The following is a 57671-nucleotide window of genomic DNA, read 5'->3' as shown; positions in this document are numbered from 1 at the left end:
GGAGGACGCGGGGCAGGGGTCGGTGCCGCGCTCGGCGGTCGACGCGCGCGTCGACGCCGTGGCCTGGCCGCTGGGCGGGGTGATCGAACGGCCGGCGGGCTTCGCGGCGCTGCCGGGCGGGGTGTCCGGGCCGGGGCCGGTGCGGCTGATCGTGGGGGCCGTGGTGGCCGGGGCGCTGCTGATCTTCGGCGGCGCGGCGTACGGGCCGATCGCCAGGCGGTTCTCGAAGCCGCGGGGCGGCGGCAGGAGCGGTGAAGGGGTGTCCGCGGGTGTCCGCTGAATCCGCCGGGGCCGGTGGGTCGGGCGGGTCTGCCGAGGCGGGCGGGTCTGGCGGGTCTGACAGTGCGGGCGGACGGGCGCTGCGGAAGGTGGCGCGGGTGGTGCTGCTGGATCCGGAGGACCGGATTCTGCTGCTGCACGGATACGAGCCCGGTGACCCGGACGACGACTGGTGGTTCACGCCCGGCGGTGGCCTGGAGGGCGACGAGACCCGGGAAGAGGCCGCGCTGCGCGAGCTGGCCGAGGAGACGGGGATCACACAGGTGGAGCTGGGGCCCGTGCTGTGGCGCCGGACCTGTTCCTTCCCGTTCGACGGCCGCCGTTGGGACCAGGACGAGTGGTACTTCCTGGCACGTACGACACAGACGGAGACGTCGGCCGAGGGGCTGACCGAGCTGGAGCTGCGGAGTGTCGCGGGGTTGAGGTGGTGGACCTCCGCCGAACTGTCGGCGGCGCGTGAGACGGTGTATCCGACCAGGCTCGCCGAGCTGCTGCGCACGCTGCTCGACGAGGGTCCTCCGGGTGAGCCGGTGGACCTCGCCCCCGAAAGCGTCTAGGGGCGCGGGGGCCGGAGCACAATAGGGGGACGTACGGCTGAAGGGGAACATGCCATGAGCGCCGAGGACCTCGAGAAGTACGAGACCGAGATGGAGCTGAAGCTCTACCGGGAGTACCGAGATGTCGTCGGTCTGTTCAAATACGTGATTGAGACCGAGCGTCGCTTTTATCTCACCAATGACTACGAGATGCAGGTGCACTCGGTTCAAGGTGAGGTCTTTTTCGAGGTCACGATGGCGGATGCCTGGGTCTGGGACATGTACAGGCCGGCCAGGTTCGTCAAGCAAGTACGAGTGCTCACGTTCAAGGACGTGAATATCGAGGAACTGAACAAGAGCGACCTCGAACTCCCTGGCGGCTGAAGAGCGTGATCGGGCCGGGGCCGGCTTGAGCGGGCCGGCGTGAGGGGGCCGGGGTGCTGGAGCGCCACGGACGAGTGAGCGAGTTTTCCACAACCGCCGGGTCGTCCACCAAGATCCACTAGCTTCGGGCGGTCGCGTCAGAGTCGGTACCGGAGGTGGTGCCGAAATGAACGCGACGGGGGCACTGGGGCGGTACGGCGAGGATCTGGCGGCGCGGCGGCTGGCCGACGCGGGGATGACCGTACTGGCGCGGAACTGGCGGTGCGGCAGGGTCGGCGAGATCGACATCGTGGCTCGCGACAAGGACAGCGGGGGCCGGGACGTCCTGGTCGTCTGCGAGGTGAAGACCCGCAGAGCCGGCTGGTTCGAACATCCGATGGCCGCGGTCACGCCGGTGAAGGCGGACCGGCTGAAACGGCTCGCGGACTGCTGGCTGGAGCGGTACGGGGGTCCGCCGCCCGGCGGGGTGCGTATCGATCTGATCGGGGTGCTGCTGCCGGGCCGGGGCGCACCGGTGGTCGAGCACGCCCAGGGGGTGGCCTGATGGGGTTCGCGCGTGCGTGCTCGGTGGCGCTGGTGGGCGTCGAGGGCGTGGTGGTCGAGGTCCAGGCCGACCTGGAGCCCGGGGTCGCCGCCTTCACCCTGGTGGGGCTGCCCGACAAGAGTCTGGTGGAGAGCCGCGACCGGGTGCGGGCAGCCGTGGTGAACTCGGGGGGCGAGTGGCCGCAGAAGAAACTCACGGTGGGGCTGAGCCCCGCCTCCGTGCCGAAGGGCGGCAGCGGCTTCGACCTCGCCGTGGCGGCGGCGGTGCTCGGGGCCGCCGAACGGATCGATTCCAAGGCCATCGCCGATCTCGTGCTGATCGGCGAGCTGGGCCTGGACGGACGGGTCAGACCGGTGCGCGGGGTGCTGCCGGCGGTGCTCGCGGCGGCCGAGGCGGGGTACCGCCAGGTCGTCGTCCCCGAGCAGACCGCGGGCGAGGCCTCCCTGGTGCCGGGGGTCTCCGTCCTCGGGGTACGGACCCTGCGCCAGCTCATCGCCGTACTGACCGACGAGCCGGTGCCCGAGGAGGAGGCGGAGACCGCGCAGGGGCGTCCTGACGCGATGCTCGCGGGGCTGATGGTGCCCGGCGCCGGGGTGGGCACCGGTCTGGCCGTGGGCGCCGGGACGGGCGACGGACACCGGCCGGATCTCGCCGATGTGGCCGGTCAGGCGGCGGCCCGTACGGCGCTGGAGGTGGCCGCCGCCGGCGGGCACCATCTGTTGCTCCACGGACCGCCGGGGGCCGGGAAGACGATGCTGGCGGAGCGGCTGCCCGGCGTCCTGCCGCCGCTGACCAGACAGGAATCCCTGGAGGTCACCGCCGTGCATTCGGTGGCGGGCATGCTGCCGCCCGGCGAACCGCTCGTCCACACGCCGCCGTACTGCGCCCCGCACCACTCGGCGACCATGCAGTCCCTGGTCGGCGGCGGCAACGGGCTTCCTCGGCCGGGCGCGGTGTCGCTGGCCCACCGGGGCGTGCTCTTCCTCGACGAGGCGCCGGAGTTCTCGGGCCGGGCGCTGGACGCTCTGCGGCAGCCGCTGGAGTCCGGCCATGTGGTGGTGGCCCGCAGTGCCGGGGTGGTGCGGCTGCCCGCGCGGTTCTTAATGATCCTGGCCGCCAATCCCTGTCCATGCGGGCGGCACACCCTGGTGGGGGCGGCGTGCGACTGTCCGCCCTCGGTGATCCGCCGCTACCAGGCCCGGCTGTCCGGGCCGCTGCTCGACCGGGTCGACCTGCGGGTCGGCGTCCAGCCCGTCCACCGCGCGGATCTGCTGGGCCAGGGCGGCAGGGGCGAGTCCACGGCGGCGGTGGCCGCGCGGGTACGGGGCGCCCGGCTGCGGTCCGCGGCCCGGCTGGACGGCACACCGTGGACGGTCAACAGCGAGGTGCCCGGCCATGAGCTGCGTACGCGCTGGCCCGTCGCGCCCGGAGCGCTCGCCGCGGCCGAACGTGATCTGGAGCGCGGGCTGCTCACCGCGCGCGGCCTGGACCGGGTGCTGCGGGTGGCCTGGACGGTCGCGGACCTCGCCGGGCGCGCCCGGCCGGAATCGCGCGATGTGGCCCTGGCGCTGGAGCTGCGTACGGGCGTCGCCCGGGGCGCGGCGGCGGCCGGAGCGGCGTCATGACCTGCGTCGGCCCGGGGGAGCGGCTGGCGCGGGCCGCGCTCACACGGATCCTGGAGCCGGGGGACGAGTGCGGCGGACGGTGGCTGCGGAGGTTCGGTGCGGCCGGGCTGCTGGAACTGCTCACCTCGCCGGGCGCGGGACCGGAGCAGCTCACCGAGGTCGGTGAGCGGCGGCTCGGCGGCTATCGGATACGGGCGGCGGCGGCCGACCCCGAGCGCGATCTGGCGGCGGTGAGCGCGCTCGGCGGCCGGTTCATCTGCCCCGGCGACCGGGAGTGGCCCAGCCAGCTCGACGATCTGGAAGAGGCCGCGCCCATCGGGCTGTGGGTACGGGGCGCCGCGGATCTCCGGCTCTGGTCACTGCGCTCCGTCGCCGTGGTCGGCGCCAGGGCGTGTACTCCGTACGGGGCACATATGGCGGCGAGTCTGGGCTCGGGTCTGGCGGAGCGCGGCTGGGTGGTGACCTCCGGTGCGGCGTTCGGTGTGGACGGCGCGGCGCACCGCGGCGCGCTGGCGGCCGACGGCGCCACCGTGGCCGTCCTCGCCTGCGGGGTCGATGTGGTCTATCCGCGCGGTCACACGGAGTTGATCGGACGCATCGCCGAACAGGGGCTGGTCATCGGTGAATTACCGCCGGGCGACCATCCCACCCGCAGCAGGTTCGTGCTCCGTAACCGCGTGATCGCCGCGCTCACCAGGGGGACCGTCGTGGTGGAGGCGGAGTACCGCAGCGGATCGCTGGTCACCGCGCGCGCCGCGCAGCGGCTCGGCCGCTTCACGATGGGCGTGCCCGGCCCCGCCACCAGCGGTCTCTCGGCGGGCGTGCACGAACTGCTGCGCGGTGAGGGAGTGCTGGTCACGGACGCCGCGGAAGTCGCCGAGCTGGTGGGCGACATGGGCGAACTGGCACCGCTCCGACGCGGTCCCGTACTCCCCAGGGATCTGCTCGACCCGGTCAGCGCACGGGTTCTGGAGGCGCTGCCCGCCCGGGGTGCCTCGCGGGGGCCGGAGATCGCGCGCGGCGCGGGCACGACCACGGACGAGGCGCTCGGCAGATTGTACGAACTGCACTCGTTGGGGTTTGTCGAACGGCATGGCGACGGCTGGCAGTTGGCCGCCGCGCGGCGAGGCGGTACTTGACCTGGGGCATTCGGGTGAAAAGGTGATGCGGATGACCCCTGTCTCACGATCGGTGACACCCCGGGGGCCGGCGCGAGCGGCGTCGGCCCCGGATCGAAGGTGTGGTCGACGGCGTCCGCCGAGGCGGGTGCGGGCGCCCGTTCCTCGCTCAGCGCGACGCTCCAGTCACGCTACGCTCACCTGCATTCCGGCCACCGCGACAGATGTCCCCCCGCACGTCACAGCAGAACGGCTCAAGGCAACGCATGCCCCAGCACACCTCCGGGTCTGACCGCGCGGCGGCGCCCCCTGCCGCCCGGAGCGGCGTGCGGCCCCCCGCGCCCTCGTCGCTCGACGAGTTGTGGCGGTCGTACAAGACCACGGGCGACGAGCGGCTGCGCGAGCAGTTGATCCTGCACTACTCGCCCCTGGTGAAGTATGTGGCGGGCCGGGTGAGTGTGGGGCTGCCGTCCAATGTCGAGCAGGCCGACTTCGTCTCCTCCGGGGTCTTCGGTCTGATCGACGCGATCGAGAAGTTCGACATCGAGCGGTCCATCAAGTTCGAGACGTACGCGATCACCCGTATCCGCGGTGCCATGATCGACGAACTCCGGGCCCTGGACTGGATCCCGCGCTCCGTACGGCAGAAGGCCAGGGCCGTCGAGCGCGCCTACGCCACGCTGGAGGCCCAGCTGCGGCGTACGCCCACGGAGCCCGAGGTCGCTGCCGAGATGGGGATCGCGCTGGAGGAACTGCACGCGGTTTTCAGCCAGTTGTCCCTGGCGAACGTCGTGGCGCTGGAGGAGCTGCTGCATGTCGGCGGCGAGGGCGGCGACCGGCTCAGCCTCATGGACACCCTGGAGGACACCGCCGCCGACAACCCGGTGGAGGTCGCCGAGGACCGTGAGCTGAGACGGTTGCTCGCGCGGGCCATCAACACCCTTCCCGACCGGGAGAAGACCGTCGTCACGCTCTACTACTACGAGGGCCTCACGCTCGCCGAGATCGGCCATGTCCTCGGGGTGACCGAGAGCAGGGTCAGCCAGATCCACACAAAGTCCGTGCTGCAGCTGCGGGCGAAGCTGGCCGACGTCGGACGCTGACGCTGTGTCGCCGCCCGCTCATCCGTAGAGTGGAGGCGTGCCCAGGATTCGAGCGGCCTCCGTGGCCGAGCACCGGACCATGCAGCGAGGCGCCCTGCTGGACGCCGCGCGCTCCCTCCTGTCCGAAGGCGGTACGGACGCGCTGACCTTCCCCGCACTCGCCGAGCGCACCGGCCTCGCCAGGTCCTCCGTCTATGAGTACTTCCGCTCGCGAGCCGCCGTCGTCGAGGAACTGTGCGCCGTCGACTTCCCCGTCTGGGCGGCCGAGGTCGAGGCGGCCATGGCCGGGGCGGAGACGCCCGAGGCCAAGATCGAGGCGTATGTGCGCCGTCAGCTCGCGCTGGTCGGGGACCGGCGGCACCGCGCGGTCGTCGCCATCTCCGCGAGCGAGCTGGACGCCGGAGCCCGGGAGAAGATCCGGGCCGCGCACGGCGGTCTGATCGCCATGATCGTGGAGGCTCTTGGTGAACTGGGCCACGAACAGCCCCGGCTCGCCGCCATGCTGCTCCAGGGTGTTGTGGACGCGGCGGTCAGACGTATCGAACTCGGCGCGGCCGAGGCGCCCCCGGAGATCGCCGAGGCGGCCGTCTCCATGGCGCTGCGCGGCGTACGGGGCTGAGGGCCGGGCGCGTGCGCCGGCGGATGCGCCGCCGGTAACCACCACGCGCCCCGCGGGGCTCCCCCAGGCCCCGGCTCGGGAACGCCGAAGACCGGCAGGAGCCGTGACGGGCCCCGGCGCAGCAGTTCGCGGGGCAGCAGGGACAGCGGGTTCAGATAGACCGCGCCCCGCAGCAGCCCCCAGTGCAGACAGCCCGCCGCGCAGTGGGACGTGGCTCCTGTCAGCGTGCCGACCCGCTGGCCCGCCCTCACTTCGTCTCCTTCGGCGACGAGCGGTGACACCGGTTCGTAGGTGGTCCGCAGCGGCGGATCGCCTGTACCGGACAGTGTGATCGTGAGGACCCCGCGCCCCGCCACCTGTCCCGCGAAGGAGACCCGGCCGGAGGCCGCCGCCCGTACCGGCGCCCCGGCCGGCGCGGCCAGATCCACCCCGCGATGACCGCGACCGTACGCCGAAGCGGGCGGCTCCCAGCCCCGCAGCACCGCCGGACGCGAGCCCACCGGCCAGGCCCGGTCCGTTCGGAAGCCGCCCCCGGGCGCTTCCGCGGCCAGCGCCTCCGGCGCGGCCCGCAGAGCGAGCGGCGCCAGGACAACAGCGAGGAGTACGAGAAGTGCGAGCAGTGGGACGGGTGTGCCGACGCGGCTACGGACAGTGGTCATGTGGTCCACGGTCGCGCACGAGGGCCACATCGCGCTGATCATGAACGGGATCTGTGGAGTACCGGCCGGTTGTGGACAGCGCCGTCACCCAGGGGTGCGAAGGTCCCGTACACTTCTTGTGGCGATCCGGGTCACCGGGTCGACTTCGCACGCCCCGCCATCGGCCCCTTCGCGCCGATGTCAGCGCTTCTCGGTCTCGGACTTCCGTGGCACAGCGCATCGGGGCGTCAGGCGCGACTGCCGTCCGGCGGACGCGACAACCGAGTATCTCAAGGAGTACGGCCATGGCCGTCGTCACGATGCGGGAGCTGCTGGAAAGCGGCGTCCACTTCGGTCACCAGACCCGTCGCTGGAACCCGAAGATGAAGCGCTTCATCTTCACCGAGCGCAACGGCATCTACATCATCGACCTGCTCCAGTCGCTGTCGTACATCGACCGCGCCTACGAGTTCGTCAAGGAGACCGTCGCGCACGGCGGCTCCATCATGTTCGTCGGTACGAAGAAGCAGGCCCAGGAGGCCATCGCCGAGCAGGCGACGCGCGTCGGCATGCCCTACGTCAACCAGCGCTGGCTGGGCGGCATGCTCACCAACTTCTCCACCGTCTACAAGCGCCTTCAGCGTCTGAAGGAGCTTGAGCAGATCGACTTCGAGGACGTGGCCGCCTCCGGCCTCACCAAGAAGGAGCTGCTGGTCCTCTCCCGCGAGAAGGCCAAGCTGGAGAAGACCCTCGGTGGTATCCGCGAGATGCAGAAGGTGCCCAGCGCCGTCTGGATCGTCGACACCAAGAAGGAGCACATCGCCGTCGGTGAGGCGCGCAAGCTCCACATCCCGGTCGTCGCGATCCTCGACACCAACTGCGACCCCGACGAGGTCGACTACAAGATCCCGGGCAACGACGACGCGATCCGCTCCGTCACCCTGCTCACCCGCGTGATCGCCGACGCCGTCGCCGAGGGCCTCATCGCCCGTTCCGGCGTCGCCACCGGTGACTCGAAGCCGGGCGAGAAGGCCGCCGGCGAGCCGCTCGCCGAGTGGGAGCGCGACCTGCTTGAGGGCGAGAAGAAGGACGACGCCGAGAAGCCGGCCGAGGCCAAGGCCGAGGGCGACGTCCAGACCTCCGCCGAGACGGAGAAGGTCGCCGACGCGGAGCAGGCCGAGGCCCCCGCCGAGGCTCCGGCCGCGGACACCGAGCAGGCCTGACCTTTCCCAGGTTCGGTAGTTGACGGCGGGGGCCCACCGGCCCCCGCCGTTCACCCGTAGATCCTTCAGACCTTCGAGAGAGAATTACAGATCATGGCGAACTACACCGCCGCTGACGTCAAGAAGCTCCGTGAGCTCACCGGCGCCGGCATGATGGACTGCAAGAAGGCGCTCGACGAGGCCGACGGCAACGTCGACAAGGCCGTCGAGCTTCTCCGCGTCAAGGGCCAGAAGGGCGTCGCCAAGCGCGAGGGCCGTTCGGCCGAGAACGGCGCCGTCGTCTCCCTCATCTCCGAGGACAAGACGTCCGGCGTCCTCCTTGAGCTGAAGTGCGAGACGGACTTCGTCGCCAAGGGTGACAAGTTCCAGACCGTCGCCAACACGCTCGCCGCTCACGTCGCCGCGACTTCCCCGGCCGACCTCCCGGCGCTGCTCGCCTCCGAGATCGAGGCCGGGAAGACCGTGCAGGCGTACGTCGACGAGGCGAACGCCAACCTCGGCGAGAAGATCGTCCTGGACCGCTTCGCGCAGTTCACCGGCGGTTACGTGGCCGCCTACATGCACCGCACCATGCCCGACCTCCCGCCGCAGGTCGGCGTCCTCGTCCAGCTGGACAAGGAGAACGCGGAGGTCGCCAAGGACGTCGCGCAGCACATCGCCGCCTTCGCCCCGAAGTACCTGAGCCGTGACGAGGTCCCGGCCGAGACGGTCGAGAACGAGCGCCGCGTGGCCGAGGCCACCTCGCGCGAGGAGGGCAAGCCCGAGGCCGCCCTGCCGAAGATCGTCGAGGGTCGTGTCAACGGCTTCTTCAAGGACGTCGTCGTCACGGAGCAGGCGTTCGCCAAGGACAACAAGAAGTCCGTCCAGAAGGTCCTGGACGAGGCCGGCGTCGCCCTGACGCGCTTCGTGCGCATCAAGGTCGGCGTCTGAGTCTGTACGCGATCAACCAAAGACCCCGATAGGGTCTGACGCAGTCGTCCGGGTACCTGTCGGGCGGCCGCAGATCTGACGAGGAGGCCATTGCCGCACAGGGAACCGCAAGGACCCCGGCAATGGCCTTCTTCGTATGCGCACGAGGAGATCTCCATGGAACAGGCCGACACAAGCGACGGCAAGAAGAGCGACGACGGCAGGAACCACGGCCACGGCCGCTTCATGCTGAAGCTGTCCGGTGAGGCGTTCGCCGGCCGGGGAGCGCTCGGCGTCGACCCCGATGTCGTCCACGCCATCGCCCGCGAGATCGCCGCCGTCGTCCGGGACGGCGCCCAGATCGCGGTCGTCATCGGCGGGGGCAACTTCTTCCGGGGCGCCGAACTCCAGCAGCGCGGTATGGACCGGGCGCGCTCCGACTACATGGGCATGCTCGGCACGGTCATGAACTGCCTCGCCCTCCAGGACTTCCTGGAGAAGGAGGGCATCGACTCCCGTGTCCAGACCGCCATCACCATGGGCCAGGTCGCGGAGCCGTACATCCCCCTCCGCGCCGTGCGCCACCTGGAGAAGGGCCGCGTCGTGATCTTCGGCGCCGGTATGGGCATGCCGTACTTCTCCACCGACACCACGGCCGCCCAGCGCGCGCTGGAGATCGATGCCGAGGCATTGTTGATGGGGAAGAACGGGGTCGACGGGGTGTACGACTCCGACCCCAAGACCAACCCCGCCGCGGTCAAGTTCGACGCCCTGGAGTACGGCGAGGTGATCGCCGGTGATCTGCGCGTCGCCGACATGACCGCCATCACGCTGTGCCAGGACAACAAGTTGCCGATCCTCGTCTTCGAATTGCTGAAGGAAGGCAATATCGCGCGTGCGGTCAAGGGTGAGAAGATCGGCACGCTCGTGAGCGACCAGGGCACCCGGAGCTGATCCGGGGCTGCCCCGCACGGGGATGGACAAAGCCCTGCCGGTCGGACACCGTGCAGGAGAAGACGCGACGCAGGTTCCGCCGGCCGATTCGCACGCCGGGCCCACTCAAGACACGCAGGAGCAAGTGGTGATCGAAGAGACCCTCCTCGAGGCCGAGGAGAAGATGGAGAAGGCCGTCCTGGTCGCCAAAGACGACTTCGCCGCGATCCGCACAGGGCGGGCGCACCCGGCGATGTTCAACAAGATCGTGGCGGACTACTACGGTGCCCTGACCCCGATCAACCAGCTCGCCTCGTTCGCCGTGCCCGAGGCGCGGATGGCCGTGGTGACCCCGTTCGACAAGAGCGCGCTGCGCAATATCGAGCAGGCGATCCGCGACTCCGACCTCGGCGTCAATCCGAGCAACGACGGCAACATCATCCGGGTGGTGTTCCCCGAGCTGACGCAGGACCGCCGCAAGGAGTTCATCAAGGTCGCCAAGACCAAGGCCGAGGACTCGAAGATCTCGATCCGCGCGGTCCGCCGCAAGGCCAAGGAGACCATCGACAAGCTGATCAAGGACGGCGAGGTCGGCGAGGACGAGGGCCGCCGCGCCGAGAAGGAGCTCGACGACACCACCGCGAAGTATGTCGCGCAGGTGGACGAGCTGCTCAAGCACAAGGAAGCCGAGCTGCTCGAGGTCTGATGAACGACTCTTCCCGGGGAGCCTCGTCGACAGCCGGATACTGGGGACCGACCGACCCGGGGGCTGTCCCGGCGGGTCCCGCATACGATGAGCATCCCGCACAGCAGACTCGGCCCATGCCCATCGTGCCCGACGGACCCGCCGACAGCGGGGACCAGGACGACGACCGGGGGGCCGCTCGGCCGGGCGGCCCCCTGTTCCGTGACGAGACTCCGCAGGAGCCCATGGCAGCCCCTCCGCCACCCCCGCCGAAGAAGCGGGCCGGACGTGATCTGCGTGCGGCCATAGGGGTCGGTGTCGGGCTCGGCGCGGTGGTCGCGGCCTCGCTCTTCATCGTCAAGGCCGTCTTCATCGGTGTCATAGCGATCGCGGTGGTGATCGGGCTGTGGGAGCTGACTTCACGGCTCGATGAGAAGAAGGGCATCAAGGCACCGCTCGTCCCGCTGGCCGTCGGCGGCGCCGCGATGGTCGTCGCCGGATACGCGCGGGGGGCGGAGGGCGCCTGGGTCGCGATGGCCCTCACCGCGCTCGCGGTGCTGATCTGGCGGATGACGGAACCGCCCGAGGGCTATCTCAGAGATGTGACGGCGGGGGTCTTCGCCGCGTTCTACGTCCCGTTCCTGGCCACGTTCGTCGCGATGATGCTCACCGCGCACGACGGTCCGTGGCGGGTGCTGATGTTCCTGGTGCTGACGGTCGTCAGCGACACGGGCGCGTACGCGGTCGGCTGGCGCTTCGGTACGCACAAGCTGGCGCCCCGTATCAGCCCCGGCAAGACCTGGGAGGGGCTGGCCGGAGCCGTCGTCTTCGCGATGGTGGCCGGCGCGCTCTGCATGGAGTTCATGATCGACAACGGGGTCTGGTGGCAGGGACTGCTGCTGGGGCTCGCGGTCGCGGCCAGTGCCACCCTCGGTGATCTCGGCGAGTCCATGATCAAGCGGGATCTCGGCATCAAGGACATGGGCACACTGCTGCCCGGCCACGGCGGGATCATGGACCGGCTGGACTCCCTGCTGCCCACGGCGCCGGTGGTCTGGCTGCTGCTGGTGCTCTTCGTGGGCTCGGGTTGACCCGTACCGGTTACCCTGAAAGGGCTCGCCGCTCACGGGTGGCGGGCCCTTTTGAGCCCTGCGGCTGTGAAGCCGTTCCCGTGAGGTCTCCCGGCACCGGCACAGTCCTGCCGTACTCCCCGCCACGGCGGAGGGTCGCCCGGCCTCGCCGCACCGAGGAGATTTGGTTTTTCATGGCCCCGCCGACACCCGGAGAACTCACTTTCGTCGCGCCCCGCGGAGCCAAGAAGCCCCCGCGGCATCTCGCCGACCTCACCCCCGCGGAGCGCCGTGAGGCCGTGGCCGCGATCGGTGAGAAGCCGTTCCGCGCCCAGCAGCTGTCGCAGCACTACTTCGCGCGGTACGCGCACGACCCCGAGCAGTGGACCGACATCCCGGCCGCCGCGCGCCGGAAGCTCGCCACGGAACTGCTGCCCGATCTGATGTCGGTGGTACGGCACATCTCGTGCGACGACGACACCACCCGCAAGACGCTCTGGCGGCTGCATGACGGCACCCTCGTCGAGTCGGTGCTGATGCGCTACCCGGACCGGGTCACCATGTGCATCTCCTCGCAGGCGGGCTGCGGGATGAACTGCCCGTTCTGCGCCACCGGCCAGGCAGGGCTGGACCGTAACCTCTCCACCGCCGAGATCGTGCACCAGATCGTCGACGGGATGCGCGCGCTGCGTGACGGCGAGGTCCCCGGGGGTCCCTCGCGGCTGTCCAACATCGTCTTCATGGGCATGGGCGAGCCGCTCGCCAACTACAACCGGGTGGTCGGGGCGATCCGCCGGCTGACCGACCCCGAGCCGGACGGTCTGGGCCTCTCGCAGCGCGGGATCACCGTCTCGACGGTCGGTCTGGTGCCCGCGATGCTGCGCTTCGCCGACGAGGGCTTCAAGTGCCGGCTCGCGGTCTCCCTGCACGCGCCCGACGACGAACTGCGCGACACCCTCGTCCCCGTCAACACGCGGTGGAAGGTACGCGAAGTGCTGGACGCCGCCTGGGAGTACGCGGAGAAGTCGGGCCGCCGCGTTTCCATCGAGTACGCGCTGATCCGCGACATCAACGACCAGGCGTGGCGCGGCGACCGGCTGGGCCGGCTGCTCAAGGGCAAGCGGGTGCACGTCAATCTGATCCCGCTCAACCCGACGCCCGGCTCGAAGTGGACGGCGTCGCGCCCCGAGGACGAGAAGGCGTTCGTCGAGGCGATCGCGGCCCATGGGGTGCCGGTGACCGTACGGGACACCCGGGGCCAGGAGATCGACGGAGCGTGCGGACAGTTGGCCGCCTCGGAGCGGTAGGAGCGGGTCGGTCGCCAGGGGGTAACCTTGGCCTGAACGCATTGCATATTTTCCGACAGGGGAGCGCCACAGCGCTGAGAGTGCGGCATATGTCCGTGGGAGCGGACAGCGGTCGCAGACCCTCTGAACCTTGCCCAGGTCATTCTGGGTAGGAAGTTCGGACACCACTCAAGCTGTAGCGCCCTGCCCGGAGTCCGGTCGGTACGGACTCCGGGCAGGGCCGCGTCTTCTCCTGGACATCCCAGGAGGAAAGTCAGTGAGCAGTACCCGTATCAGCACGAAGAGAGCGGCCGTCGCCGCGCTCGCCGCCGCGCTCGGGGTCTCGGCGCTCGCCGCCTGCGGCGGGTCCGACGGCTCCTCGTCGTCGGGCGACGGCGGCAACGGCGGTTCGGAGTCGAAGACCGTCACCCTCGTCAGCCATGACTCGTTCAACGCCTCGCCCGCCGTGCTGAAGGAGTTCACCAAGGAGACCGGCTACACGGTCAAGGTGCTGAAGAGCGGCGACGCAGGCGAGGCCCTCAACAAGGAGATCCTGACGAAGGGTTCGCCCCAGGGCGATGTCTTCTTCGGCGTCGACAACACCCTGCTCTCCCGCGCCCTCGACAACGGCCTGTTCACGCCGTACAAGGCGAAGGGCCTGGACCGTGTCGAGGAGAGCACGCGGCTCGACAAGGACAAGAACCGGGTCACTCCGATCGACACCGGCGACATCTGCGTCAATTACGACAAGAAGTACTTCGCGGACAAGAAGCTGGCGCCGCCGCGGACCTTCGACGATCTGATCAAGCCCCAGTACAAGAACCTGCTCGTCACCGAGAACGCCGCGACCTCCTCACCCGGCCTCGGCTTCCTCCTCGGCACGGTCGGGCGGTACGGCGACAACGGCTGGCAGGACTACTGGAAGAAGCTGAAGGACAACGGCGTCCAGGTCGTGGACAGCTGGGAGCAGGCGTACAACGACTCCTTCTCCGGCTCCGCGGGCGGCAAGAAGGCCAAGGCCGACCGGCCGCTCGTCGTCTCGTACGCCTCCAGCCCCCCCGTCGAGGTGCTGTACGCCGAGCCGCGGCCGAAGGAGGCGCCGACCGGGGTCTCCACCGGCACCTGCTTCCGGCAGACCGAGTTCGCCGGTCTGCTGAATGGCGCGACGAACGAGGCGGGCGGCAAGGCGCTGCTGGACTTCCTGATCGGCGAGAAGTTCCAGGCGGACATGCCGCTGAACATGTTCGTCAACCCCGTGGTCAAGGACGTCGCGCTGCCGGAGCTGTTCACGAAGTTCGGCGCGACCGTCGATACGCCCAAGACCGTGGCGCCCGACACGATCGCCGCCCACCGTGAGCAGTGGATCCAGTCGTGGTCCTCACTCGTAGTGAAGTAACACCCAGGACGCCGGGGGGCGGGCGGGCCGGGCGGGGTCGGGCCGGGAGGCGCGGGAACGCCGTCCGGCTCGCCCTCATGGCCCTGCCCGTCGCCTTCTTCGCGGTCTTCTTCGCCTACCCGGTGGCCGCGATCGTCGGCCGGGGACTGAAGACGGACGGCGGCTGGCAGTTCGGCCGGATCGGGGACGTACTGACCCGCCCGGACATCCTCGGCGTCCTGCGGTTCACCACCTGGCAGGCGCTCGCCTCCACCGCGCTCACCCTGCTGATCGCGCTGCCGGGCGCGTATGTCTTCGCACGCTTCGACTTCCCCGGCAAGCAGCTGCTCCGCGCGGTCGTCACCGTCCCGTTCGTGCTGCCGACCGTCGTCGTCGGCACCGCCTTCCTGGCGCTGCTCGGGCGCGGCGGACTCCTCGACGACCTGTGGGGCGTACGGCTCGACACCTCCGTCTGGGCGATCCTCCTCGCGCATGTCTTCTTCAACTACGCGGTGGTCGTCAGGACGGTGGGCGGCCTGTGGTCGCAGCTCGACCCGCGCCAGGAGGAAGCCGCGCGGGTGCTCGGCGCGGGACGGCTCGCGGCCTGGTGGCGGGTGACCCTGCCGGCCCTCGGCCCCGCCGTCGCGGCCGCCGCGCTGATGGTCTTCCTCTTCACCTTCACCTCCTTCGGGGTCGTCCAGATCCTGGGCGGCCCCGGCTTCTCCACCCTGGAGGTGGAGATCTACCGGCAGACCGCGCAGCTCCTCGATCTGCCCACCGCCGCCGTGCTCACGCTGGTGCAGTTCGCGGCGGTCGGCGCGATCCTGGCGGTGCACGCGTGGACCGTACGGAAGCGGGAGACCGCCCTGCGGCTGGTCGACCCCGCGCTGACCGCCCGCCGGCCGCGCGGCGCCGGGCAGTGGGCGCTGCTCGGCGGGGTGCTCGGCACCGTACTGCTGCTCATCCTGGTGCCGCTGGGGGTGCTCGTCGAACGCTCCCTGGGCGGTCCTGGCGGGTACGGATTCGGCTTCTACCGGGCCCTCGGATCGGTGGAGTCCAGCGGCGGCACCTTCCTCGTACCGCCGCTGGAAGCGGTCTGGAACTCCCTGCGGTACGCGCTCGTCGCGACCGTCATCGCGCTGGTGGTGGGCGGACTGGCCGCCGCCGCGCTCACCCGGCGCGCGGGCCGTCTCGTACGGGGCTTCGACGCGCTGCTGATGCTGCCGCTCGGCGTCTCGGCCGTGACCGTCGGCTTCGGTTTCCTGATCACGCTGGACGAGCCGCCGCTGGATCTGCGGGCCTCCTGGATCCTGGTGCCGCTCGCCCAGGCGCTGGTGGGGGTCCCCTTCGTCGTACGGACGATGCTGCCGGTGCTGCGGGCCGTGGACGGACGGCTGCGCGAGGCGGCGGCCGTCCTCGGGGCGTCGCCGCTGCGCGCCTGGCGGGAGGTGGATCTGCCGCTGGTACGGCGGGCCTCGCTGGTCGCCGCCGGGTTCGCGTTCGCCGTCTCGCTCGGCGAGTTCGGCGCGACGGTCTTCATCGCGCGCCCGGACCGGCCGACGCTGCCGGTGGCCGTGGCGCGGCTGCTGGGGCGGCCGGGCGAGCTGAACTACGGGCAGGCGATGGCCCTTTCCACGGTCCTGATGGTGGTGTGCGCGGTGTCGCTGCTGGCGCTGGAACGTATCCGTACCGACCGCTCGGGAGAGTTCTGATGGCCTTGCTGACCCTGTCGGACGTGACCGTACGGTTCGGCGCCCGCACCGCGCTCGACGCGGTGGATCTGGAGATCGCCGAGCACGAGATCGTCTGTGTCCTGGGGCCGAGCGGCAGCGGCAAATCGACCCTGCTGCGCGTGGTCGCCGGGCTCCAGGAACCGGCCGGCGGACGGGTGGCGCTCGACGGTGCCGACCAGTCGGGGGTACCGGTGCACCGGCGCGGCGTCGGCCTGATGTTCCAGGACCACCAACTCTTCCCGCAGCGCGACGTGCACGGCAATGTCGCCTTCGGCCTGCGGATGCGCGGCGCCGCCCGAGACGAACAGGCCCGCCGTGTCGAGGAGTTGCTCGACCTCGTCGGACTGCCGGGGGCCGGCCGCCGGGCCGTCGCCGAGCTGTCCGGCGGTGAACAGCAGCGGGTCGCCCTGGCACGGGCGCTCGTGCCGAGCCCGCGGCTGCTGATGCTGGACGAACCGCTCGGCCAGCTGGACCGGAGCCTGCGCGAACGGCTCGTGGTCGAACTGCGCGGTCTGTTCGGACGGTTGGGTACGACCGTGCTCGCCGTCACCCATGACCAGGGCGAGGCCTTCGCGCTCGCCGACCGGGTGGTGGTGATGCGCGACGGCCGCATCGCCCAGACCGGCACCCCGCTGGAGGTCTGGCAGCGGCCCGCCTCCGCCTTCGTCGCGCGGTTCCTCGGCTTCGACAATGTCGTGGACGCGACGGTGAGCGGCGCGCTCGCCGACACGGTCTGGGGAAAGATCCCGGTCCCCGACGGATCGGCCCAGGGCGAGCGGACGGTGCTGGTACGGCCCGCCGGCGTACGTCTCGTGGCCCTGGGCGAAGGGCTGCGCTGCACGGTCGGGGCGCGTACGTTCACGGGCAGCCGGGTCGCCGTACTGCTACGGCCCGACGGACCCGCCGGAGCGCCGGGCATCGAGGCCGAGTGCGGGCTGCGCGAGGCGCCGGAGGTGGGCGCGGAGGTGGGTGTCGCCTTCGTCGCCGAGGAGGTGGTGGTGCTGCCGGGGGAGAGGCGGGGCGCCGCTCAGGGGGTGCAGGCGGCGGTGATGGCCTAGGTCCTGGCCGTCCTCGACGGTCAGCCGCGTCACGGGGGCATGGCGCCGCACGCCCGGCCGCACCGGACCGAGTTCGTACGCCAGGCGTCGCGGGCCCGCGGAGACCGACCGGACAGGGACTGGATGCCCCGCGCGGTTCAGCCCGCCGCGAGCCGGGCGAGCGCCGCCGGTGCCTCGTCCACCGTGTCGACGAGCGCGATACGGGACTCCATCCGGCGTTCCCGCGCGAGCGCCGTCAGCAGTGGCCAGGCCGGCAGCCGCTCCGTCCAGTGGGCCCGGTCGACCAGGACCATCGGGGTCGGCTCGCCGCGCGACTCGTAGTAGTTCGGCGTCGCGTTGTCGAAGATCTCCTGGACCGTGCCCGCCGCGCCCGGCAGGAAGACCACGCCCGCGTTGGAGCGCGCCAGCAGGCCGTCCTCGCGGGTGGCGTTGGCGAAGTACTTGGCGATGTGCGCGGCGAAGGCGTTGGGCGGCTCATGGCCGTAGAACCAGGTGGGGATCCCGATCGACGCCTCGCCCTTGGGCCAGCGCGCGCGTATCTCGAACGCGGCCCGCGCCCAGTCGGATATGGAGGGGACGAACGACGGTGCTTCCGCGAGCATGTCGAGCGCCTCGTCCAGCATGTCGTCGGGGTGGGAGGCGGCGTACGCGCCGAGGTTCGCGGCCTCCATCGCGCCGGGGCCGCCGCCGGTCGCCACCGTCAGTCCGGTACGGGTGAGCGAGCGGCCGAGCCGTGCCGCGCCGGCGTACGCGTCGGTACCGCGCGCCATCGCGTGCCCGCCCATCACCCCCACCACCCGGGCGCCCGCGAGGAGTTCGTCCAGGGCGTCGGAGATCGCGTCGTCGTGCACCGCGCGCAGCATGGACGCGAGGATGTCGCCGTCCGCCTTGGTCCGCTGGAACCACGCGTACGCGCGGGCGTCGGGCGTCGCCTCGTAACCGTTCTCCGCCAGCCCCTCGAAGAGCTGGTCGGGCGAGTAGACGAAGCCGCGGTACGGATCGAACGGGAGATGGGGAACGGGCGGGAAGACCATGGCGCCGTCGGCCCGTACCTTGTCGGCGGCGCGGGGCTCCATGGGGCAGCCGAGGAAGACGGCGTCGGCGGTGTCGGTGCGGAGCAGCTCGGGCGTACGGGCCGTCAGATCGACGGACTGCACCCGGTATCCGCCGAGCGTTCCCGCCCGCACCACCCGGTCGAACTCGTCGAGGGACTCGATCTCGCGGTCCTGGGCGTGCGCGGGGGACTGGGCGTCGTTCGGCATGGGGTCACGATAGGGCGTGGCCGATGGGGAGTTGCCGCCCGGGCCCCCGGCCTCGGTCCCCGGACAGCCGGAACCGGCCGTGCCCCGCACTCGGGCGGGGCACGGCCGGTTCCGGGAGGAGCGTCGCTCAGGTGGTCAGCGGGACCGCCGCCAGGGCCGCCACCGCCCAGGTCAGCGGGGCGAACACCAGAAGGATCGTGGTCGCGCGCACCGCCGCCGCCGTACGCAGGAGCGTGGCGGGGGCGCCGAGCCGGTACATCGACTCGGTGGTGGAGACACGGGCCTGTCTGGACTCCAGGGCCGCCGTCAGGACCGTGGCTGCCGCGCAGCCGATGACCAGGGCGGCGCCGAGGCCGGTGAGCGGGCCGAAGGGCCGTTCGTCACCGGGCCCGTACAGCGACGCCGCGGCGAACGCGCCCGAGACCACCGCGCACAGCACACCCAGCGGCCGGCCGATACGGCGCGCCTCGGCCATCAGCGTGCGGCCCGCGAGCAGCCGGATCGCGCCGGGGCGCACGGCCTGGAGCAGCCAGCCGCAGATATGGGTGATCCCGGGCCCGGCCAGGGCCAGGCCGACCGCCGTCAGCGCCCAGCCCGCCAGCACTCCGGCCGAACTGCCCTCGAAGTGGCCCGGCAGCGGCAGCGGGTTGCCGCCCCGGCCCCGGCTCGCGTAGGTCTCGACCGCGAGCCCCACCGTCGTGATCGCGACGCCCCACGGCAGGCCGGCCGGCGCCGATGCCGGGTCGGGGACGCGCACGGGTGTCATGGCCCTGGCCTCGTTGACGGCCGCGCCCGGGGCCTTCGCCGGATCCGCGGGATCGTCCGTTCCCGAGGCCGTTCCCGAGACCGTGTCCGAGTCCGCGTCCGAAGTCGAGTCCGACGCCCTGTCCATGTCCGCGTCCGTGGCCGAATCCGCGGTGACCGCCGTGGCGTTGGCGGGCCGGGCGGGCGCCCTCACGGGAACGGGCCGGAGGTCCGTCGTGGTGCGCGTCCGCAGCGCCAGCCAGGTCGCCCCCGTCGCCAGCACCGGCACCGCCGCCAGCAGCGTCAGCGCCGCGCCCAGCGGCAGCGGCCGGCCCGCGGCGAGCAGTTTCGCGGCCTCGCCGTCGAACGGCATCCCGGTCAGATCACCACGCAGATGCAGGAAGAACAGCAGCGCCACCGCGCTCCCCAGCGTGCAGGACACGGCGGTCGACGAGGCGGCCAGCGCGGCGAGCCTGGCCGGGCCGAGGCCCACCGCCGACAGCCCGGTGCGCGGCACGGTGCTCTGATCGGTACGGGCCGTGGCGACCGCGAACTGCACCGTCGCGGCCAGCGGGATCAGACACCAGAGGAGCCGCGCCTGGGACCCGGCCGGGTGGTCCAGCGCCCAGCCGAGCGTGCACAACAGAAGGAAACCGACCCCGGCGGAGGCGGCGGCGACCAGCAGCCGGCGCAGCAGGACCAGGGGGTGCGTGCCGAGGCCTAGACGGAGAGCGAGCACGCGGCCCGGCCTTCCGCCTCGGACGGCCGGAGCGAGCTGACCCGGCGTCCGTCCACCAGTGAGACCGTACGGTCGGCCAGCGCCGTGAGCTCCTCGTCGAGGGTGGCCAGGACGACGGTGATCCGGTGCGAGCGGGCCGCGGTGGTCAGCGTACGCAGCACCTGCGCCCCGTCCGTGAGATGCAGCGCCGCCGCCGGCTCGTCGGCGAAGAGCACCGCGGGCGTGGTGACCAGCGCGCGGGCGACGGCGACGCGCTGCCGCTGGGCCTGGTACAGGGCGTACGGACGTTTCCGGGCGCAGCCTCCGATGTCGAGGCGTTCCAGCCACTCCATCGCCGCCGCCTTGGCGGCGCGGTGGGACGAGCCGTTCATCAGCAGCGGCAGGGCCGCGTTCTCCCAGGCGTTGAGCTCGGGGACGAGGGACGGCTCCGGGCCGATCCAGCTGAAGCGGTCGCGGCGCAGCTGTTCGCGGAGCGGTGCGCTCATGGTGTGGACCGGCGAGCTGTTGAACCAGACCTCGCCCTCCTGCGGCACCAGCTGACCCGACAGACACCGCAGCAGAGTCGTCTTGCCGCTGCCGCGCGGGCCGTTGACGGCGAGGATCTCACCCTCGCGCACACCGAGCGAGACGCTGTCGAGTGCGGGGGAGCCGTTGTGGGAGTAGTTCAGAGAACGCGCCCAGAGCACGTCGTTGTCCGGTGGGGCCACCATTGGCGTACACCTCGGTTCGGATTTACCTCCCCCGTCCGGGGGAACGAAGGCGGCGACGATCGGTCACTGGGCACGGTAGGGATTCGGAGCCGGGAGTACGGACAGCACACGGCCCGGGTGCCGCCCTTCTCACTCGAAAGGCGGCACCCGGGCCGTCATGCGGGGTGGGTTCCGTACGGTCGGTACGGAACCGGCCGGAGGACATCGTCACCGTCAGAGCTTGGTCCACGCCTCCGTCAGCACGGACCGCAGGATTCCCTCGATCTCGTTGAACGTCGACTGGTCGGAGATCAGCGGCGGCGCCAGCTGCACGACCGGGTCGCCGCGGTCGTCGGCCCGGCAGTACAGACCGTTCTCGTACAGCTTCTTGGAGAGGAAGCCGTACAGGACGCGCTCGGTCTCCTCGTCCGTGAACGTCTCCTTCGTGGCCTTGTCCTTCACCAGCTCGATGCCGTAGAAGAAGCCGTTGCCGCGCACGTCCCCGACGATCGGCAGGTCGTGCAGCTTGCTCAGCGTGTCGAAGAAGGCGGACTCGTTGTCCAGCACGTGCTGGTTGAGGCCCTCGCGCTCGAAGATGTCGAGGTTGGCGAGGCCGACCGCCGCCGAGACCGGGTGGCCGCCGAAGGTGTAGCCGTGCAGGAAGGTGTTGTCACCCTCGTAGAACGGCTCGGCGAGCCGGTCGGAGACGATGCACGCGCCGATCGGGGAGTAGCCCGAGGTCATGCCCTTGGCGCAGGTGATCATGTCCGGTACGTAGTCGAACTTGTCGCACGCGAACATCGTGCCGAGCCGGCCGAAGGCGCAGATGACCTCGTCGGAGACGAGCAGGACGTCGTACTGGTCGCAGATCTCGCGGACCCGCTGGAAGTACCCGGGCGGCGGCGGGAAACAGCCGCCCGCGTTCTGCACCGGCTCCAGGAAGACCGCCGCGACCGTCTCCGGGCCCTCGAAGAGGATCTCCTGCTCGATCTGGTCGGCGGCCCAGCGGCCGAAGGCCTCGGGATCGTCGCCGTAGAGCGGCGCGCGGTAGATGTTGGTGTTCGGGACCTTGTGCGCGCCCGGGACCAGCGGCTCGAACGGCGCCTTCAGGGCCGGCAGACCGGTGATGGACAGGGCTCCCTGCGGTGTGCCGTGGTAGGCGACGGCGCGCGAGATGACCTTGTACTTGGTCGGCTTGCCGGTCAGCTTGAAGTACTGCTTGGCCAGCTTCCAGGCGGTCTCGACCGCCTCGCCGCCGCCCGTGGTGAAGAAGACCTTGTTGAGGTCGCCCGGCGCGTAGTGGGCGAGCCGCTCGGCCAGCTCGACGGCCTTGGGATGCGCGTACGACCAGACCGGGAAGAAGGCCAGCTCCTGCGCCTGCTTGTAGGCGGTCTCGGCCAGCTCGTGGCGGCCGTGCCCGGCGTTCACCACGAACAGTCCCGAGAGACCGTCCAGGTAGCGCTTGCCCTGGTCGTCGTAGATGTAGGTGCCCTCACCACGCACGATGGTGGGCACGGGTGCGTTCTCGTACGACGACATGCGGGTGAAGTGCATCCACAGGTGGTCGTACGCGGTCTTGGAGAGGTCCTTGCTCACGGCTATCGGGTTCCCCACATGTAGGTCTGCTTCTTCAGCTTGAGGTAGACGAAGCTCTCGGTGGAGCGCACGCCGGGGAGCGCGCGGATCCGCTTGTTGATCACATCGAGCAGGTGGTCGTCGTCCTCGCAGACGATCTCCACCATCAGGTCGAACGAGCCCGCGGTCATCACCACGTACTCGCACTCGTCCATGGCCGACAGCGCGTCCGCGACCGGATCCAGATCACCCTCGACATTGATGCCGACCATCGCCTGGCGCCGGAAACCCACGGTGAGCGGGTCGGTGACGGCGACGATCTGCATCACGCCCTGGTCGAGCAGCTTCTGGACGCGCTGGCGCACGGCCGCCTCGGAGAGGCCGACGGCCTTGCCGATCGCGGCGTACGGGCGCCGCCCGTCCTCCTGGAGCTGTTCGATGATCGCGAGGGACACGGCATCGATGGACGGTGATGATCCGTTCCCGGTCCTGGAGTCTGTCCTGGAGTCTGCGCTACGACTGGCCACGCGCTTCACTGTGCACTGCGACTCGTCTGTCCCGCAACCCCGTATCGATGAAATTCGTTGTTGAAGCGATCGAATCTCACCGAATCCGAAGTTGTGGGGGGTCCGGCCTGTTGAAAGCGTCGACCGACCGATTAGGGTGGGTGTCTCACCCATCGGACATTCCGATACGTAACTTCCGACAGGAGGGGTGGCAGTGACCACCGAGCTGCGCCGGCTGCGTAACTACATCAACGGAGAGTTCCGGGACGCCGCGGACGGGCGGACCATCGAGGTGGTCAACCCGGCCACGGGCGAGGTGTACGCCACCTCCCCGCTCTCGGGGCAGGCCGACGTCGACGCCGCGATGGAGGCCGCCGCGGCGGCCTTCCCCGCCTGGCGCGACACCACCCCGGCCGAACGCCAGAAGGTACTGCTCAAGATCGCGGACGCCTTCGAGGAGCGGGCGGAGGATCTGATCGCCGCCGAGTCCGAGAACACCGGCAAGCCGCTGGAGCTGACCCGTACCGAAGAGCTCCCGCCGATGGTGGACCAGATCCGCTTCTTCGCGGGCGCCGCCCGGATGCTCGAAGGCCGCTCGGCCGGGGAGTACATGGAGGGGCTCACCTCCATCGTCCGCCGCGAGCCGGTCGGCGTCTGCGCGCAGGTCGCGCCGTGGAACTACCCGATGATGATGGCCGTGTGGAAGTTCGCGCCGGCCCTCGCCGCGGGCAACACCGTGGTGCTCAAGCCGTCGGACACCACCCCGGCCTCGACCACGCTGCTGGCCGAGATCATCGGCGCGATCGTTCCCAAGGGCGTCTTCAACGTCATCTGCGGCGACCGCGACACCGGCCGGGCGATGGTCGAGCACCCGATCCCGGCGATGGCCTCGATCACCGGTTCCGTACGGGCCGGCATGCAGGTCGCCGAGTCGGCGGCCAAGGACGTCAAGCGCGTCCACCTGGAGCTGGGCGGCAAGGCGCCGGTCGTCGTCTTCGAGGACGTCGACATCGCCAAGGCCGTCGAGGACATCGCGGTGGCGGGCTACTTCAACGCCGGGCAGGACTGTACGGCCGCCACCCGCGTCCTCGTCCACGAGTCGATCCACGACGAGTTCGTGACGGCGCTCGCGAAGGCCGCGGCCGACACGAAGACCGGCGCCGCGGACGACGAGGACGTGCTCTACGGCCCGCTCAACAACGCCAACCAGCTGAAGCAGGTCTCCGGCTTCATCGAGCGGCTGCCGGCCCACGCCAAGGTCGAGGCGGGCGGCCACCAGGTCGGCGACAAGGGCTACTTCTACGCTCCGACCGTCGTCTCCGGCCTCAAGCAGGACGACGAGATCATCCAGAACGAGGTCTTCGGCCCGGTCATCACCGTCCAGTCCTTCACGGACGAGGCGCAGGCCCTGGAGTACGCCAACGGCGTCGAGTACGCGCTCGCCTCCTCGGTGTGGACCAAGGACCACGGGCGGGCGATGCGGATGTCCAAGTCACTGGACTTCGGCTGCGTGTGGATCAACACCCACATTCCGCTGGTCGCGGAGATGCCGCACGGAGGCTTCAAGAAGTCCGGATACGGCAAGGACCTCTCGGCGTACGGCTTCGACGACTACACGCGTATCAAGCACGTGATGACCTCGCTCGACGGCTGATACAGCCACCGGGGCGCGTCCCGGTCCGACGTGGAATTCCCGTGGAAGGGGCGGGCGGTGGACTTCTTGTCCACCGCCCGCCCCTTTCGTATGCGCACAGCGGAAAACCGTCACCCGAATGGCTCCCCTGCCCGCGTGACACGCCCTCAGCTGTGCACCGCGCTCACCGGGCGCGTTCCACCGGACGGTCCTACAGTCGCTTCTATCACGGCCCGCTCGGGCCGTCCGAAGGCTGTCCCGAGGCTGTCTGAAGCAGGAGGAGCAATGGCGACTACCAGTACAAAGCGTCGCGGATACCGGGAAGGACTCAATGGCGAGCTGCTCGCGGAATTCCTGGGAACGTTTGTACTGATCCTGCTGGGCTGTGGTTCGGTCGCCGTGGCCGTCGCCGGACTCCCCGGATCGGGCCGTCAGACGGTCGCCTTCGGCCCGGCGAACTGGCTGATCGTCTCGTGGGGCTGGGGTCTCGGCGTGGTCTTCGGGGTGTATGTCTCCGGAGGCATCAGCGGAGGGCACATCAACCCCGCCGTCACGCTCGCCTTCGCCGCACGCCGAAGATTCCCCTGGAACAAGGTCCTGCCCTATTGGGGCGCACAGCTCCTGGGTGCCTTCCTCGCCGCCGGCGTGGTCTTTTCCGCGTACAGCTGGGCCATCAACGATTTCAACGGCAAGGCCGGAATCGCCAGGGACCAGTCGCTCGCCACCTTCTCGATTTTCGCCACCTTCCCGGCCGAGTACTTCGGCAATTCCTGGTGGGGGCCCTTCCTGGACCAGGTCATCGGCACCGCGATTCTCCTCCTCCTGGTCTCCGCGCTCATCGACACGCGCAACAGCGGGCCCTTGTCCAATCTCGCACCGTTCCTGATCGGTCTGGTCGTCGTCGCGATCGGACTGAGCATCGGTACGAACGCCGGATACGCGATCAACCCCGCGCGTGACTTCGGTCCACGGCTGTGGACGTACTTCCTGGGCTGGGGGGATATCGCGCTACCGGGCAGCTTCCAGTGGTTCAGCGGCTATTTCTGGATTCCCATTGTCGGACCGCTGCTCGGGGGACTCATCGGGATCTACGTCTACGACCTGTTCATCGGGAAGGTGCTCACGGAGCGGGCGAAGGAGGTGCCGCCGGAGACGCTCAGGGCCGAGGAACCGGGACCGTCGAGGGAGGACCCGGGCGCCGACCTGTAGCGCTGCGGACGGAACCCGCCCGCGCGGACGGGGCGCCGAAGGTGGCGACCATCAGCTTCAGCGCAGTCGGGTTCATGTCCCGGCCCTTCGCGTCCGTCGCGTTGATCCAGGCCCTGTTCCGCGGTCGGGTGGTGCCGGAGCCGCAGTTGGAGGAGATGTTCACCCTGCCGGACCCGTCCGTACGCGACCATGTCTCCGGCGACCCCGCCGCGTACAGCGCCGGTCTGTCGGTGAAGACGCTCGGCGGCCGCCAGGTGTGGGGCAAGACGGGCGGACGATGGGCGTACCACTCCTCGATGGTGTCCCCGGGCAGCTCGGCCGCCGGATCCCGCTGGTGTGGTTGAGCAACTGCCGTACGGTGACCGCGCCGTACGCCGCCGGGATCAGCGCCGGCAGACAGGCCCTGGCCGGGCGGTCGAGGTCCACCTTCCGCTCGGCGGCAAGCTGGAGCACCACGGCGGCGGTGAACACCTTCGTCACCGAACCGGCCCGGAAGCGGCCGTTCTCGTCGGCGGGCCGGCCGCCGCGCAGATCGTGGACGCCCGCGCTGCCGCGCCGGCTGCCGTCCCCGCCGCCCACCCGGACCAGCGCGGCGGTCGCGTCGGCGTCGGGCAGACCGGCGAGGGCGGCCCGCAGCGCCTCGGCGTCGGGGGCGCTTCTGTACGCGCTGCTGTGCGGCGCCGCGTGGGCGAAGGCGGCCGGGGCCGAGGGAGTTGCCGCGATCCCCAGAACCAGTGCGGCGGCCAGGGCGGTGCGTAGACGGGCGTGCATGTCTGGGTCTCCAGGTGACAGAGGCGGGCTGCGCCGACCCACCTCATCCTGCTGAGCGCGGCGGCCCGGCGGATCGCCGGAACGAGCGGTTCTCGCGGCCTCAATCCCTCGCCGGTACGGGGGAGTCGCGCGGCGCGTCTCCTCCGTGGGGAGGATGTCCGGCGGCGATCAGACCGGTCTCGTACGCGCAGATGACCGCCTGGACGCGGTCGCGCAGACCGAGCTTCGCCAGCACATGACCCACATGCGTTTTGACGGTGTGTTCGCTGACGGTGAGCGCCGCCGCGATCTCCGCGTTGGACAGCCCGCGCGCCAGATGCAGCAGAGTCTCGCGCTCCCGGGCGGTCAGGACATCGAGCCGCGCGGCGCCCGCGGCGGCGGGCCTGGCCGGCTGCCGGGTGTACTCCTCGATGAGCCGGCGGGCCACCGACGGGGCGAGCCCGGATACGCCCCGTCGCGCGCGGGGTGTTGTGGTCGTCGGACACATCGTCTCCTCTGGTCCTGCCGCGCCCGCCGTGATCACGGGAGGGACCGTCGGCCCATCATTCCCGACCGTATGCCCGGCGGTTCACGAACGACGAGTCCCCAGCAGCCCGGACAGGACATCGATCCGGTTGGTGGTGACGGAGTCGACGCCGTGCGCGATGAGCCGGCGCATGCTGCGCCGGGTGTCCACGGTCCAGGCGGAGACCAGCAGCCCGTCCCGGTGGTTGCGGTCGGCCAGCTCCCGGCTGACCAGCCCGAACCGGTAGTTGAGCCAGCGTGGCCGCACCGCCGCGAGCAGGGCAGGACGCGGTGGCGCGAGCGTCGTCCATGTCATGGCGATCTCGGCGCGGGCGTCGGCGGCGCGGACGGCGAGCATCGCGCTCGGGCCCGCGCAGTAGTACACGCGCTCGGCGGCGCCGCACTCACGCACCGTGCCGACGATCGTCCGCACCGACTCCTCGGTCGCGCCGGGAAGGTCCACCATGAACCGCGCCCCGTCCGCCCCCGCGTTCCCGCTGCCCGTTCCGTTGCTCGTTCCGTCCGGGTCCTCCGCCGTGAGCGCCTCGCGCAGCGTCGGGACTCCGCCGTCCGTCAGCGCGCGCAGCTCCTCGTACGTCAGCTCCGCCAGCCGCCGTTCATGGCCCCAGAGCCGCTCCAGCGTGGAGTCGTGCAGCAGCACGGGCACACCGTCGCGGGTGAGCCTGACATCGATCTCGACCGCGTCCGCGCCCCGCCGCCGCGCGGAGTGCACGGACGGGAGGGTGTTCTCCCGCACGCGGTAGGGATCGCCGCGGTGGCCGACGGCGACGACCTTCCGCGCGGCGGTGTCCCGGTCCCTCCGGTCGCCGGCCATCGTCAGCGCGCGAGCCACTGGGCGGTGTACGCGTCGATCTCGGCGGTGAGCCGCTTCTTGCCGTCCGTGTCGAGGAAGGAGGCCTCGACACCGTTCTTCGCGAGATCGGCGAGATCGCGCTCGTCCAGGCCGAGCAGCCGGGCGGCCACCCCGTACTCCTGGTTGAGGTCCGTGCCGAACATCGGCGGGTCGTCGCTGTTGACCGTCACCAGCACACCTGCCGCGACCATCGCCTTGATCGGGTGCTCATCGAGATCGAGGACGGCGCGGGTGGCGATATTGGAGGTCGGGCACACCTCCAGCGGGATGCGGTGCTCAGCGAGGTACGCCAGCAGCTCCGGGTCCTGGACGGCGCTCGTGCCATGGCCGATGCGCTCCGCGCCCAGCTCGCGCAGCGCGTCCCAGATCGTTTCGGGGCCCGTCGTCTCACCGGCGTGCGGCACGGAGTGCAGTCCCGCGGCGATCGCGCGGTCGAAGTACGGCTTGAACTGCGGCCGGGGCACCCCGATCTCGGGGCCGCCGAGACCGAAGGCGATCAGCCCCTCGGGCCGCAGGTCCAGCGCGAGCCTGGCGGTCTCCTCGGCCGCGGGCAGCCCGGCCTCGCCGGGGATGTCGAAGCACCAGCGCAGCACGACGCCGAACTCGGCCTCGGCGCTCTTCCTGGCGTCCTCGATCGCCTCCATGAAGCCCAGTTCGGGGATGCCGCGGCTGGTCGAGCTGAACGGGGTGACCGTCAGCTCGGCGTAGCGGATGTTCTGGCGGGCCATGTCACGGGCGACCTCGAAGGTCAGCAGCCGGACGTCCTCGGGCGTACGGACCAGATCGACGACCGAGAGATAGACGTCGATGAAGTGTGCGAAGTCGGTGAAGGTGAAGTAGTCGGCGAGCGCCTCGGGGTCGGTGGGCACCTTGGAGTCCGCGTGCCGGGCGGCCAGTTCGGCGACGATTCGGGGCGACGCCGATCCGACATGGTGCACATGCAGTTCGGCCTTGGGCAGCCCCGCGATGAAGGGGTGCAGGTCGGTCATCGGAGTCCTCCGGATGCTGGGGCGGGTGCCAAGAATTCACGGCGTCGGCAGGGGGCGGGACGTCCGCCCCCTGCCCGGGGCCGCTCGGGTCAGGGATCATCGTAGGCCGGGCCGGATCCGCGTGTGGCGGAGGCCGTAGCATGACGGAATTACGATGGGGGAGGCCCATGTCAGACAAGAGCGAGCGGCCGCCGGGCGGCTACGAGCCGAGTGATCCCTGGGCTCCGCCCGAGCAGCGGATTCCGCTGGACAAGCCGGCGCCGCTGCCGCCGCCACCGATATCACCCGAGTTTCCTGGACAGCAGTTCTCAGGGGACCCACAGCCCCCGCAGCCGTCGGCCGGATCGGTGCACAACCAGCCGACGGTCACCGGTATGCCGATCGGAGGGCCCGAGTCCGGCGCCGTGCCCCCGCCGCCGACCGCTCCCGGGGGACCGGCCCAGCCCGCCCCCGGTCCTTATGGCTACCCGGGCGCCGCGCCCGTCCAGCACCCCGCCGCTCCGTACGGCGCCGGCGCGGGACCGGGACCGGCCCCCGGCTATGGCTACCCCGGCTACCCCGCCGCCGCCCAGCCGTACGCGGGCATGCCGGGATACGGCCAGCCCGGCTGGCAGCCCCCGGCGAACGGTATGGGCGTCGCCGCGATGGTGCTCGGCATCCTGTCCGTCTGTCTGTTCTGTCTGTACGGCATCGGCGGCATCATCCTCGGCACACTCGCGCTGATCTTCGGCATCGTCGGCAGGAAGCGGGTACAGCGCGGCGAGGCCAACAACGAGGGTCAGGCCCGCGCCGGTGTCATCCTCGGGTCGATCGGCATCGCCCTCGGCGTCATCTTCCTCGGCTTCATCATCTGGGGCATCACCCAGGCGATCAACGAGGAGAGGAACAACGACTACGACAGCACCTACGACGACTACAGCACCTCGCTGGTGGTCGACGTCACCCGGTAGACCCGGCCGGTCCCGAGGCGGTAGGTCCTGAGTCGACCGGTCCTCAGCCGGTGGATCCCGCGTCCGCGGCCTCGGTCCGGAGCCGCTCACGCGCCTCCATCAGCGCCAGGCCCAGCAGATTCAGCCCGCGCCAGCGCGTGGGATCCTGCGCCCGCTCGTCGTCCGAGGCCAGCCCGATGCCCCAGATCCGGTCCATCGGGCTGGCCTCGACGAGTATCCGGTCGCCCGTGGCCAGCAGAAATCCGCGCAGCGCGGGATCCTGTCCGAATTTGTGGACGCTGCCCTCCACCACGATGCCGAAGCGCTCGCGCTCCCATACGGCCTCGTCGAAATCGCGCACCAGCCGCCCCGCCTTCTTGGCGAGCGCGGGATTCGCCGCCTCCAGAGCGGCGCGCTCGGCCATCTCGTCGCCGAAGAGCCGCGCTTTGCCCGCCATCATCCAGTGCTCGGCCGTCGCGTATTCCACCCCGTCCACCGTGAACGGCGACGGCCACCACTGACTGAGACAGCTCGCACCGAGTGTGCCGTCCCGCCGAGGTGTGTGCCCCCAGAAGAGCAGGTACTTCTCACGCCCCGAGTTCTTCCCCATGCATGCGAGTCTGGCAGCCACCACTGACATTCCGTCCGCCGATCAGCGCGCTGACGCGACACATGGTCGACCGATTCCGTCGCGTAACCAAAAGGCAACAACGGAATCCCTTGTTGAGGTGGCGGTGCTCTGTCAGGATCGGCACTCAATTGAAGCCGGAACAACAGCCGGAACAACAGCTGACCAACCAGCTGGAACATCGGAGAGCGTCATGGCCAACCGCTTCCAGGTGCGGGACCGCTTCGCGGGCGGTGCGCAGTTCATCGGCGGGCGGCCGCGACCGGGCACCTCGGGACGTACGCACGCCGTCGTGAACCCGGCGACCGGCGAGGAGCTGTACGTGTACGAACTGGCCGGTCCGGCCGATGTCGACGCCGCCGTCGCCGCCGCGCGCGAGGCGTTCCCCGGCTGGTCGGGCACCACCCCGGGGGAGCGCTCCGACGCCCTGCACCGGCTCGCGGCCGTCCTCGCCGAGCAGGCCGACGACTTCGCGTACGCCGAATCGCTCCAGTGCGGCAAACCGATCAAGCTGTCCACCGAGTTCGATGTCCCCGGCACCATCGACAACACCGCGTTCTTCGCGGGCGCCGCGCGCCATCTCCAGGGCGCCTCGGCCGGTGAGTACAGCGCCGATCACACCTCGTACGTACGCCGGGAGCCGATCGGGGTCGTCGGCTCCATCGCGCCCTGGAACTACCCGCTCCAGATGGCGGCCTGGAAGATCCTGCCGGCCGTCGCCGCGGGCAACACGATCGTGCTGAAGCCCGCCGAGATCACGCCCTTCACCTCGCTGATGTTCGCGCGGGCCGCCCAGGAGGCCGGGCTGCCCGACGGCGTGATCAATATCGTCACCGGCGCGGGGCCCGACGCCGGGGAACGGCTCGTCGGCCACCCCGATGTCGTGATGACCTCCTTCACCGGCTCCACCGCCGTCGGAAAGCGCGTCGCGGAGATCGCCACCGCCACCGTCACACGCCTCCATCTCGAACTCGGCGGCAAGGCGCCCTTCCTGGTCTTCGACGACGCGGACCTGGAAGCCGCCGTCCACGGCGCGATCGCGGGCTCCCTCATCAACGGCGGCCAGGACTGTACGGCCGCCACCCGCGCGTATGTGCAACGGCCGCTGTACGACGCCTTCGTGAGCGGGGTCGCCGAACTGATGGAGACCGTGCGCCTCGGCGACCCCTTCGATCCGGCCACCGACCTCGGCCCGCTGATCTCGCACACCCACCGCGACCGGGTGGCCGGCTTCGTCGACCGGGCCCGTGGCCACGCCCGGATCGTCACCGGCGGCGAGGCCCCCGGCGGCGCGTGGAAGGACGGCGCGTACTACCGTCCGACCCTCGTCGCGGACGCCGCCCAGGACAGCGAGATCGTCCAGTCCGAGGTCTTCGGCCCGGTCCTCGTCGTTCTGCCCTTCGACTCCGACGACGAGGGCATCCGGCTCGCCAACGACACCCCGTACGGCCTCGCCGCCTCCGCCTGGACCCGCGACGTCCACCGCGCCGGCCGGGCCACCCGTGAGCTCAGGGCCGGCTGCGTCTGGGTCAACGACCACATCCCGATCATCAGCGAGATGCCGCACGGCGGATACAAGGCCAGCGGGTTCGGCAAGGACATGTCGGCGTACTCCTTCGAGGAGTACACGCAGGTCAAGCATGTGATGTACGACAACACCGCGGTGGCCAGGAAGGACTGGCACCGCACGATCTTCGGGGACCGCCCCCAGTGACCGTCCGCCCGCAGTGACCACCCACCCGAAAGGGCACAGCGCATGGAGCAGTACGAGCCCGACCGTCTCTCCGGGGCCCAGCTGGCCGCGATGCGGCGCAGCCTGACCAGCGGCAGGGGCGCCCTCACCCGCCGTTCCATGCTGCGCGCGACCGGGGTCGGCGCGCTCACGATCGGCGGGCTCGCCGGTCTGAGCGGCTGCGGGATCCCGCCCGCCAAGCGGGAGGGTGACGGCCCCGCGTCCACCGACCACTCGGCCGACGAGAAGCGGGTCGTCTTCTCCAACTGGACCGAGTACATGGACGTCAGCGAGGACGAGAAGCACTATCCGACGCTGGAGGCGTTCACGAAGCGCACCGGCATCAGCGTCAAGTACACGGCGGACATCAACGACAACGTCGAGTTCTTCGGCAAGATCCAGCCGCAGCTGGCGGCCGGCCAGGACACCGGCCGTGACCTCATCTGCGTCACCGACTGGCTCGCCGCCCGCATGATCAGGCTCGGGTACGCGCAGAAGCTCGACCCCTCGCGGCTGCCCCACGCGTTCGCGAACCTCTCCGACCAGTTCCGCTCACCCGACTGGGACCCGGGCCGCGCCCACAGCTACCCCTGGACCGGAATCCCGACCGTCATCGCGTACAACGCGAAGGCCACCGGCGGACGGACGGTCGACTCCGTCTCCCAGCTGCTCGACGACCCGCGGCTCAAGGGGCGGGTCGCCTTCCTCTCCGAGATGCGCGACTCCATCGGAATGACCCTGCTCGATCTGGGCAAGGACCCGGGCAGCTTCACCGACGACGACTTCGACGCCGCCATCGCCCGTATCCAGAAGGCCGTCGACAAGAAGCAGATCCGCCGCTTCACCGGCAACGACTACACCGCGGACCTCGACAAGGGGGATATCGCGGCCTGCGTCGCCTGGGCCGGCGACATCGTCCAGCTCCAGCACGACAACCCGGACATCAAGTTCGCCATCCCCCGCAGCGGCTACATCATCTCCAGCGACAATCTGCTGGTCCCGGCCAAGGCGCGGCACAAGACCAACGCCGAGAAGCTCATCGACCACTACTACCAACCGCCGGTCGCCGCCCAGCTCGCCGCGTACATCAACTACGTCTGCCCGGTCGACGGGGTGCGCGCCGAACTCACGAAGATCGACAAGTCGATGGCCGACAACACACTGATCCTCCCGGACGCGGCGATGGCCGCCGCCTCGCACGCCTTCCGCTCCCTCAGCGCCGAGGAAGAGACGGCGTACGAGCAGAAGTTCGCCAAGCTCATCGGCGCCTGACGCCGCCCCTCCTCCCTCGCCGGCGACGGCCTGGTCTCAGCCCGTCCACCTCTCTCATCCCCGGGACCGTTACCCATGACAGAGACTGCATCCACCAGCCGGGGCGGCGGCGACGTCCGCCTGTCCGGGATCAGCAAGACGTACGGCTCCTTCCACGCCGTCAAGCCGCTCGATCTCACCGTGCCGCAGGGCTCCTTCTTCGCTCTCCTCGGCGCGTCGGGGTGCGGCAAGACCACCACCCTGCGGATGATCGCGGGCCTGGAGGAGCCGACCACCGGCACGGTCTTCCTGGGCGACAAGGACGTCACCGGCCTGCCCCCGTACAAGCGGCCGGTCAACACCGTCTTCCAGAGCTACGCGCTCTTCCCGCACCTCGACATCTACGAGAACGTCGCCTTCGGGCTGCGCCGCCGCGGCATCAAGTCCGTACGCGGGCAGGTCGGCGAGATGCTCGATCTCGTCCAGCTCGGCGACTTCGCCAAGCGCAAGCCGCACCAGCTCTCCGGCGGCCAGCAGCAGCGCGTCGCCGTCGCCCGCGCACTGATCAACCATCCGCAGGTGCTGCTGCTCGACGAACCGCTCGGCGCCCTCGACCTCAAGCTGCGCCGGCAGATGCAGCTGGAGCTGAAGCGCATCCAGACCGAGGTCGGCATCACCTTCATCCATGTCACCCACGACCAGGAGGAGGCCATGACGATGGCCGACACGGTCGCGGTGATGAACGGCGGTCTGGTCGAGCAGCTGGGCAGCCCCGCCGATCTCTACGAGAACCCGGAGACCACCTTCGTCGCCAACTTCCTCGGCACCTCCAACCTCATCGAGGCCGAGGTCGCCGAGATCCACGGCGACGAGGTGGTGGTCACGGCGGGCGGCGCCAAACTGCGGCTGCCCGCGGGACGCTGCTCCGCCCCCACCGCGAGCGGCGGCCGGCTGCTGGTCGGCATCCGGCCCGAGAAGATCTCGCTGGCGCACGCGGACGACGCGGGCACCATCCCCGACGGCCGCAACCGGATCACCGGACGGATAGCCGACTCCAGCTTCATCGGGGTCTCCACGCAGTATGTGATCGACAGCCCGGTCTGCCCGGAGTTCGAGGTGTACGCGCAGAACATCGAGCGGGACAGCCGGCTCGCCCCCGGCGCCGAGGTGGTCCTGCACTGGAACCCGGCGCACAGCTTCGGGCTGGACGCGGCCCAGGATATTGACGCGGGCATCGAGACGGTGGACGAGGAGGTCTCGTGACGATCACCGAGGCGCCTCCCGCCGCGCCCGCCACCCCGCCGGAACCGCCGGTACGCAAGGCGTCCACGCGCAAGCGGCTCGTCCCGTACTGGCTGCTGCTCCCGGGCATCCTCTGGCTGCTGGTCTTCTTCGCGCTGCCGATGGTCTACCAGGCCTCGACCTCCGTACAGACCGGCTCCCTGGAGAAGGGCTTCCAGGTCACCTGGCACTTCGCGACCTACTGGGACGCGCTCCAGGAGTACTACCCGCAGTTCGTGCGCTCCCTGCTGTACGCGGGCACCGCCACGATCCTGTGTCTGCTGCTCGGCTATCCGCTCGCGTATCTCATCGCCTTCAAGGCCGGACGCTGGCGCAATCTGCTGCTGGTCCTGGTCATCGCGCCGTTCTTCACCAGCTTCCTGATCCGCACGCTCGCCTGGAAGACGATCCTCGCGGACGGCGGCACGGTCGTCGGCATCCTGGACTCCCTCCATGTGCTGGACGTGACCAGCTGGCTCGGCTGGACCGAGGGCAACCGCGTACTCGCCACGCCCATGGCGGTGGTCTGCGGGCTCACCTACAACTTCCTGCCCTTCATGATCCTGCCCCTCTACACCTCGCTGGAGCGCATCGACGGGCGGCTGCACGAGGCCGCGGGCGATCTGTACGCCAGGCCGCTGACCACGTTCCGGAAGGTGACCTTCCCGCTCTCCATGCCGGGAGTCGTCTCCGGCACCCTGCTCACCTTCATCCCGGCGAGCGGGGACTACGTCAACGCCGAACTGCTCGGCTCCACCGACACGAAGATGGTGGGCAGCGTCATCCAGACGCAGTTCCTGCGGGTCCTGGACTATCCGACGGCCGCCGCGCTCTCGTTCATCCTCATGGCGATCGTCCTGCTGATGGTCACCTTCTACATCCGCCGAGCAGGGACGGAGGACCTGGTCTGATGCGCTGGCTCCGACGCAACATCGTCGTCATCGCGGGCGTGCTGACGCTCGGCTATCTGATCGTGCCCAACCTCGTCGTGATGGTCTTCTCCTTCAACAAGCCGAACGGGCGCTTCAACTACTCCTGGCAGCGCTTCTCGCTGGACGCCTGGAAGGATCCCTGCGGAGTCGCCGATCTCTGCGGTTCGCTGACGCTCTCGTTCCAGATCGCCGCCTGGGCGACGCTCGGTGCCACCGTCCTGGGCACGATGATCGCGTTCGCGCTGGTCCGCTACCGCTTCCGGGCGCGCGGCTCGATCAACTCACTGATCTTCCTGCCGATGGCGATGCCCGAGGTCGTGATGGCCGCCTCGCTGCTGACGCTCTTCCTCAACCTGGGCGCGCGGCTCGGCTTCTGGACCGTGCTGATCGCACACATCATGTTCTGCCTCAGTTTTGTGGTGACCGCCGTCAAGGCGCGCGTCATGTCGATGGACCCACGGCTGGAGGAGGCGGCGCGGGACCTCTACGCGGGGCCCGTGCAGACCTTCGTACGGGTCACGCTGCCGATCGCCGCGCCCGGGATCGCGGCGGGCGCGCTGCTCGCCTTCGCGCTCTCCTTCGACGACTTCATCATCACCAACTTCAACGCCGGCTCGACCGTGACCTTCCCCATGTTCGTCTGGGGCTCCGCGCAGCGCGGCACGCCGGTGCAGATCAATGTCATCGGCACGGCCATGTTCATCGTCGCCGTACTGCTGGTGGTCGGCGGCCAGCTGGTCAGCAACCGGCGGAAGAAGACCGCCGCCACCACCTGAGCGGATCTCGTCATCCCCCTGAAGGAGTTGGAAGACATGGCCCCAAGCGCCATGCGTACCGCCGGCGCGGCGCTCTCCGCCGCATCACTCTCCGACGCGCGGCCGGTCCCGTACTGGCTGGACGACCCCGGCAGGCCGGGTGCCCTGCCGGCCCTCACCGGCGACGAACACTGCGATCTGCTCGTCATCGGCGGCGGCTACAGCGGCCTGTGGACCGCGCTGCTCGCCAAGGAACGCGACCCGGAACGGGACGTCGTACTGATCGAGGGCCGCGAGGTGGGCTGGGCCGCCTCCGGCCGCAACGGCGGCTTCTGCGCCGCCTCCCTCACCCACGGCTTCAGCAACGGGCTCGCGCGCTGGCCGGGTGAGCTGCGGAAGCTGGAGGAGCTGGGCGAGCGCAATCTCGACGCCATCGAGGCGACCGTCGCCCGCTACGCCATCGACTGCTCCTTCGAGCGCACCGGCGAGATCGACATCGCCACCGAGCCGTACCAACTGGACGACCTCCATGAGCTGTACGAGGAGGCGAGTCGCCTCGGCCACACCGGTCTGGAGCCGCTCGACCGGGACGCGGTGCGCGCCGAGGTCGACTCGCCGACGTTCCTGGGCGGGCTGTGGAACCGGCGCGGCGTCGCCATGCTGCACCCGGCCAAGCTCGCGTGGGGCCTGAAGCGCGCCTGCGCGGAGCTCGGGGTACGTCTCTACGAGAACACCCGCGGGCTGGAGCTGGCGCGTGCCAGATCCGCGGCCGGCTCCGGGATGGCCGTGCGTACGCCGTACGGCCGGGTCTTCGCGCGCAAGGTCGCGCTCGGCACGAATGTGTTCCCCTCGCTGGTCCGACGGGTACGTCCGTACACCGTCCCGGTCTACGACTACGCGCTGATGACCGAGCCGCTGACCGAGGAGCAGCGCGCCGCGATCGGCTGGAAGAACCGTCAGGGGCTCGGCGACAGCGCCAATCAGTTCCACTACTTCCGGATCACCGACGACCACCGCATCCTGTGGGGCGGTTACGACGCGATCTACCCGTACGGCGGCCGGCTCGACACCGCGCTCCACCACCGTCCGGAGACCTATCTCAAACTCGCCACCCACTTCTTCCGCTGCTTCCCGCAGCTGGAGGGGGTGCGCTTCAGCCATGCCTGGGGCGGTGCCATCGACACCTGTTCGCGCTTCTCGGCCTTCTTCGGTACGGCGTACGACGGCCGGGTCGCGTACGCGGCCGGGTACACCGGGCTCGGTGTCGGGGCGACCCGCTTCGGCGGGGAGGTGATGCTCGATCTCCTGGCGGGCGAACGGACCGAGCGCACCGCGCTGGAGATGGTCAGGAGCAAGCCGCTGCCGTTCCCGCCGGAACCGGCCGCCTGGGCCGGGATCGGCCTCACCAAATGGTCGCTGGCCCGCGCGGACGCCAGGGGCGGACGGCGCAATCTGTGGCTGCGGACCATGGACCGGCTGGGCCTCGGTTTCGACAGCTGAGCCGCGCCGCCGGGACCCGGTGATCCACATCACCACAAGATCGCCGGCCGAACTCGCGTAATCGACCGGCACCCCTCGTGTCTCCCCCTTGTGGACAGATTGTCCAGCAACACGGAGGGGAGGCCGGGGAGATGACCGGCTCAGGGGCGAACAACGCGGTGTGGTGGCTGACTTCGGTGGCACCGGATCCCGAAGCCTGCCGGTGGGAGTGGGAGCGCAACCCGCTCGGGGTGGCGCTCCTGCCCGCCGGCCGGCGCTGGGACGTACTGATCCTCCCCGGCGAGCTGGGCTATCCGACCCTCGACGTGCTGACCAGGCTCGTCGACCGGCCGGGGCCCGTACTCGCCGGCTTCGGCGACTCCCGGATGGGGTTCTTCGTGCCGCCGGGCACGGTCGCGCGCTGGCTCGGTACGGGCGTACGCGGCGCGGGCTCCGGCACCTGGATCGTCGTGCCGTACCCGGGGCGGGCGAGCGGCGGCATGCGCTGGCTGATCCCGCCGGACGGCTCGGGCACGCTCACCGACGCGTCGCTGCTGGAACTGGCGATGCACGAGGCGGCGGCGAACCTCGCGGCGGGAGACAGGAGCGGGGGGCGGCGGGGAGGACGGCGCCGGGTGACCTGAGGGGGGTGGGGCGGTTCCCGGGCGGCGCTGTCACAGGTCTTGACCAACCAATTGGTCTGGACCATGCTGTGCGCGCTCCGCCACCTCATTTCCCCCATGCCCGGAGGCAGTTGTGGAACGCACCAGACGTCCTGCTCTGTACCCAAGACTGGTGGCCGCCCTCGCGGCCGCCGTGCTCACCGCCGGCGGACTCGTCGCCGCCGCCCAGACGGCACGGGCCGCCGACGCGGACATCGCCCGTAACGGCGGCTTCGAGTCCGGCCTGACCGGCTGGAGCTGTACGGCGGGCAGCGGCTCCGTCGTCACCACCCCCGTGCACGGCGGCAGCGGCGCGCTCAAGGGGACCCCCGCGGGCAACGACAACGCCAAGTGCTCGCAGACCGTCACGGTCCGGCCGGACTCCGCGTACACACTGAGCTCCTGGGTCCGGGGCGGCTACGTCTATCTCGGCGCCTCCGGCACCGGCACCACCGATGTCTCGACCTGGACGCAGTCCGCGCCCGACTGGCAGAAGCTGACCACGAGCTTCCGCACCGGTCCGGGCACCACCTCCGTGACCATCTACACCCATGGGTGGTACGGCACGCCCGCCTACTACGCCGACGACCTCACCCTCGTCGGTCCGGGCGGCGCCCCCGAACAGCCCCCGGCCGTCCCCACCGGCCTGAAGGCGGACAGCGTCACCTCGACGTCCGTGGCGCTCTCCTGGGCGCCCGTCACGGGAGCCACCGGCTACACCGTCTACCGGGGCGGCGCCAAAGCCCTGGATGTCAGCGGCACCTCGGCGACCGTCACCGGACTCAGCCCGGCCACGGCGTACAGCTTCCAGGTCGCCGCGACCAACGCCGCCGGCGCGTCCACGCTCTCGCCCGCCGTCACCGCGACCACCTCCGCCTCGGGCGGCGGCGGAGGAGGCGGCACGGACCTGCCCGCCCACGCGCTGGTCGGCTATCTGCACTCCAGCTTCGCCAACGGCTCCGGCTATACGCGGATGGCCGATGTGCCCGCCTCGTGGGACGTCATCAACCTCGCCTTCGGTGAACCCACCTCGGTCACCTCCGGCGATATCCGCTTCAGCCTCTGCCCGGCCGCCGAATGCCCGAACGTCGAGTCCGCCGCCGAGTTCAAGGCGGCGATCAAGGCCAAGCAGGCCGCGGGCAAGAAGGTCCTGATCTCCATCGGCGGCGCGAACGGCCAGGTCCAGCTCTCCACCACCGCCGCCCGCGACACCTTCGTCTCCTCGGTATCCAAGATCATCGACGAGTACGGTCTGAACGGCCTGGACATCGACTTCGAGGGCCACTCGCTCTCGCTGAACACCGGTGACACCGACTTCCGCAACCCCACGACCCCGGTCGTCGTCAATCTGATCTCCGCGATCAAGACCCTCAAGGCCAAGTACGGCGCGGACTTCGTCCTCACCATGGCCCCCGAGACCTTCTTCGTCCAGCTCGGCTACCAGTACTACGGATCCGGCCCCTGGGGCGGCCAGGACCCGCGCGCCGGATCGTATCTCCCGGTGATCCACGCGCTGCGCGACGATCTCACCCTGCTGCACGTCCAGGACTACAACTCCGGCCCGATCATGGGCCTGGACAACCAGTACCACTCGATGGGCGGCGCTGATTTCCATATCGCCATGACCGACATGCTGCTCACCGGCTTCCCGGTCGCCGGTGACGCCACGAAGGTCTTCCCGGCGCTCCGCCCCGACCAGGTGGCCATCGGTCTGCCGGCCTCGACCCAGGCGGGCAACGGCCACACGCCGCCGGCAGAGGTGAACAAGGCGCTGAACTGCCTGACCAAGAAGACCGACTGCGGCTCGTACCAGACCCATGGCACCTGGCCCGCCCTGCGCGGACTGATGACCTGGTCGATCAACTGGGACCGCTTCAACCAGTGGGAGTTTTCCCGGAACTTCGACGCGTACTTCGGCTGAGATCGCGCGATCCGGCCGCGCGGAGTGCCCGCTTCAGAGCCAGGAGCAGCATCCCGCAGAGGGCCAGGCTGCCGAGGACGTCCAGCGGCCAGTGGTAGCCACGCAGTATGAGACCGATGCCCGTCGCCAGGGTGAGCAGGACGGCGGCGGGCGTCGCCCATTTCCGTGGCGCGTGGGGAGCGAGGAGCAGGGCGGCGCCGCCGTACGCGACCATCGCCGTCGCCGTGTGCCCGGACGGGTAGTACCCGGTGGCGTCGGTGAGCGGGCCCGGCCGGTCGATCCAGATCTTGAGGGGTACGACCAGGAGAGGGACGGCGGCCATCGCGACCCCGGCCATCAGCGGTCGCGCTCGCTGCCCGCGCCACAGCGCGTATCCGATCGCCACGGCCAGCACGGGCACGGCGACGAGCATGCTGCCGAGATCGGCGAGGAGTTCCGTCAATGGTCTGGGCCCCTGGCCCGCGAGCGCGTGACTCAGCCGCTCATCTGCCGGGAGCAGCGGGCCGCCGGCGGAGACCTGCCAGGTCACGAGCGTGAAGACGGCCGCGCACAGCGCGAAGGGAATCCAGAAGCGCAGGGGGCCGGGGGAGAGAAAAGCCGGCCGCCCTGGAACAGGGGGGGTAGTTCCAGGGCGGCCGTACGGACCGGTGTGCCGCACGCCCCGGGGGGTTTGGGGCGGGCGGCCATCCGATCGGTGAGGTGTTCCAGAGCCGGAGGCTCCAGTGGTGTGCGCGAAGGCACGACCAAAGCGGCGCTGGGGATGCCCCGCCCTGGTGTCGCCCGCAGTCCCCTGCGAGCGGGGTGTTTCTCTCATCTGCGGAAACCGTACGTGAGGCGCGCGGGCACCGACAGCCCGAAACGCATCCCGCCATCGGCCTCGCACACGTTCTTCACAGGCCCTGACAGGTGTGGCGGACCGGGGCCGGCGTTCCGCTCCCGGTCCGCCGTTCCGGCAGCTCAGACGGTGGCGAGCGCCTGCTCAATGATGTCCAGGCCCTCGTTCAGCAGGTCCTCGCCGATCACCAGCGGCGGCAGGAAGCGCAGCACATTGCCGTAAGTGCCACAGGTCAGGACCAGTAGCCCCGCCGCGTGGCACGCCTTGGCGAGCGCGGCGGTCGCCTCCGGGGCCGGCTCCTTGGTCTCCCGGTCCTTCACCAGCTCGATCGCGATCATCGCGCCCCGGCCGCGGACGTCACCGATGAGGTCGTACTTCTCGCGCAGCGCGGAGAGCCGGCCCTTCATGACCGTCTCGATACGGCGGGCCTTCGCGACGAGGTCCAGCTCCCGCATCGTCTCGATGGCACCGAGCGCGGCGGCGCAGGCCACCGGGTTGCCGCCGTACGTACCGCCGAGGCCGCCCGCGTGCGCGGCGTCCATGATCTCGGCGCGGCCGGTGACGGCGGCGAGCGGCAGACCGCCCGCGATGCCCTTCGCGGTGGTGATCAGGTCGGGGACGACGCCCTCGTCCTCACACGCGAACCACTGGCCGGTACGGCAGAAGCCGGACTGGATCTCGTCCGCCACGAACACGATCCCGTTGTCCTTGGCGAACTTCGCGAGCGCGGGCAGGAAGCCCTTGGCCGGCTCGATGAAGCCGCCCTCGCCGAGCAACGGCTCGATGATGATCGCGGCGACGTTGTCGGCGCCGATCTGCTTGCTGATCTGGTCGATGACCTGGGCGGACGCCTCGGGGCCGCAGTTCTCGGGACCGGTCGGCCAGCGGTAGCCATAGGCGACCGGCACCCGGTAGATCTCCGGGGCGAACGGCCCGAAGCCGTTCTTGTACGGCATGTTCTTCGAGGTCAGCGCCATGGTGAGGTTCGTACGGCCGTGATAGCCGTGGTCGAACACGACCACCGCCTGGCGCTTGGTGTACGAGCGGGCGATCTTCACGGCGTTCTCGACGGCCTCGGCGCCGGAGTTGAACAGCGCGGACTTCTTCGCGTGGTCACCCGGCGTCAGCTCGGCGAGCCGCTCACAGACCTCGACGTACCCCTCGTACGGCGTGACCATGAAACAGGTGTGGGTGAAGTCCGCGAGCTGGGCGGAGGCGCGGCGTACGACGGCCTCGGCGCTGGCACCGACCGAGGTCACGGCGATCCCGGAACCGAAGTCGATCAGCCGGTTGCCGTCCACGTCCTCAAGGATCCCGCCGCCGGCGCGGGCGGCGAACACGGGCAGCACGGACCCGACGCCACCGGCGACCGCGGCGGTACGGCGGGCCTGCAGCTCCTGCGACTTCGGACCGGGGACGGCGGTGACGAGGCGGCGCTCCTGCGGAATGGCGGTCATGAGGGGCTCCTGGGGGTGTTTCCGGGGTCTTTCTTCGGCTTTCTTCGCAGGCTAGGGGTGCGGGAGGGGTGCGGGCATGCGCCGTTCGGTAGTAACGGGGGCGTGTCGTTGTCCGTGACGGACATAGTGAGACGGGGCGGGGCCCGCTGTCCGGGGCGGGGAGGGGCGGGCAACGCCCCCGGACGCACGGAACCTGTGCACCCCGTCAAATGTATTGGCGTGGCACTACATTGACGGGGTGCACAGGGCGGACAGCACCACTGCACACAGGGGGCAGGGGTTCGTGACTCCTCCCCCTCCGAGGGAGGGGGCTTCTCACTTGGCCGCCGTGGCGGCCTCATGACGGCCAAGCCCTGACCGGCACCCAACGGCGCAATACAGAACGTAGCGCAGTGGTGACGCTCCGCGCCAACGAGTTGAGGGACCGTATTCCCCACCGGCTGAAACCGGTGGTTCCCCGTGAAGGAGTACCGATGGACACCGACGGCACGCACGACTCACGGGGCACCCACGCCCATCCCGTGCCGCGCCCGGCAGGGCCGCCACCCATGCCGCCCTCGGCGCCTTACGAAGCTGCTCCCCTTTCCGCGTCCCCGCCCGCGCCCGCCCACGCGCCGGACACCGGCCCGACCCTGCGGGAGTGGCTCCGCGAGCCGCGTGCCGCGGACGCGCCCGGGACCTGGGCGTACGGACACAGGCCGCGCCCCCCGGAGGAGCCGGAGCGCACGCCGGTGCGGCAGCTGATCAGCGGAGCACTGATCTCGCTCCTCGCGGGCCTGCTGCTGTGGTCGCTGCTGTCGAACGGCTATCTGGGCAGTTTCTGGCTCTGGCCGCTTTTTCTCCTTACTCCGGACCACTGGTGGATCGGTACGCAGGAAGGTGCCATCGCTCAGGGCATCTACTACGCGCTGGTCATCGGCGGACTCCTGGTCCTCTTCGGACGGCTCGGCCGCTGGCCCGAACTCGCCCGCCGCGTCCTCGGCCGGGTCCCCGGAGCCGCGCCGAAGGAGACCGCGCCGCCGCCCCCCGAGCCCGAGGACGATCTCGCCGAGTGGCCCCAGCTCCGGGCCGCCGGCCAGGGCGAGACCGCCGCGCGGCTCGCCGCCGAGGTGCGGGAGGGGCGGATGAACGATGTCGACTACGCCCGGATCCGGCGCGCCTGGCACTCCGTACGGGCCGATCCCTCCCGGCTCACGGCGTTCGCCGAGGCCGTGCGGGGCCAAGGCGCCGCGGCCTGCGTCCACCCGTCCGGCAAGCGCGACCTGCCCGTCCGCGCGGCCCGCCACGATCTGCTCCTACGACAGGTCCGGCTCGGCACGGTCCATGACGGGGAGCGCAATCCGTATCCCCGGCGCGGGACGGGCCTCGCGCTGGATCCGGTCCTGCTGGGGACCTCGCTGCTGGCCGTGGGGCCGCCGGGCGCGGGCAAGACACACGCCCTCGTCCGGCCGGTCGTCGAGTCGCTCTCCCTCCAGGCGCTCGCGGGACAGGCCGTCGTCATCGCCGTCTGCGCCGCCGGAACCCAGCTCGGCCCCGACAGCGCCTACGACGTCGTGGTCCGGCTCGGCGACCCGGAATCGGTGTACGACCTCGATCTCTACGGGGGGACGAACGACCCGGACGAGGCCGCCGCCGTACTCGCCGAGGGCCTCGTCGGCGATCTCACGGACACCGACAGCAGGCGGGCCACCACCGCGCTCGCGCAGCTGCTCGGCCCGTTCCGTGCCGCGCACGGCCGGCTGCCCGCCGTACCGGAGCTGCGCGAGCTGCTCGACGGCACGCCCGCCGCGCTGGCCGCCCTGCGCGAGGCGCTCGACGCCGAGGGCCACCACGCCATGCGGCGTGAACTCGACACGAGGGAACGGCAGTCCGGGGCCCCCGGGGACGCGGGCGGCGCGCTCGCCGACCGGATCGCGCTGCTCGACCGCCCGGCGTTCGCGGGCTTCTTCGACACCAGCGGCAGGACCCGGCCGTTCTCGCTGCGCACCCTGGAGCATCCGCTCCGGGTCCGTATCGACCTGCCCGAGCGCGGACACGCCGAGGCCTCGCGGATGCTGGCCCGGCTCGTCCTCGCCCAGTTCACGGCGAACGCCGCCGTACGCGCCGACCGCTCGCTTTTCGCCTGTCTCGTTCTGGACGACGCGACCCGCACCCTCACCGGCCAGACCCTGCGCGGGGTGCAGCGGCTGCGGTCGGTGAACGCGGGCGCGCTGCTCACCCTGCGCACGCTCGACGATGTGCCGGAGGCGCTGCACACCGCGCTCCTCGGGGCCGTCGGCTGCCGGATGGCCTTCTCCGGGATCACCACCTGGGACGGCAAGCGCTTCGCGGAGGCCTGGGGTACGGAGTGGGTGGAGACCCGGGACGTCACCCAGCGCACGGTCTTCGCCGACCAGCCGCTGACCCGGGCCATTCACGCGTTCCGGAAGCTGGTCACCGGCAAGGCCGTGACGACGGACGCGGTGACCGTACGGAAGGTCGAGCGCGAGCGCTGGTCGGCCTCCGAGCTGGCGCACTCGGTGCCCGCAGGGCACGCGGTGCTGTCGCTGCGGACGGTGGGGGGCGACCACGCGCCGCCCCTGCTGGTGGATCTGCGGAGCTGATCCCGCGGAGCCGACCGCGGCGTCGGCATCACCCGGCCCCGGCGACCGTCGGCCCGGCCACGCCACCCCGGCCCTCGGCTCGTACAAGCTGGCAGAATTGAGGGGCGCCGTTCATACGGGACGGCGTAATCGTCCGAGGTGGCGTCATCCGGCCGCCGCCCTGCCCCTCCACCGCCGAAAGCCCTACGGTTCCACCATGCCGCCCACCCTCGCCTCGCTCGTCCAGCACTCGGCGCTCAACCTCACCGTGCGTGCGGGGGAGGACCGGCTCCAGACGCCCGTGCGCTGGGTCCACGCGAGCGAGCTGGCCGACCCCGTGCCGTACATGGAGGGCGGTGAACTGCTCCTCATCACGGCGACGACGCTGGACGCCGACGACCCGGAAGCCATGCGGCGCTATGTACGCAGGCTGGTCGGCGCCGGGGTCGTCGGGCTCGGCTTCGCCGTCGGCGTGAACTACGAGGACGTCCCGGAGGCGCTCGTCGACGCCGCGCGGGAGGCGGGGCTGCCGCTCCTGGCCGTCCCCCGGCGTACGCCCTTCCTCGCCATCAGCAAGGCAGTGTCGGCTGCGCTCGCGGCCGATCAGTACCGCGCGGTCACCGCCGGGTTCGAGGCGCAACGCGAGCTGACCCGCGCCGCCCTCGCCGAGGGGCCCGCGGCGCTGCTGGCCCGGCTCGCCGCGCATGTGGACGGCTGGGCGGCGCTGTACGACGCGTCGGGCGCCGTGGTCGCCGCGGCGCCCGAGTGGGCCGCGCGCCGGGCCGCCCGGCTGACCGCCGAGGTGGAACGGCTGCGGGAGCGGCCCGCGCCCGCGAGCGCCGTGGTCGGGGCCTCGGGCGACGCGCTGGACGAGGCGTCCGGCTGCGCCGAGGACCGGGTCGAGCTCCAGTCCCTCGGCACGGGCCGACGGGTGCGCGGCGCGCTCGCCGTCGGCACGGGAGCCGCGCTCGGCACCGCGGAGCGGTACGCGGTCCACTCGGCGATCGCCCTGCTGACACTGACGACGGAACGGTCGCGCGCCCTTCAGGCCGCCGAGCAGCGGCTCGGCTCGGCCGTACTGCGGATGCTGCTCTCCGGCCAGCCCGACCACGCGCGGGCCGTGGCCGGTGATCTGTACGGGGGCCTGCTCGATGCCCCGTTCCGGCTGCTGGTCGCGGAATCGGCCGAATCGGTGAAGCCCACGAAGCCGGCCAAGCCCGTACCGGACCCGGAGACCGCCCTTCCGCTGCAGCTGCTCGCGGAGGCGCTGGAGGCCGCGGCGGCACGGGCGGGCGAGGCGGTGCTCGCCGTCCCGGACGGCGAGGAACGGCTCATGGTGCTCGCGGTGGACGGCGGGGCGGTGGTCACGGCCTGCGAGGGATACGCGCGACGCGAGGCCGAAGAGGCCGGGGTCGTCATCGGGCTCTCCGCGCCGACGGGCCCGATCGCGGCGGCGGGCGCGTACAAACAGGCCGAACAGGCCCTCTCGGTGGCGCGCCGGCGCGGCCGCGCGCTGGTCGAGCACGAGGAGCTGGCGGCGGGTTCGATCCTCCCGCTGCTCGCGGACGACGCGGTACGCGCCTTCGCGGACGGCATGCTGCGCGCCCTGTACGAGCACGACGCGAAGGGCCGCGGGGATCTGGTGGCCTCGCTGCGGGCCTGGCTCTCCCGCCACGGCCAGTGGGACGCGGCGGCGGCCGACCTCGGGGTCCACCGCCATACGCTGCGCTACCGCATGCGCCGGGTGGAGGAGATCCTCGGCCGCTCGCTGGACGACCCGGACGTACGGATGGAGCTGTGGCTGGCCCTGAAGACGACGGCGTCGCCCGTGCCCTCGACGGAGTAGCGGACCATTCCCACCGCAGCGCCACCGCTTACGCCGATGTCTTACGACAATGCGTAGCACTCCTCTCACCGCATCACTCCACCCCGGACAAACGACCACCATCGCCCGCACCCCTACCGTGGAACCAGACACCCCCATCTCTTCGGAAGGGCCCGGACTCGCAATGACTTCCACCCACGCTTTCTGGCTCGCCGGCCGCCAGGCCACCGGCGAGGACACCTTCGACGTCACCTCCCCCTGGGACGGCCGGCTCGTCGGCACCGTGGCCGTGCCGACCGAGGACCAGGTCGAGGAGGCCGTGGCCGCCGCGCACGCGGTCCTGGACGAGTTCGCCGCGACGCCCGCGCACGTACGGGCCGCCGCCCTCGACCATGTCTCCCGCAGGCTCGTCGAGCGCACCGAGGAGATCGCCCGGCTGATCTCCGCCGAGAACGGCAAGCCCCTCAAGTGGGCCCGCGGCGAAGTCGGCCGCGCCGTCTCCGTCTTCCGCTTCGCCGCCGAAGAGGCCCGCCGCTTCAACGGCGGGGACGCCCAGCGTCTCGACACCGACGCGGGCGGCGCCGGCCGCCTCGCCCTGACCCGCCGCTTCCCCCGTGGCGTCGTCCTCGGTATCGCGCCGTTCAACTTCCCGCTCAACCTCTGCGCCCACAAGATCGCCCCGGCCATCGCGGTCGGCGCCCCGATCATCCTCAAGCCCGCCCCGGCGACCCCGCTCTCCGGTCTCCTCCTCGGCGAGCTGCTGGCCGAGACCGACCTGCCGGCCGGCGCCTGGTCCGTCCTGCCCGTGCCGAACGACCGGATGCCCGCCCTCGTCCAGGACGAGCGGCTGCCGGTGATCTCCTTCACCGGCTCGGACAAGGTCGGCTTCGCGATCATGGACTCCGTCCCGCGCAAGCACTGCACGCTCGAACTCGGCGGCAACGGCGCGGCCGTCGTCCTCGCCGACTACGCGAGCGAGCAGGACCTGGACTGGGCGGCGACCCGGATCGCCACCTTCTCGAACTACCAGGGCGGCCAGTCCTGTATCTCCGTCCAGCGCGTGATCGCGGACGCCTCGGTGTACGAACGGCTCGTGCCCAAGGTCATCGCCGCGGTCGAGGCCCAGGTCACCGGCGACCCCGGCGACGACGCCACCGATGTGGGACCGCTCGTCAGCGAGGACGCGGCCAAGCGCGTCGAGTCGTGGGTCGACGAGGCGGTACGGGCCGGCGCCCAGCTGCTCACGGGCGGCAAGCGGGACGGAGCGGCGTACGCGCCGACCGTCCTCTCCGAGGTCCCCGCGGACGTCACGATCTCCTGCGAGGAGGTCTTCGGGCCCGTCCTCACCCTGCGCCGGGTCGAGAGCGAGACCGAGGCGTTCGAGAAGGTCAACGACTCGAAGTACGGTCTCCAGGCAGGGGTGTTCACCCATGACCTGCAGGCCGCCTTCCGCGCCCACCGCGGCCTGGAGGTCGGTGGCGTGATCATCGGCGACGTCCCCTCGTACCGCGCCGACCAGATGCCGTACGGCGGTGCCAAGCAGTCCGGCGTCGGCCGCGAGGGCGTGCGGTTCGCGATGGACGACTACACCTACGAGCGCGTCATGGTGCTCACGGGCCTCGCCCTCTAGGGCTGTCCGACACATAGCGCGGAGGAGGCACCCGCGGCCCGCGCCACGACTGGTGCGGGCCGCGGGAATCGGGTAGATACGGACGAGTAGTACCAGGCCGGTTGATCCGTCACTGGACCCGACTCCGCGGCGAGGTGAGTTCCTCATGTCCGCCCCATCCGCACCCTCAGCAGCATCCGCACCGCAGGAACCCCAGGGCAAACCCAAGGTCTCCGAGCGGGAAGCGCGCCAGGTCGCCGAGGCGGCCCGGGAACAGGGCTGGCGCAAGCCGAGCTTCGCCAAGGAGATGTTCCTCGGCCGCTTCCGTCTCGATCTCATCCATCCGCACCCGATGCCCGCGTCCGAGGACGTCAAGCGCGGCGAGCAGTTCCTGACGAAGCTCCGCGAGTTCAGCGAGACGAGGATCGACGGCGCGCGGATCGAGCGCGAGGCCCGGATCCCCGACGAGGTGATCAACGGCCTCAAGGAGCTGGGCGCGCTCGGCATGAAGATCGAGACCAAATACGGCGGGCTCGGTCTCACCCAGATGTACTACAACAAGGCCCTGGCCCTGGTCGGCTCCGCCAGTCCGGCGATCGGCGCGCTGCTCTCCGCTCATCAGTCGATCGGAGTACCGCAGCCGCTGAAGATTTTCGGCACGCAGGAGCAGAAGGACACCTTCCTGCCGCGCCTGGCCCGGACCGACATCTCGGCCTTCCTCCTCACCGAGCCGGACGTGGGCTCCGACCCCGCCCGGCTCGCCACGACCGCCGTGCCCGACGGCGACTCGTACGTCCTCGACGGCGTGAAGCTGTGGACGACCAACGGAGTCGTCGCCGATCTGCTCGTCGTGATGGCGCGCGTACCGAAGACGGAGGGCAGGAAGGGCGGCATCACGGCGTTCGTCGTCGAGGCCGGCTCCCCGGGCATCACGGTCGAGAACCGCAACGCCTTCATGGGCCTGCGCGGTCTGGAGAACGGCGTGACCCGCTTCCACCAGGTCAGGGTCCCCGCCGCGAACCGCATCGGCCCCGAGGGCGCGGGTCTGAAGATCGCCCTCACCACCCTCAACACCGGCCGGCTCTCGCTGCCCGCGATGTGCGTGGGCGCGGGCAAGTGGTGTCTCAAAATCGCGCGCGAATGGTCGGCCGCCCGTGAGCAGTGGGGCAAGCCGGTCGGCCGCCATGAGGCCGTGGGCGCGAAGATCTCGTTCATCGCCGCCACCACGTTCGCGCTGGAGGCGGTCGTGGACCTGGCCTCCCAGATGGCGGACGAGGACCGCAACGACATCAGGATCGAAGCGGCCCTGGCCAAGCTGTACGGCTCCGAGATGAGCTGTCTGATGGCCGACGAACTGGTCCAGATCCGCGGCGGCCGCGGCTTCGAGACCGCAGACTCCCTGGCCGCGCGCGGCGAACGTGCCGTACCGGCCGAGCAGATGCTCCGCGATCTGCGCATCAACCGGATCTTCGAGGGCTCCACGGAGATCATGCATCTGCTGATCGCGCGCGAGGCGGTCGACGCCCATCTGGCGGTCGCGGGCGACATCATCGATCCCGACAAGTCGCTCTCGGACAAGGCGCGGGCCGGTGCGCAGGCGGGCCGGTTCTACGCCCGCTGGCTGCCGAAGCTGGTCGCGGGACCGGGCCAGCTGCCCGGCTCGTACGCGGAGTTCCACCCGGCGGGCCACCCGGACCTGTCGACGCATCTGCGCTATGTCGAGCGCAGCGCGCGCAAACTCGCCCGCTCCACCTTCTACGCCATGTCGCGCTGGCAGGGCCGGATGGAGACCAAGCAGGGCTTCCTCGGCCGGATCGTGGACATCGGCGCCGAGCTGTTCGCGATGAGCGCGGCCTGCGTACGGGCCGAGCTGATGCGGGCGAGCGGCGACCACGGCCGCGAGGCGTACCAGCTGGCGGACGTCTTCTGCCGGCAGGCCCGAATCAGGGTCGAGGAGCTGTTCACACGGCTCTGGTCCAACACGGACGATCTGGACCGCAAGGTCGTGAACGGCGTCCTGGCCGGTACGTACACCTGGCTGGAGGCCGGCATCGTCGACCCGAGCGGCGAGGGCCCCTGGATCGCGGACGCGACTCCGGGGCCGTCCCAGCGGGAGAACGTGCACCGCCCGATCCACTGAGCCGCCGAGGTGACGGGTCCCGGCCGGGTCGTGTCCGCGTACGGACGCGACCCGGCCGTTCCGTGTGGGCCCACGCGTGCCCTGCCGAACAGCGACGAAAACTTTTCTCTGTTTTTGCCCGATTTGCGGGTAAAATGTAGATGAATGGTAGGGAACCTACCGAGGCTCACGCCCGACCGGACGGGGCTTGTCGATCTCTGTGAGGGGGTTGCCATGGCCAGCGACGCCGACTTCTACGCACATGGCCGGCCGGAGAACCCACAGCTCCCGGAAGACAGGCCGCGCGGAGGCGGGCCGAAGGGGCCGCCCCCGGTCCACAGCACGGCCTGGAAGGTCATGGCCGTCGTCATCGCGATCATCGTGCTCATCCTGGTGGGGATCCTGCTGTTCCCGTGAGGCCGTTCGGCCCACCCATCGCCCCGTCCCATGACCGGCTTCAACCGACCGGTCATGGGACGGTCATGTGCGCGCGGCCGGCGGTGTCAGTTGAACGGATCGAGCGTGATGTACGCCTGCTGCGGGTCGCCGTCGTGGACCAGTGACTCGTAGTTGCCGACATCGTCGAAGGCGAAGGCGTACGCCTTGCCGTCGGCCATCCGCTCGTGGATCTTCTTGGCGTAGTGGTTGGTCACCCCGTCCTGGTAGAAGCTCGCCGGACTCGTGTCCGGCTGGTTGGGGTTGGCCAGAAGCGTGGAGCGGTTGAACCCCGCGCAGAGCGTGCGCGAGATCGGGCCGCGTACGAGGTCGTTTGGGGCGTCCAGCAGCTTGTAGCAGCCGAAGATCGAGTCGGCGTCGGGCTTCTGGAACGAGGTGACGACCGCCCCCGCGCTGTTGGTGAAGTTCATGGTGTTGCCCGATACCCGGCCGAAGTACTTGGTGTTCGGCTGGTCCGTGAACGGTGTCACCGTCAGTGTGGATGTGGTGTATCTGCTCCACACCCGGTTGATGTAGTCGTCCATCACGGAGGCGGGCAGGACGCCGGCCCCGATGCCATGACCGGGCGAGAGGGCGCGCAGGACCGTGCCGTCGGACCGGGTCTGGATCAGATTGGCCCAGCCGCCCGGCTGGCTCCTGAGGGAGTCGAAGAAACCGTTGTAGCCGCCCGCCTTGAGATGGCCGGTGGTCTTGGTGGTGCCATTGGGGGCCTTGACGCCGACGGCGTACGGCGCCGAGAACATATCGACCTGTGTGCTGTTGATCCACAGCCCGGCGTCATTGAGTGTGTATTCGGTCCAGTTGAACAGGATGTTCCGGTTCGGGTCGGACGGGTTCTGCACCGCGGGCTGCACCAGCCCGCCGGTCGTCAGCCTGAAGTCGAGCTTCTGGCCGTACGAGAAGTAGACCCTGCCGGAGAACTTCGGCATCCGGATCGTCACGGACTGCCCGTTGGCGGGTCCGGCGATCGACGCGTCGGGCGCCGGGGTGGGGGGATTGCCGCCGGCGGGCCAGGCGTGGAACGTACCGTTCGCGTCGGCCCAGCCCTGCTGGCCCGTCGTGAGCAGGGTGCCGAGATTGTAGATGTAGACCGGGTCCGCGCGGCCCGAGCTGTTCGTGAGGGTGAGCGGAATGGTCGTGGGAACCGCGGCCTCGGCGGGGGCCGCGGGGCCGGCGGCCGTGAACCCCGTGGCGAAGATCACCGCGGCGGCCAGTGCCGCGAGCAACTTTCTGGTACCAAGCACGCTCTACCTCCTGCTGTGTGGGGTTGAGAGCGCTCTCAGAATCGGGCCGCGGGTGAGGTGTGTCAATGCGCCCGGCCCAACTCGCTCCTCTGGGCCGGTGCGCTCCATGGCCGCGAAATCGACTGGCGGCGACCGGAGTTGACGCCGTATCGTGCCGCCGCGTGATGACCGCCGACGACGTACTGTCCGTGCTGACCCTGCTGCGGAAGGCCGGCGCGGACGTCTGGATCGCCGGGGGCTGGGGCATCGACGCCCTGCTCGGCGCCCAGACACGCCCCCATCGCGATCTGGACCTCCTGCACCGCGCCGACCAGGAGCCCCGTGTCATCGAGGCGCTGTCCGGCGCGGGCTTCGCCGAGACTCTGGACTGGCGCCCGGTCCGTTTCGTTCTCGCCCGCCCGACGGGCGCGGAGATCGATCTCCACCCCCTCTCCTTCTCCCCGGACGGCTCGGCGCTCCAGTCGTCACTGGACCCGGAGCGGCCCTACGCGTACCCGGCGGAGTGCTTCACGACGGGCACCATCGGGGATACGACGGTCCGGTGTATTTCGGCCGGGCAACAGGTCCTCTTCCACCAGGGATACGAACCGGCCGACCGGGACCGCCACGACATGGCCAGGCTCCGCGAGAAGTTCGGCATCACGACGCACTTCTGAGCGCGCACTTCCGAGCGCGCGCATCCGAGCCCCGGTCCGGGGCTCGCCCGCCCCACCCACGCCCCCATGGCCCACAATCGGGAGTCGCGCCGTCAACTCGGCGCCAACGACCGACAACGGGGGCAAGGATGTTCGAGGCGGGAAAGCGGCGGGCACGGCTGGATCTTGGGGCGGTGGCCGCCGGGCTCATACTGGTCGGGGTCGCCGCGTGCGGTGGTGACGGGCAGAGCGCCGACGACGGCAAGGGCGGGAAGACGAGCGGGAAGCCGGCCGACGGGCACTCCGCCTCCGCCACCGGGCCCGCCCCGCTCACTGAGGACCGGCTCACCGCCGCGTCCCTCACCGACGGCGAGAAGATCGGCGCGTACACCACCTCCGAGTACGCCCTCGGCGCGCCCCTGGGCGACGACTACACCGCCGAGCCCGCCGTCTGCCAGCCGCTCGTCAGCCTCGCCAAGGGCGCCACCGCGTTCGACCCCGTCGCCGAGGTCCAGCGCAAGGCCGACATCCCCGACGAGCTGCTCGGCCTCACCGTCTCCGTACAGCTGCGTTCGTACACCGCACCGGACGCGACCGGCGTCATGAAAGCCCTCGCCACCGCCGGGCGGGAGTGCGCGGGCGGGTTCACCGAGGACCGGGCGCTCGCGCGGGCGAGGTATCTGAAGGTGGAGCCCGCCAAAGCGCCGGACGAGGGGGACGAGGCGAGGGCGTACCGCTTCACCCTCCTTGACGTGAAAAGCACGCTGAAGCTGTACGAGTATCTGACCGTCGTACGGTCCGGCTCCACCACGCTCTCCTTCCGCGCCGAGATCACCGGCACGAAGGATGTCGGGGGAGTGCCCGACGAGATCATCCAGGCGCAGTGGCAGAAGTTCCGGTCGGTGGCGGGGGAAGCCGCGAAAAAGCCGTAAGGACCGGCGCACGGGGACACCTGCGGGGGCGCGCTGTCCTCCTGGCACGGGGATGAGGTGAGAATGGGGGCATGAGCGACTGCCCAGCCCCTCTCGCCGATCCGCATATCGCCTTCGATCCGACCGAAGGCCGCCGGGACATCGTCGTCCTCGGCTCCACCGGATCCATTGGCACGCAGGCCATCGACCTGGTCCTGCGCAACCCCGACCGCTTCCGTGTCACCGCGCTCTCCGCCGCCGGCGGTCGCGTTGAACTGCTCGCCGAGCAGGCGCGGCGACTGCGGGTCCGTACCGTCGCGGTCGCGCGCGAGGAGGCCGTTCCCGCGCTCCGGGAGGCGCTCGCCGAGCGGTACGGGACGGCTGAACCGCTCCCCGAGATCCTCGCGGGGCCCGACGCCGCCACCGAGCTGGCGGCGTCCGACTGTCACACCGTGCTCAACGGCATCACCGGCTCCATCGGACTCGCGCCCACCCTCGCCGCCCTCACGGCGGGCCGTACGCTCGCGCTCGCCAACAAGGAATCGCTGATCGTCGGCGGACCCCTCGTGAAGGCCGTGGCCAGGCCCGGCCAGATCATCCCCGTCGACTCCGAGCACGCCGCCCTCTTCCAGGCGCTGGCCGCCGGCACCCGCGCCGAGGTGCGCAAGCTGGTGGTGACTGCCTCCGGCGGGCCTTTCCGGGGCCGTACGAAGGCCGAGCTGGCGCATGTCACCCCCAAGGACGCTCTCGCGCACCCCACCTGGGCCATGGGCCCGGTGATCACGGTCAACTCGGCGACCCTCGTCAACAAGGGCCTCGAAGTGATCGAGGCACATCTGCTGTACGACATTCCCTTCGATCGCATTGAGGTCGTCGTCCACCCCCAGTCGTATGTCCACTCGATGGTGGAATTCAGCGACGGTTCGACCCTGGCCCAGGCGACCCCGCCCGACATGCGTGGGCCGATCGCCGTCGGTCTCGGCTGGCCCCAGCGGGTGCCGGACGCCGCGCCCGCCTTCGACTGGACCACGGCCTCGACCTGGCAGTTCTTCCCGCTCGACACCGAGGCGTTCCCCTCGGTGGGGCTCGCCCGGCAGGTAGGGGCCCTGGGCGGCACGGCCCCCGCGGTGTTCAATGCCGCGAACGAGGAGTGCGTGGACGCGTTTCTGGCGGGACGGCTGCCGTTCAACGGAATCATGGATACGGTCACAGAGGTCGTCGCGGAGCACGGCACCCCCCGTACGGGAACCTCGCTCACGGTGGCGGACGTCCTCGAAGCGGAGACCTGGGCCCGCGCCCGGGCCCGTGAAGCGGCAGCGAAATTCAGTGAAGAACAGCCAGCGGAGGCTCGCGCATGACGATCCTGTTGACGGTCCTCGGCATTCTCGTCTTTGTCGTGGGGCTGCTCTTCTCCATCGCCTGGCACGAACTGGGCCATCTCTCCACGGCCAAACTCTTCGGCATCCGCGTGCCCCAGTACATGGTCGGTTTCGGGCCGACCATCTGGTCGCGCAAGAGGGGCGATACGGAGTACGGGATCAAGGCGATCCCGATGGGCGGCTATATCCGGATGATCGGAATGTTCCCGCCGGGCCCCGACGGCAGGATCGAGGCACGCTCCACCTCGCCGTGGCGCGGGATGATAGAGGACGCGCGCTCCGCGGCCTTCGAGGAGCTGGAGCCGGGCGACGAGAAGCGCCTCTTCTACACGCGCAAGCCGTGGAAGCGCGTGATCGTGATGTTCGCGGGTCCGTTCATGAACCTGGTCCTGGCCGCCGTGATCTTCATCGGCGTGGCGATGAGCTTCGGCTTCCAGACCCAGACCACCGAGGTCGCCGGCGTCCAGCAGTGTGTGATCTCGCAGAGCGAGAAGCGCGACACCTGCGAGAAGAAGGACCCCGTCTCGCCCGCGCGCGCGGCCGGTCTCCAGAAGGGCGACAAGATCGTCGCCTTCAACGGGCAGCGCGTCGAGGACTGGTCGACGCTCTCCAACCTCATCCGTAAGACGATCGGCCCCGCCGCCATCACCGTCGAGCGCGACGGCACCGAGCAGGTCCTGCATGCCACGCTCCGCAAGAACATGGTGGCCGAGAAGGACTCCAACGGAGAGGTGGTCCCGGACAAGTACGTACCGGCCGGCTATCTCGGCTTCGCCGCCTCCACCGAGATCGTCCCGCTCTCCTTCCCCCAGTCCGTGGACCGGATGGGCACCATGATCGGGGACGGCGTCGAGTCGATCCTCGCCCTGCCCTCCAAGATCCCCGACCTCTGGAGCGCGGCCTTCGGCGACGGCCCCCGCAAGGACGACTCACCGGTCGGCGTGGTCGGCGCGGCGCGCATCGGCGGCGAGGTGATGACGCTGGACATCCCGGCGCAGAACCAGATCGCGATGATGCTGTTCCTGCTCGCGGGCTTCAATCTCTCGCTCTTCCTCTTCAACATGCTGCCGCTGCTGCCCCTCGACGGCGGGCATATCGCGGGCGCGCTCTGGGAATCCCTGCGGCGCAGGCTCGCACGGCTGTTCAAGCGGCCCGACCCGGGCCCGTTCGATGTGGCGAAGCTGATGCCCGTCGCCTATGTCGTGGCGGGGATCTTCATCTGCTTCACCCTGCTCGTCCTGGTCGCGGACGTCTTCAACCCCGTCAAGATCAGCTGATCGGAACCGTTTCACAGCGGCCGGACACCATTTGTGTCCGGCCGCTTACCTTTGGGTGGAGTTTTCGCGTGGATGTGCTCGGTGCGCACGGGGTGGCGTAATCTCGGGGGCTGGAGCCCGCCGATCTCGGGACCTCGATCCACACCTTGGGGTTGCACAGCAGATGACTGCAATTTCTCTCGGAATGCCGTCCGTTCCGACGAAGCTCGCCGACCGACGGGTCAGCCGTCAGATCCAGGTGGGGTCGGTGGCGGTCGGCGGGGACGCACCCGTCTCGGTGCAGTCGATGACGACGACGCGTACGTCGGACATCGGCGCGACGTTGCAGCAGATCGCGGAGCTGACGGCGTCCGGCTGCCAGATCGTACGGGTCGCGTGCCCGACCCAGGACGACGCGGACGCGCTGGCGACGATCGCGCGGAAGTCGCAGATCCCGGTGATCGCGGATATCCATTTCCAGCCGAAGTACGTGTTCGCGGCGATCCTGAGGCGCTTGTCGAGTCGGCGCTCTGGGAAGCGTCGCTGTTCGAGGAGCACGGCTTCCGTGACATCAAGATCTCGGTGAAGCACAACGACCCGGTGATCATGGTCAACGCGTACCGGCAGCTGGCGGCGCAGTGCGACTACCCGCTGCACCTCGGCGTCACCGAGGCGGGCCCCGCCTTCCAGGGCACCATCAAGTCCGCGGTGGCCTTCGGCGCCCTCCTCAGCGAAGGCATCGGCGACACGATCCGCGTCTCGCTCTCCGCCCCGCCGGCGGAGGAGGTCAAGGTCGGCATCCAGATCCTGGAGTCGCTGAATCTGCGGCAGAGGCGGCTGGAGATCGTCTCCTGCCCCTCCTGCGGCCGCGCCCAGGTCGATGTCTACAAGCTGGCCGACGAGGTGACGGCCGGTCTGGACGGCATGGAGGTCCCGCTGCGCGTGGCCGTCATGGGCTGTGTCGTGAACGGTCCCGGCGAGGCCCGTGAGGCCGACCTCGGTGTCGCGTCCGGCAACGGCAAGGGCCAGATCTTCGTCAAGGGCGAGGTCATCAAGACCGTCCCGGAATCGAAGATCGTGGAGACCCTCATCGACGAGGCCATGAAGATCGCGGAGCAGATGGAGAAGGACGGCGTCGCCTCGGGCGAGCCCGAGGTCTCCGTCCGCTGACCGCGACTCC

48 protein-coding genes and 4 pseudogenes (1 of these 52 only partly in view) are annotated in these 57671 nt (G+C 70.5%); 38 read left to right on the top strand and 14 right to left on the bottom strand.

Annotated elements, in window-relative coordinates; all coding sequences use genetic code 11:
* From lepB to IF11_RS0113130, 8 genes are all read left to right on the top strand, one after another.
* Positions 1 to 280: the 3' end of a signal peptidase I gene (gene lepB, locus IF11_RS0113165; RefSeq protein WP_030351735.1), read on the top strand. The gene continues 491 nt to the left of window position 1, outside the view; only the last 280 of its 771 coding nucleotides appear in the window; its start codon lies beyond the left edge, outside the window; the stop codon is at positions 278 to 280.
* A gap of 79 nt (positions 281 to 359) precedes the next feature.
* The gene (locus IF11_RS0113160) at positions 360 to 836 is read left to right on the top strand and encodes an NUDIX hydrolase (RefSeq protein ID WP_030351734.1); all 477 of its coding nucleotides are present in this window, start codon (positions 360 to 362) and stop codon (positions 834 to 836) included.
* A 54-nt stretch (positions 837 to 890) separates the two neighbouring features.
* Complete coding sequence (locus IF11_RS0113155; protein ID WP_014675276.1) at positions 891 to 1199, top strand: DUF2469 domain-containing protein; 309 nt, start codon at positions 891 to 893, stop codon at positions 1197 to 1199.
* Positions 1200 to 1365: 166 nt separating this feature from the next.
* A complete protein-coding gene (locus tag IF11_RS0113150) occupies positions 1366 to 1743 on the top strand; it encodes a YraN family protein (protein WP_030351733.1) in 378 nt (125 codons plus the stop codon).
* Positions 1743 to 3368 (top strand): YifB family Mg chelatase-like AAA ATPase, encoded by a 1626-nt coding sequence (locus IF11_RS0113145; protein ID WP_030351732.1) that lies wholly within the window; start codon positions 1743 to 1745, stop codon positions 3366 to 3368. Before IF11_RS0113150 ends, IF11_RS0113145 begins: the two co-directional genes overlap by 1 nt.
* Complete coding sequence (gene dprA, locus IF11_RS0113140; RefSeq protein WP_030351731.1) at positions 3365 to 4507, top strand: DNA-processing protein DprA; 1143 nt, start codon at positions 3365 to 3367, stop codon at positions 4505 to 4507. The genes IF11_RS0113145 and dprA overlap by 4 nt, the downstream gene beginning before the upstream one ends.
* 245 nt (positions 4508 to 4752) lie before the next feature.
* The gene (gene whiG, locus IF11_RS0113135) at positions 4753 to 5589 is read left to right on the top strand and encodes an RNA polymerase sigma factor WhiG (protein WP_030351730.1); all 837 of its coding nucleotides are present in this window, start codon (positions 4753 to 4755) and stop codon (positions 5587 to 5589) included.
* A gap of 79 nt (positions 5590 to 5668) precedes the next feature.
* Positions 5669 to 6208, top strand: a complete 540-nt coding sequence (locus tag IF11_RS0113130) for a TetR/AcrR family transcriptional regulator (RefSeq protein WP_078490686.1) — start codon at positions 5669 to 5671, stop codon at positions 6206 to 6208.
* Between the two features lie 206 nt (positions 6209 to 6414).
* On the opposite strand, the pseudogene IF11_RS42940 reads toward IF11_RS0113130, so the two are convergent.
* Positions 6415 to 6867 (bottom strand): annotated as a pseudogene (locus IF11_RS42940) (peptidoglycan DD-metalloendopeptidase family protein); the annotation flags it as partial.
* A 284-nt stretch (positions 6868 to 7151) separates the two neighbouring features.
* On the opposite strand from IF11_RS42940, the gene rpsB reads away from it, so the two are divergent.
* The 9 genes from rpsB to IF11_RS0113085 all read left to right on the top strand — a co-directional run bounded on the left by rpsB (position 7152) and on the right by IF11_RS0113085 (position 17118).
* Complete coding sequence (gene rpsB, locus IF11_RS0113125) at positions 7152 to 8069, top strand: 30S ribosomal protein S2 (protein WP_030351728.1); 918 nt, start codon at positions 7152 to 7154, stop codon at positions 8067 to 8069.
* A gap of 93 nt (positions 8070 to 8162) precedes the next feature.
* The gene (gene tsf, locus IF11_RS0113120) at positions 8163 to 8999 is read left to right on the top strand and encodes a translation elongation factor Ts (RefSeq protein ID WP_030351727.1); all 837 of its coding nucleotides are present in this window, start codon (positions 8163 to 8165) and stop codon (positions 8997 to 8999) included.
* Between the two features lie 156 nt (positions 9000 to 9155).
* A complete protein-coding gene (gene pyrH / locus IF11_RS0113115; RefSeq protein ID WP_030351726.1) occupies positions 9156 to 9932 on the top strand; it encodes a UMP kinase in 777 nt (258 codons plus the stop codon).
* 127 nt (positions 9933 to 10059) lie between these two features.
* Positions 10060 to 10617, top strand: coding sequence for a ribosome recycling factor (frr, locus tag IF11_RS0113110; protein ID WP_030351725.1), 558 nt, complete (start codon positions 10060 to 10062; stop codon positions 10615 to 10617).
* Positions 10617 to 11687 (top strand): phosphatidate cytidylyltransferase, encoded by a 1071-nt coding sequence (locus tag IF11_RS0113105; protein WP_030351724.1) that lies wholly within the window; start codon positions 10617 to 10619, stop codon positions 11685 to 11687. The genes frr and IF11_RS0113105 overlap by 1 nt, the downstream gene beginning before the upstream one ends.
* A gap of 173 nt (positions 11688 to 11860) precedes the next feature.
* Positions 11861 to 12973 carry a dual-specificity RNA methyltransferase RlmN gene (gene rlmN / locus IF11_RS0113100; RefSeq protein ID WP_030351723.1) on the top strand — a complete coding sequence of 371 codons (1113 nt, stop codon included), beginning with the start codon at positions 11861 to 11863 and terminating at the stop codon, positions 12971 to 12973.
* A 256-nt stretch (positions 12974 to 13229) separates the two neighbouring features.
* Positions 13230 to 14348: a thiamine ABC transporter substrate-binding protein gene (locus IF11_RS0113095; RefSeq protein ID WP_030351722.1), complete on the top strand. Its 1119-nt coding sequence runs from the start codon at positions 13230 to 13232 to the stop codon at positions 14346 to 14348.
* A 77-nt stretch (positions 14349 to 14425) separates the two neighbouring features.
* Positions 14426 to 16039: an ABC transporter permease gene (locus IF11_RS0113090; RefSeq protein WP_030351721.1), complete on the top strand. Its 1614-nt coding sequence runs from the start codon at positions 14426 to 14428 to the stop codon at positions 16037 to 16039.
* Positions 16039 to 17118, top strand: a complete 1080-nt coding sequence (locus IF11_RS0113085) for an ABC transporter ATP-binding protein (RefSeq protein WP_051745857.1) — start codon at positions 16039 to 16041, stop codon at positions 17116 to 17118. Before IF11_RS0113090 ends, IF11_RS0113085 begins: the two co-directional genes overlap by 1 nt.
* Before the next feature lie 137 nt (positions 17119 to 17255).
* On the opposite strand, the gene IF11_RS0113080 is transcribed toward IF11_RS0113085, so the two are convergent.
* The 5 genes from IF11_RS0113080 to IF11_RS0113060 all read right to left on the bottom strand — a co-directional run bounded on the left by IF11_RS0113080 (position 17256) and on the right by IF11_RS0113060 (position 22654).
* On the bottom strand, positions 17256 to 18380 hold the full coding sequence (locus tag IF11_RS0113080) for an LOG family protein (RefSeq protein WP_030351719.1): 1125 nt from the start codon (positions 18378 to 18380) through the stop codon (positions 17256 to 17258).
* Positions 18381 to 18507: 127 nt separating this feature from the next.
* Complete coding sequence (locus IF11_RS0113075; protein WP_030351718.1) at positions 18508 to 19863, bottom strand: hypothetical protein; 1356 nt, start codon at positions 19861 to 19863, stop codon at positions 18508 to 18510.
* Positions 19845 to 20573, bottom strand: coding sequence for an ABC transporter ATP-binding protein (locus IF11_RS0113070; RefSeq protein WP_030351717.1), 729 nt, complete (start codon positions 20571 to 20573; stop codon positions 19845 to 19847). The genes IF11_RS0113075 and IF11_RS0113070 overlap by 19 nt, the downstream gene beginning before the upstream one ends.
* 213 nt (positions 20574 to 20786) lie before the next feature.
* Positions 20787 to 22166, bottom strand: a complete 1380-nt coding sequence (locus tag IF11_RS0113065) for an aspartate aminotransferase family protein (protein WP_030351716.1) — start codon at positions 22164 to 22166, stop codon at positions 20787 to 20789.
* A complete protein-coding gene (locus tag IF11_RS0113060) occupies positions 22151 to 22654 on the bottom strand; it encodes an Lrp/AsnC family transcriptional regulator (protein ID WP_030351715.1) in 504 nt (167 codons plus the stop codon). Before IF11_RS0113060 ends, IF11_RS0113065 begins: the two co-directional genes overlap by 16 nt.
* 193 nt (positions 22655 to 22847) lie before the next feature.
* On the opposite strand from IF11_RS0113060, the gene IF11_RS0113055 reads away from it, so the two are divergent.
* Both IF11_RS0113055 and IF11_RS0113050 read left to right on the top strand, forming a co-directional pair.
* Complete coding sequence (locus IF11_RS0113055; RefSeq protein ID WP_030351714.1) at positions 22848 to 24287, top strand: gamma-aminobutyraldehyde dehydrogenase; 1440 nt, start codon at positions 22848 to 22850, stop codon at positions 24285 to 24287.
* Positions 24288 to 24551: 264 nt separating this feature from the next.
* Positions 24552 to 25475 (top strand): MIP/aquaporin family protein, encoded by a 924-nt coding sequence (locus tag IF11_RS0113050; protein WP_030351713.1) that lies wholly within the window; start codon positions 24552 to 24554, stop codon positions 25473 to 25475.
* A 274-nt stretch (positions 25476 to 25749) separates the two neighbouring features.
* Here IF11_RS0113050 and IF11_RS42030 read toward each other — a convergent pair.
* From IF11_RS42030 to IF11_RS0113030, 4 genes and pseudogenes are all read right to left on the bottom strand, one after another.
* Positions 25750 to 26246: pseudogene (locus IF11_RS42030) on the bottom strand (serine hydrolase domain-containing protein); the annotation flags it as partial.
* A 100-nt stretch (positions 26247 to 26346) separates the two neighbouring features.
* A pseudogene (locus tag IF11_RS0113040) lies at positions 26347 to 26700 on the bottom strand (response regulator transcription factor); the annotation flags it as partial.
* Between the two features lie 114 nt (positions 26701 to 26814).
* Entirely contained in the window at positions 26815 to 27585 is a 771-nt protein-coding gene (locus IF11_RS0113035; RefSeq protein WP_030351710.1) for a glycerophosphodiester phosphodiesterase, read from the bottom strand.
* 2 nt (positions 27586 to 27587) lie between these two features.
* A complete protein-coding gene (locus tag IF11_RS0113030; protein WP_030351709.1) occupies positions 27588 to 28613 on the bottom strand; it encodes an adenosine deaminase in 1026 nt (341 codons plus the stop codon).
* 167 nt (positions 28614 to 28780) lie between these two features.
* Here IF11_RS0113030 and IF11_RS0113025 point away from each other — a divergent pair, with 167 nt between their 5' ends.
* The gene (locus tag IF11_RS0113025; RefSeq protein ID WP_030351708.1) at positions 28781 to 29563 is read left to right on the top strand and encodes a DUF4190 domain-containing protein; all 783 of its coding nucleotides are present in this window, start codon (positions 28781 to 28783) and stop codon (positions 29561 to 29563) included.
* Between the two features lie 43 nt (positions 29564 to 29606).
* Here IF11_RS0113025 and IF11_RS0113020 read toward each other — a convergent pair whose 3' ends face one another.
* Complete coding sequence (locus tag IF11_RS0113020; protein WP_030351707.1) at positions 29607 to 30182, bottom strand: riboflavin biosynthesis intermediates N-glycosidase; 576 nt, start codon at positions 30180 to 30182, stop codon at positions 29607 to 29609.
* Positions 30183 to 30363: 181 nt separating this feature from the next.
* Here IF11_RS0113020 and IF11_RS0113015 point away from each other — a divergent pair, with 181 nt between their 5' ends.
* The 8 genes from IF11_RS0113015 to IF11_RS0112980 all read left to right on the top strand — a co-directional run bounded on the left by IF11_RS0113015 (position 30364) and on the right by IF11_RS0112980 (position 40183).
* Positions 30364 to 31884, top strand: a complete 1521-nt coding sequence (locus IF11_RS0113015) for a gamma-aminobutyraldehyde dehydrogenase (RefSeq protein WP_030351706.1) — start codon at positions 30364 to 30366, stop codon at positions 31882 to 31884.
* Between the two features lie 42 nt (positions 31885 to 31926).
* On the top strand, positions 31927 to 33174 hold the full coding sequence (locus IF11_RS0113010; protein ID WP_030351705.1) for an ABC transporter substrate-binding protein: 1248 nt from the start codon (positions 31927 to 31929) through the stop codon (positions 33172 to 33174).
* A gap of 75 nt (positions 33175 to 33249) precedes the next feature.
* Positions 33250 to 34416 carry an ABC transporter ATP-binding protein gene (locus tag IF11_RS0113005; protein WP_030351704.1) on the top strand — a complete coding sequence of 389 codons (1167 nt, stop codon included), beginning with the start codon at positions 33250 to 33252 and terminating at the stop codon, positions 34414 to 34416.
* A complete protein-coding gene (locus tag IF11_RS0113000) occupies positions 34413 to 35345 on the top strand; it encodes an ABC transporter permease (RefSeq protein WP_030351703.1) in 933 nt (310 codons plus the stop codon). The genes IF11_RS0113005 and IF11_RS0113000 overlap by 4 nt, the downstream gene beginning before the upstream one ends.
* A complete protein-coding gene (locus tag IF11_RS0112995; protein ID WP_030351702.1) occupies positions 35345 to 36142 on the top strand; it encodes an ABC transporter permease in 798 nt (265 codons plus the stop codon). Before IF11_RS0113000 ends, IF11_RS0112995 begins: the two co-directional genes overlap by 1 nt.
* A gap of 36 nt (positions 36143 to 36178) precedes the next feature.
* Positions 36179 to 37621: an NAD(P)/FAD-dependent oxidoreductase gene (locus IF11_RS0112990; protein WP_030351701.1), complete on the top strand. Its 1443-nt coding sequence runs from the start codon at positions 36179 to 36181 to the stop codon at positions 37619 to 37621.
* A 131-nt stretch (positions 37622 to 37752) separates the two neighbouring features.
* Positions 37753 to 38244, top strand: a complete 492-nt coding sequence (locus IF11_RS0112985; RefSeq protein ID WP_030351700.1) for a hypothetical protein — start codon at positions 37753 to 37755, stop codon at positions 38242 to 38244.
* A gap of 112 nt (positions 38245 to 38356) precedes the next feature.
* Positions 38357 to 40183 (top strand): chitinase, encoded by a 1827-nt coding sequence (locus IF11_RS0112980; protein WP_030351699.1) that lies wholly within the window; start codon positions 38357 to 38359, stop codon positions 40181 to 40183.
* Here IF11_RS0112980 and IF11_RS0112975 read toward each other — a convergent pair.
* Together IF11_RS0112975 and gabT are read right to left on the bottom strand one after the other, a co-directional pair.
* Positions 40137 to 40712, bottom strand: a complete 576-nt coding sequence (locus IF11_RS0112975) for a phosphatase PAP2 family protein (RefSeq protein WP_420894586.1) — start codon at positions 40710 to 40712, stop codon at positions 40137 to 40139. The two genes, IF11_RS0112980 and IF11_RS0112975, sit on opposite strands and share 47 nt — an antisense overlap.
* A 428-nt stretch (positions 40713 to 41140) precedes the next feature.
* Positions 41141 to 42475, bottom strand: a complete 1335-nt coding sequence (gabT, locus tag IF11_RS0112970; RefSeq protein WP_030351697.1) for a 4-aminobutyrate--2-oxoglutarate transaminase — start codon at positions 42473 to 42475, stop codon at positions 41141 to 41143.
* Between the two features lie 473 nt (positions 42476 to 42948).
* On the opposite strand from gabT, the gene IF11_RS0112965 reads away from it, so the two are divergent.
* The 5 genes from IF11_RS0112965 (at position 42949) to IF11_RS0112940 (ending at position 51027) form a co-directional block, all read left to right on the top strand.
* Complete coding sequence (locus IF11_RS0112965; RefSeq protein ID WP_030351696.1) at positions 42949 to 45078, top strand: DEAD/DEAH box helicase family protein; 2130 nt, start codon at positions 42949 to 42951, stop codon at positions 45076 to 45078.
* A gap of 196 nt (positions 45079 to 45274) precedes the next feature.
* Positions 45275 to 46903 (top strand): PucR family transcriptional regulator, encoded by a 1629-nt coding sequence (locus tag IF11_RS0112960; protein ID WP_030351695.1) that lies wholly within the window; start codon positions 45275 to 45277, stop codon positions 46901 to 46903.
* A 163-nt stretch (positions 46904 to 47066) separates the two neighbouring features.
* Positions 47067 to 48512, top strand: a complete 1446-nt coding sequence (locus IF11_RS0112955; RefSeq protein ID WP_030351694.1) for an aldehyde dehydrogenase family protein — start codon at positions 47067 to 47069, stop codon at positions 48510 to 48512.
* A 145-nt stretch (positions 48513 to 48657) separates the two neighbouring features.
* Positions 48658 to 50631, top strand: coding sequence for an acyl-CoA dehydrogenase family protein (locus tag IF11_RS0112945; RefSeq protein ID WP_030351693.1), 1974 nt, complete (start codon positions 48658 to 48660; stop codon positions 50629 to 50631).
* 213 nt (positions 50632 to 50844) lie between these two features.
* Positions 50845 to 51027, top strand: a complete 183-nt coding sequence (locus tag IF11_RS0112940) for a hypothetical protein (protein WP_030351692.1) — start codon at positions 50845 to 50847, stop codon at positions 51025 to 51027.
* 86 nt (positions 51028 to 51113) lie between these two features.
* Here IF11_RS0112940 and IF11_RS0112935 read toward each other — a convergent pair whose 3' ends face one another.
* A complete protein-coding gene (locus tag IF11_RS0112935; RefSeq protein WP_030351691.1) occupies positions 51114 to 52310 on the bottom strand; it encodes a glycoside hydrolase family 64 protein in 1197 nt (398 codons plus the stop codon).
* A 164-nt stretch (positions 52311 to 52474) separates the two neighbouring features.
* On the opposite strand from IF11_RS0112935, the gene IF11_RS0112930 reads away from it, so the two are divergent.
* The 5 genes and pseudogenes from IF11_RS0112930 (at position 52475) to IF11_RS36580 (ending at position 57661) form a co-directional block, all read left to right on the top strand.
* The gene (locus tag IF11_RS0112930) at positions 52475 to 52966 is read left to right on the top strand and encodes a nucleotidyltransferase domain-containing protein (protein WP_030351690.1); all 492 of its coding nucleotides are present in this window, start codon (positions 52475 to 52477) and stop codon (positions 52964 to 52966) included.
* A 128-nt stretch (positions 52967 to 53094) separates the two neighbouring features.
* Complete coding sequence (locus IF11_RS0112925; protein WP_030351689.1) at positions 53095 to 53877, top strand: hypothetical protein; 783 nt, start codon at positions 53095 to 53097, stop codon at positions 53875 to 53877.
* Positions 53878 to 53948: 71 nt separating this feature from the next.
* Positions 53949 to 55214, top strand: coding sequence for a 1-deoxy-D-xylulose-5-phosphate reductoisomerase (dxr, locus tag IF11_RS0112920; RefSeq protein ID WP_030351688.1), 1266 nt, complete (start codon positions 53949 to 53951; stop codon positions 55212 to 55214).
* Positions 55211 to 56512, top strand: a complete 1302-nt coding sequence (locus IF11_RS0112915) for a M50 family metallopeptidase (protein ID WP_030351687.1) — start codon at positions 55211 to 55213, stop codon at positions 56510 to 56512. The genes dxr and IF11_RS0112915 overlap by 4 nt, the downstream gene beginning before the upstream one ends.
* Positions 56513 to 56675: 163 nt before the next feature.
* Positions 56676 to 57661 (top strand): annotated as a pseudogene (locus tag IF11_RS36580) (flavodoxin/ferredoxin-dependent (E)-4-hydroxy-3-methylbut-2-enyl-diphosphate synthase).
* The last annotated feature ends 10 nt before the right edge of the window (positions 57662 to 57671 follow it).

The sequence above is a fragment of the Streptomyces scopuliridis RB72 genome, from assembly GCF_000718095.1.
Lineage (GTDB): Bacteria > Actinomycetota > Actinomycetes > Streptomycetales > Streptomycetaceae > Streptomyces > Streptomyces scopuliridis.
This window is presented reverse-complemented; position numbering and strand designations above follow the sequence as displayed.

Coding starts and splice junctions, on each gene's coding strand:
- IF11_RS0113030 (WP_030351709.1), bottom strand. CDS start 28,613: ATGACCGACCTGCACCCCTTCATCGCGGGGCTGCCCAAGGCCGAACTG.
- pyrH (WP_030351726.1), top strand. CDS start 9,156: ATGGAACAGGCCGACACAAGCGACGGCAAGAAGAGCGACGACGGCAGG.
- IF11_RS0113150 (WP_030351733.1), top strand. CDS start 1,366: ATGAACGCGACGGGGGCACTGGGGCGGTACGGCGAGGATCTGGCGGCG.
- IF11_RS0113105 (WP_030351724.1), top strand. CDS start 10,617: ATGAACGACTCTTCCCGGGGAGCCTCGTCGACAGCCGGATACTGGGGA.
- IF11_RS0113090 (WP_030351721.1), top strand. CDS start 14,426: ATGGCCCTGCCCGTCGCCTTCTTCGCGGTCTTCTTCGCCTACCCGGTG.
- IF11_RS0112960 (WP_030351695.1), top strand. CDS start 45,275: ATGCCGCCCACCCTCGCCTCGCTCGTCCAGCACTCGGCGCTCAACCTC.
- IF11_RS0112965 (WP_030351696.1), top strand. CDS start 42,949: ATGGACACCGACGGCACGCACGACTCACGGGGCACCCACGCCCATCCC.
- tsf (WP_030351727.1), top strand. CDS start 8,163: ATGGCGAACTACACCGCCGCTGACGTCAAGAAGCTCCGTGAGCTCACC.
- IF11_RS0113025 (WP_030351708.1), top strand. CDS start 28,781: ATGTCAGACAAGAGCGAGCGGCCGCCGGGCGGCTACGAGCCGAGTGAT.
- IF11_RS0113010 (WP_030351705.1), top strand. CDS start 31,927: ATGGAGCAGTACGAGCCCGACCGTCTCTCCGGGGCCCAGCTGGCCGCG.
- IF11_RS0113035 (WP_030351710.1), bottom strand. CDS start 27,585: ATGGCCGGCGACCGGAGGGACCGGGACACCGCCGCGCGGAAGGTCGTC.
- IF11_RS0112955 (WP_030351694.1), top strand. CDS start 47,067: ATGACTTCCACCCACGCTTTCTGGCTCGCCGGCCGCCAGGCCACCGGC.
- IF11_RS0112945 (WP_030351693.1), top strand. CDS start 48,658: ATGTCCGCCCCATCCGCACCCTCAGCAGCATCCGCACCGCAGGAACCC.
- IF11_RS0112915 (WP_030351687.1), top strand. CDS start 55,211: ATGACGATCCTGTTGACGGTCCTCGGCATTCTCGTCTTTGTCGTGGGG.
- IF11_RS0113005 (WP_030351704.1), top strand. CDS start 33,250: ATGACAGAGACTGCATCCACCAGCCGGGGCGGCGGCGACGTCCGCCTG.
- IF11_RS0112930 (WP_030351690.1), top strand. CDS start 52,475: ATGACCGCCGACGACGTACTGTCCGTGCTGACCCTGCTGCGGAAGGCC.
- IF11_RS0113085 (WP_051745857.1), top strand. CDS start 16,039: ATGGCCTTGCTGACCCTGTCGGACGTGACCGTACGGTTCGGCGCCCGC.
- whiG (WP_030351730.1), top strand. CDS start 4,753: ATGCCCCAGCACACCTCCGGGTCTGACCGCGCGGCGGCGCCCCCTGCC.
- IF11_RS0113015 (WP_030351706.1), top strand. CDS start 30,364: ATGGCCAACCGCTTCCAGGTGCGGGACCGCTTCGCGGGCGGTGCGCAG.
- rlmN (WP_030351723.1), top strand. CDS start 11,861: ATGGCCCCGCCGACACCCGGAGAACTCACTTTCGTCGCGCCCCGCGGA.
- IF11_RS0113020 (WP_030351707.1), bottom strand. CDS start 30,182: ATGTCAGTGGTGGCTGCCAGACTCGCATGCATGGGGAAGAACTCGGGG.
- IF11_RS0112940 (WP_030351692.1), top strand. CDS start 50,845: ATGGCCAGCGACGCCGACTTCTACGCACATGGCCGGCCGGAGAACCCA.
- dprA (WP_030351731.1), top strand. CDS start 3,365: ATGACCTGCGTCGGCCCGGGGGAGCGGCTGGCGCGGGCCGCGCTCACA.
- rpsB (WP_030351728.1), top strand. CDS start 7,152: ATGGCCGTCGTCACGATGCGGGAGCTGCTGGAAAGCGGCGTCCACTTC.
- IF11_RS0113080 (WP_030351719.1), bottom strand. CDS start 18,380: ATGCCGAACGACGCCCAGTCCCCCGCGCACGCCCAGGACCGCGAGATC.
- IF11_RS0112990 (WP_030351701.1), top strand. CDS start 36,179: ATGGCCCCAAGCGCCATGCGTACCGCCGGCGCGGCGCTCTCCGCCGCA.
- IF11_RS0112925 (WP_030351689.1), top strand. CDS start 53,095: ATGTTCGAGGCGGGAAAGCGGCGGGCACGGCTGGATCTTGGGGCGGTG.
- IF11_RS0113145 (WP_030351732.1), top strand. CDS start 1,743: ATGGGGTTCGCGCGTGCGTGCTCGGTGGCGCTGGTGGGCGTCGAGGGC.
- IF11_RS0112995 (WP_030351702.1), top strand. CDS start 35,345: ATGCGCTGGCTCCGACGCAACATCGTCGTCATCGCGGGCGTGCTGACG.
- gabT (WP_030351697.1), bottom strand. CDS start 42,475: ATGACCGCCATTCCGCAGGAGCGCCGCCTCGTCACCGCCGTCCCCGGT.
- IF11_RS0113050 (WP_030351713.1), top strand. CDS start 24,552: ATGGCGACTACCAGTACAAAGCGTCGCGGATACCGGGAAGGACTCAAT.
- dxr (WP_030351688.1), top strand. CDS start 53,949: ATGAGCGACTGCCCAGCCCCTCTCGCCGATCCGCATATCGCCTTCGAT.
- IF11_RS0113130 (WP_078490686.1), top strand. CDS start 5,669: ATGCAGCGAGGCGCCCTGCTGGACGCCGCGCGCTCCCTCCTGTCCGAA.
- IF11_RS0113155 (WP_014675276.1), top strand. CDS start 891: ATGAGCGCCGAGGACCTCGAGAAGTACGAGACCGAGATGGAGCTGAAG.
- IF11_RS0113070 (WP_030351717.1), bottom strand. CDS start 20,573: ATGGTGGCCCCACCGGACAACGACGTGCTCTGGGCGCGTTCTCTGAAC.
- IF11_RS0112985 (WP_030351700.1), top strand. CDS start 37,753: ATGACCGGCTCAGGGGCGAACAACGCGGTGTGGTGGCTGACTTCGGTG.